The organism is Flammeovirga sp. AWQ4_249 (assembly GCF_056161045.1).
The window spans coordinates 1-53,063 of sequence record NZ_JBSWYJ010000036.1 but is presented as its reverse complement, the minus strand read 5'-3'; the positions used below and the strand labels follow the sequence as shown (position 1 = coordinate 53,063).

At 31.3% G+C, this 53,063-nt stretch carries 32 protein-coding genes and 1 other RNA gene; 8 read left to right on the top strand and 25 right to left on the bottom strand.

All coding sequences use genetic code 11. The features are described from left to right. Positions 1–1,503 precede the first annotated feature (1,503 nt). The 4 genes from ACXAHM_RS20295 to ACXAHM_RS20280 all read right to left on the bottom strand — a co-directional run bounded on the left by ACXAHM_RS20295 (position 1,504) and on the right by ACXAHM_RS20280 (position 7,079). Positions 1,504–2,157: a response regulator transcription factor gene (locus ACXAHM_RS20295; RefSeq protein WP_474963960.1), complete on the bottom strand. Its 654-nt coding sequence runs from the start codon at positions 2,155–2,157 to the stop codon at positions 1,504–1,506. Further along, the gene (locus ACXAHM_RS20290) at positions 2,144–4,288 is read right to left on the bottom strand and encodes a PAS domain-containing sensor histidine kinase (RefSeq protein ID WP_474963957.1); all 2,145 of its coding nucleotides are present in this window, start codon (positions 4,286–4,288) and stop codon (positions 2,144–2,146) included. The genes ACXAHM_RS20295 and ACXAHM_RS20290 overlap by 14 nt, the downstream gene beginning before the upstream one ends. Before the next feature lie 118 nt (positions 4,289–4,406). Beyond that, positions 4,407–5,510 carry an acyltransferase family protein gene (locus ACXAHM_RS20285; RefSeq protein WP_474963953.1) on the bottom strand — a complete coding sequence of 368 codons (1,104 nt, stop codon included), beginning with the start codon at positions 5,508–5,510 and terminating at the stop codon, positions 4,407–4,409. Positions 5,511–5,636: 126 nt separating this feature from the next. Beyond that, entirely contained in the window at positions 5,637–7,079 is a 1,443-nt protein-coding gene (locus ACXAHM_RS20280) for a sodium:solute symporter (RefSeq protein WP_474963949.1), read from the bottom strand. A 302-nt stretch (positions 7,080–7,381) separates the two neighbouring features. Here ACXAHM_RS20280 and ACXAHM_RS20275 point away from each other — a divergent pair, with 302 nt between their 5' ends. The 3 genes from ACXAHM_RS20275 (at position 7,382) to ACXAHM_RS20265 (ending at position 9,894) form a co-directional block, all read left to right on the top strand. Next, positions 7,382–8,053: a DUF2461 domain-containing protein gene (locus ACXAHM_RS20275; RefSeq protein WP_474963945.1), complete on the top strand. Its 672-nt coding sequence runs from the start codon at positions 7,382–7,384 to the stop codon at positions 8,051–8,053. A 176-nt stretch (positions 8,054–8,229) separates the two neighbouring features. Further along, the gene (locus ACXAHM_RS20270) at positions 8,230–8,940 is read left to right on the top strand and encodes a hypothetical protein (protein WP_474963941.1); all 711 of its coding nucleotides are present in this window, start codon (positions 8,230–8,232) and stop codon (positions 8,938–8,940) included. Between the two features lie 225 nt (positions 8,941–9,165). After that, positions 9,166–9,894, top strand: a complete 729-nt coding sequence (locus ACXAHM_RS20265) for a hypothetical protein (RefSeq protein ID WP_474963937.1) — start codon at positions 9,166–9,168, stop codon at positions 9,892–9,894. Between the two features lie 43 nt (positions 9,895–9,937). Here the strand turns inward: ACXAHM_RS20265 and ACXAHM_RS20260 are convergent, their stop codons facing one another. Continuing rightward, positions 9,938–10,873, bottom strand: a complete 936-nt coding sequence (locus ACXAHM_RS20260; RefSeq protein WP_474963932.1) for a helix-turn-helix domain-containing protein — start codon at positions 10,871–10,873, stop codon at positions 9,938–9,940. Positions 10,874–10,998: 125 nt separating this feature from the next. Beyond that, positions 10,999–11,292, bottom strand: a complete 294-nt coding sequence (locus ACXAHM_RS20255) for a hypothetical protein (RefSeq protein WP_474963928.1) — start codon at positions 11,290–11,292, stop codon at positions 10,999–11,001. 434 nt (positions 11,293–11,726) lie between these two features. Between ACXAHM_RS20255 and ACXAHM_RS20250 the strand changes: the two genes are divergently transcribed. Continuing rightward, positions 11,727–13,880 carry a prolyl oligopeptidase family serine peptidase gene (locus ACXAHM_RS20250; RefSeq protein WP_474963924.1) on the top strand — a complete coding sequence of 718 codons (2,154 nt, stop codon included), beginning with the start codon at positions 11,727–11,729 and terminating at the stop codon, positions 13,878–13,880. A gap of 73 nt (positions 13,881–13,953) precedes the next feature. On the opposite strand, the gene menD is transcribed toward ACXAHM_RS20250, so the two are convergent. Genes menD through rsmG form a run of 3 tightly spaced genes read right to left on the bottom strand, consistent with a single transcriptional unit; the run spans position 13,954 to position 17,289 of the window. Next, on the bottom strand, positions 13,954–15,663 hold the full coding sequence (gene menD, locus ACXAHM_RS20245) for a 2-succinyl-5-enolpyruvyl-6-hydroxy-3-cyclohexene-1-carboxylic-acid synthase (protein ID WP_474963921.1): 1,710 nt from the start codon (positions 15,661–15,663) through the stop codon (positions 13,954–13,956). Positions 15,664–15,668: 5 nt separating this feature from the next. Next, positions 15,669–16,643, bottom strand: coding sequence for a polyprenyl synthetase family protein (locus tag ACXAHM_RS20240; protein WP_474963916.1), 975 nt, complete (start codon positions 16,641–16,643; stop codon positions 15,669–15,671). Between the two features lie 4 nt (positions 16,644–16,647). Next, positions 16,648–17,289 carry a 16S rRNA (guanine(527)-N(7))-methyltransferase RsmG gene (rsmG, locus tag ACXAHM_RS20235; RefSeq protein ID WP_474963972.1) on the bottom strand — a complete coding sequence of 214 codons (642 nt, stop codon included), beginning with the start codon at positions 17,287–17,289 and terminating at the stop codon, positions 16,648–16,650. Positions 17,290–17,750: 461 nt separating this feature from the next. Between rsmG and ACXAHM_RS20230 the strand changes: the two genes are divergently transcribed. After that, positions 17,751–18,149: a hypothetical protein gene (locus tag ACXAHM_RS20230; protein ID WP_474963912.1), complete on the top strand. Its 399-nt coding sequence runs from the start codon at positions 17,751–17,753 to the stop codon at positions 18,147–18,149. Between the two features lie 141 nt (positions 18,150–18,290). On the opposite strand, the gene ACXAHM_RS20225 is transcribed toward ACXAHM_RS20230, so the two are convergent. Next, entirely contained in the window at positions 18,291–18,656 is a 366-nt protein-coding gene (locus ACXAHM_RS20225) for a hypothetical protein (RefSeq protein ID WP_474963907.1), read from the bottom strand. Positions 18,657–19,286: 630 nt separating this feature from the next. After that, positions 19,287–19,715 carry a hypothetical protein gene (locus tag ACXAHM_RS20220; RefSeq protein ID WP_474963903.1) on the bottom strand — a complete coding sequence of 143 codons (429 nt, stop codon included), beginning with the start codon at positions 19,713–19,715 and terminating at the stop codon, positions 19,287–19,289. A 221-nt stretch (positions 19,716–19,936) separates the two neighbouring features. Between ACXAHM_RS20220 and ruvC the strand changes: the two genes are divergently transcribed. Continuing rightward, positions 19,937–20,506 (top strand): crossover junction endodeoxyribonuclease RuvC, encoded by a 570-nt coding sequence (gene ruvC, locus ACXAHM_RS20215; RefSeq protein ID WP_474963968.1) that lies wholly within the window; start codon positions 19,937–19,939, stop codon positions 20,504–20,506. On the opposite strand, the gene ACXAHM_RS20210 is transcribed toward ruvC, so the two are convergent. Continuing rightward, positions 20,507–22,477 carry an ATP-binding protein gene (locus ACXAHM_RS20210; protein WP_474963899.1) on the bottom strand — a complete coding sequence of 657 codons (1,971 nt, stop codon included), beginning with the start codon at positions 22,475–22,477 and terminating at the stop codon, positions 20,507–20,509. A 276-nt stretch (positions 22,478–22,753) separates the two neighbouring features. Between ACXAHM_RS20210 and ACXAHM_RS20205 the strand changes: the two genes are divergently transcribed. After that, positions 22,754–24,277 carry a carboxypeptidase-like regulatory domain-containing protein gene (locus ACXAHM_RS20205; RefSeq protein ID WP_474963894.1) on the top strand — a complete coding sequence of 508 codons (1,524 nt, stop codon included), beginning with the start codon at positions 22,754–22,756 and terminating at the stop codon, positions 24,275–24,277. A 23-nt stretch (positions 24,278–24,300) separates the two neighbouring features. Here ACXAHM_RS20205 and ACXAHM_RS20200 read toward each other — a convergent pair whose 3' ends face one another. Beyond that, positions 24,301–24,792, bottom strand: coding sequence for a hypothetical protein (locus ACXAHM_RS20200; protein ID WP_474963890.1), 492 nt, complete (start codon positions 24,790–24,792; stop codon positions 24,301–24,303). Positions 24,793–24,831: 39 nt separating this feature from the next. After that, entirely contained in the window at positions 24,832–24,981 is a 150-nt protein-coding gene (locus tag ACXAHM_RS20195; RefSeq protein WP_474963887.1) for a hypothetical protein, read from the bottom strand. Between the two features lie 558 nt (positions 24,982–25,539). On the opposite strand from ACXAHM_RS20195, the gene ssrA reads away from it, so the two are divergent. Continuing rightward, positions 25,540–25,949, top strand: a transfer-messenger RNA (tmRNA) gene (ssrA, locus tag ACXAHM_RS20190). Between the two features lie 299 nt (positions 25,950–26,248). On the opposite strand, the gene ACXAHM_RS20185 is transcribed toward ssrA, so the two are convergent. The 11 genes from ACXAHM_RS20185 to ACXAHM_RS20135 all read right to left on the bottom strand — a co-directional run. Next, a complete protein-coding gene (locus ACXAHM_RS20185) occupies positions 26,249–28,048 on the bottom strand; it encodes a hypothetical protein (RefSeq protein ID WP_474963882.1) in 1,800 nt (599 codons plus the stop codon). Between the two features lie 464 nt (positions 28,049–28,512). Beyond that, on the bottom strand, positions 28,513–29,382 hold the full coding sequence (locus ACXAHM_RS20180) for a hypothetical protein (RefSeq protein WP_474963879.1): 870 nt from the start codon (positions 29,380–29,382) through the stop codon (positions 28,513–28,515). An 82-nt stretch (positions 29,383–29,464) separates the two neighbouring features. Continuing rightward, on the bottom strand, positions 29,465–29,881 hold the full coding sequence (locus ACXAHM_RS20175; RefSeq protein WP_474963876.1) for a hypothetical protein: 417 nt from the start codon (positions 29,879–29,881) through the stop codon (positions 29,465–29,467). After that, a complete protein-coding gene (locus ACXAHM_RS20170) occupies positions 29,871–37,898 on the bottom strand; it encodes a DUF6443 domain-containing protein (RefSeq protein ID WP_474963872.1) in 8,028 nt (2,675 codons plus the stop codon). Before ACXAHM_RS20170 ends, ACXAHM_RS20175 begins: the two co-directional genes overlap by 11 nt. A 24-nt stretch (positions 37,899–37,922) precedes the next feature. Next, on the bottom strand, positions 37,923–40,928 hold the full coding sequence (locus tag ACXAHM_RS20165; protein ID WP_474963867.1) for a hypothetical protein: 3,006 nt from the start codon (positions 40,926–40,928) through the stop codon (positions 37,923–37,925). 141 nt (positions 40,929–41,069) lie between these two features. After that, positions 41,070–42,632, bottom strand: a complete 1,563-nt coding sequence (locus tag ACXAHM_RS20160; protein WP_474963863.1) for a hypothetical protein — start codon at positions 42,630–42,632, stop codon at positions 41,070–41,072. A 428-nt stretch (positions 42,633–43,060) separates the two neighbouring features. Continuing rightward, positions 43,061–45,151, bottom strand: a complete 2,091-nt coding sequence (locus ACXAHM_RS20155) for a UvrD-helicase domain-containing protein (RefSeq protein ID WP_474963859.1) — start codon at positions 45,149–45,151, stop codon at positions 43,061–43,063. A 72-nt stretch (positions 45,152–45,223) separates the two neighbouring features. After that, on the bottom strand, positions 45,224–50,260 hold the full coding sequence (locus ACXAHM_RS20150; protein ID WP_474963855.1) for a DUF1998 domain-containing protein: 5,037 nt from the start codon (positions 50,258–50,260) through the stop codon (positions 45,224–45,226). Between the two features lie 212 nt (positions 50,261–50,472). After that, positions 50,473–51,255, bottom strand: coding sequence for a DEAD/DEAH box helicase (locus tag ACXAHM_RS20145; RefSeq protein WP_474963964.1), 783 nt, complete (start codon positions 51,253–51,255; stop codon positions 50,473–50,475). A 327-nt stretch (positions 51,256–51,582) separates the two neighbouring features. Then, on the bottom strand, positions 51,583–52,650 hold the full coding sequence (locus ACXAHM_RS20140; protein WP_474963852.1) for a Fic family protein: 1,068 nt from the start codon (positions 52,648–52,650) through the stop codon (positions 51,583–51,585). 152 nt (positions 52,651–52,802) lie between these two features. Beyond that, positions 52,803–53,063 (bottom strand): hypothetical protein (locus ACXAHM_RS20135; protein WP_474963849.1); only part of this gene is annotated, 261 nt, incomplete at its 5' end.

Genomic DNA, 53,063 nt, shown 5'->3' with positions numbered 1-53,063 from the left:
AAAAGGCTCTCAATGATTATTTACATTGAAGAGCCTTTGGAATAAGGTAATAAGTTTGAGTTCAACACATCTACAGTTTTGTGATAACAATATAACACTAAATAGTTTCTTTAAGTTGTATTCTATTCATCTACAAAATTTTCTTCATGTTTGCTTCGTTTGATGATACAAAGGTCTTTATTTTTTAGACTAATTATATATCAATTTCACCTATTATTGCTAATTATGTGATTCACTTAGATTGAAGAGTAAATAAAAAAGGCTCCCAATGTTTATTTACATTGAAGAGCCTCTGAAATAAGGTAATAAGTTTGAGTTCTACACATCTACAGTTTCGTGATAACAATATAACACTAAATAGTTACTTTAAATTTTAATCTATTCATCTACAAAATTTCCTTCATGTTTGCTTCGTTTGATGATACAAAGGTCTTTATTTTCTAGCCTAATTATATATCAATTTCACCTATTATTGCAAATTATGTGATTCACTTAGATTGAATAATTAATAAAAAAGGCTCCCAATGAGTATTTACATTGAAGAGCCTATGGAATAAGGTAATAAGTTTGAGGTCTACACATCTACATTTTCGTGATAACGATATAATACTAAATAGTTACTTTAAGTTGTATTCTATTCATCTACAAAATTCTAAGTATCAAGTTTACTACGTTTGATGATACAAAGGTCTTTATTTTTTTGCCTAATCATATATCAATTTCACCTATTATTGCTAATTATGTGATTCACTTAGATTGAAAGGTAAATAAAAAAGGCTCCCAATGAGTATTTACATTGAAGAGCCTCTGGAATAAGGTAATAAGTTTGAGTTCAATACATCTACATTTTCGTGATAACGATATAATACTAAATAGTTACTTTAAGTTGTATTCTATTCATCTACAAAATTTTCTTCATGTTTGCTTCGTTTGATGATACAAAGGTCTTTATTTTCTAGCCTAATTATATATCAATTTCACCTATTATTGCAAATTATGTGATTCACTTAGATTGAATAATTAATAAAAAAGGCTCCCAATGATTATTTACATTGAAGAGCCTATGGAATAAGGTAATAAGTTTGAGTTCTACACATCTACAGTTTTGTGATAACAATCTAACACTAAATAGTTCCTTTAAATTTTATTCTATTCATCTACAAAATTTTCTTCATTTTTGCTTCGTTTGATGATACAAAGGTCTTTATTTTTTTGCCTAATTATATATCAATTTCACCTATTATTGCAAATTATGTGATTCACTTAGATTGAATAATTAATAAAAAAATAAGGCTTCAAACAACAAATTGTCATTCAAAGCCTTTATAAGGATTTTAAGTTTTCTAAATTATAACACACAATACAGTAATAATTATTTGGGTCTGTGATAATTGAACATTTAACAACTTACTGTTTATGTCAACGATACAAAGGTCAATATTTATTGTATAAAAATGATATGACAAATTACTTAAATTAAAGAATTAAGGGTTTTACTTAGTATTATAAATCATCAAATAAATTCCTTTCTATCGCATACAAAACTAAACCTGCAACGTTCTTACACCCTGTTTTCTCTATTAGATTTCTCTTATGTGCTTCAACTGTTCTTGTAGATACAAATAATTTCTCCGCAATCTCTGGATTACTATGTTCCTTACAGATAAGATGTAAAACCTCTTTTTCCCGTTCTGTTAAATCTATTTCTTTAATCGTACGTTGTTTTTTGGTCGGTTTTGATGAAAGTCCTGCCATGATGCTTTGTGTAACAGATTGAGCATAATAATTTTCTCCTTCTGCTACACTCTTAATTGCTTGGATCAATTCTTTTTGTGAACAATCTTTCAAAATGTAACCAAGCACTCCTGCTGCTAACATCTTCTTAATGTTATGGTTTTCATTCATCATTGTCAAAGCTAGCACATTAATATTTGGATGTAGTTCTTTAATTTTTTGAGCCAATTGGATCCCATCCATTTTAGGCATCATTATATCAGTTACTACAACATCAACTTGTCCATTTTTCAGAATTTCCAAAGCTTCCTCTCCATTATTTGCTTCACTGACAACTTCTATATCTTCATCTTCAAAGAAAGACTTTATTCCTTTTCTGATCATCACATGATCATCTACTAACAATATCTTAATTTTTTCCATTTATATTTTCTAAAGGTAATTCCACCAAAATGTTAGTTCCTATTTCTAATTTACTATTTATTTCAAAGAATGCTCCTACAGATTCAGCTCTTGTTTTCATACTATTAATCCCAAAAGAGTCTTGTGTTTCCTTAAGATTAAAACCTACTCCGTTATCTTCTATTGTTAAGATTAAAACATCTGAATGCATAAGAAGTTGAATAGTACAATTCTGAGCATTAGAATATTTGAGAATATTATTGATAGCTTCTTGTATGATACGATATAATGTCACTTCATTGGAAAGTTTTAATCGGTGATCTCCCAAATTATGTTCAAAAATAAATTGGGTAGAAATAGATTCCTCAAAAGAAGAAATAAGTGCTTCTATAGCAACGACTAAACCATTATCATCTACAATTTTAGGCATTAGATTATGGGCAAGTGTTCTACTTTCTTCAATTGCCTTTTTTAAATATTGATAACCTAATTCATATCTTTCTACATTTTTTTTATTTTCAAAATGCAATACTGATTTAAGTTTTTCAAAGCTCAATAAAGAAGTAGACATCGTTTGTTGTAAACCATCATGGATTTCCATTGCAATGCGGCTCCTTTCTTTATCCTCTGTTTCTAAAACTGCATTAACGATTTTTTCCTCTTGTCGAATACGGTCTGTAATATCTGCTATTGTACCTACAATTCTAGATGGTTCATTATCTTTTGTAAACTCTACAGCCTTCCCTTTTGTATGCAACCATCTAAATTGACCATTTACGTCTTTCGCTCTAAAAATATGATCATGAATCCCTTCCCTAATTATTCTTGTTAGGTTATTTACAAAAGCTTTTTCACGATCCTCTTGAACAATAAAAGTATTCCATAAATCGATATGTTTATTATTTTCAGTCACAGGTTCATAACCTAAAAGGGTATAACATTTAGGACTTAAATTAATAAAATCATCCTCCTTGTATAATTCCCAAATCCCCTCATTGGAAACATCTAGTGCATATTGTAGTTGTTGTTCTTTCAATATTAGTTTGACTTGTGCTTTTTTCCTTTCAAAAAAACTACTTAAAAGAGAAGCAATAGTTTCTATTAATTCTTGCTCTTTGGGGCTAAAAGTATTTTCTGATGTTTTTATATTACCATTATAAAATACCTCAATAATTCCATTTGAATCTCCTTGTACATTAATTACAGCTTCTTGTTTTGTTTCTGAAACAGAAAAATTCACTGAAGTAAAAATAAACTCTTTATATTTTATTCTCACACTTGTTTGTTCTGCATTGCTCCACCCAAAAGGTATTATGAATACTGAAGACTCTAATATGTGTTCAATACTTTTCGTTGAATTATCGAGTAATTGGGATATTTTAAACAGGCAAGCCTGTTCTTTACTTATAATATTTAATTCATCAGCTAACTTTTCTTTTTGATTTAATCGATTAATTATTAATCTGTGAGTTAGAACGGATATCATTACAGCTATAAAAATGAGTACACTTGTTATTTTAATTAATAAATCACCCCGATCTTTCAATTCCAATGTTAAAAGTCTAGTTCTTGCTTCTATCAAGCCTTCAAATTTAATTAATGGCTCTTCTACTTCTTTTTCCAAAAAAGTATAATCTTGATCATTTAAAATAGTTAATGCCGTTCTTTTATTAGGCTCACCATGAATTGTATAATTATTATTATCATCTAAATACAACCCTTTTGAAGCATTAAAGGCTCTTGTTTCTTTTTCTACTAACTTATTAGAATTATCTAAAGCGATTTTTAAAAGGTCAAACTCTTCTTTTGTGAATCCCATTTGGTACATACTATCTAATATTGAGGTAGTCCATCCACTTCCTTCTGGTATTTCACCTGCTCTTAAAGCAACTAAATCCCAATATTTTTTTTCCCAAATTGGATCTTCTGTTATGATAAATTTTGTACAATATTCAGTTAATAGATCATCACTTTCACGTATTGCATTTCCCAAACGATAAGAATTGTATCTATTTATCTGACTACAGTGTAAATCTTGTTGATTTTTGTATAAAAGAACTAAAGTAATTAACACTCCCAAAATAAGAATAATACTAATAGAGAAAAGTATATAGAAAGATTTTTTTTTGGAGTTTCTAATTGTATTAAACATCTAAAACATTCTTTATCACAGAATTATCTATCCTAATAACTTACTAAATAAATCGTTGTGATAATAAAAAAGGTTAGTTCTTTTCAAAAAAAACTAACCTCAATGATGTAAAATATTCTTATACTTTTATTACTATCTTTTGCCTATATAAATAGAGAATTGGAAGACTAATCAATAAAGTATAATTTATTGCGAACAGAAGGCTACATGTTTCAAGTGATAAAGTACTTAATTGAAAAAACGCAAATACCTGACCTTTTACAGTTGTATCTCCCATAGGTAAAAAGCCAATTATACTTGCGATCATTTGAGCTAATACATAAGCAGCCATAGGATTCATTCCAAATGCTTTTGGAAGCAATACTTTATCTCTTCCTAGTTTTCTAACATCAAAAATATAGTAAGATAAACCTAAAGCTATTGCCGCTAAACCTCCAGTATACATCACATAAGAAGACGTCCATAAACTCTTATTTATCGGAAATAAGCTATCCCAACCTTGTCCAATGACAACTCCTACTACACCACTCAATAATAGTTTTTTCACCACCATTTCTTTACTATTATTTTTAACAACTTCACCTGCAAATAGACCTAAAATTGCGGTTCCAATGGCTGGTAACGTTGAAAATAATCCTTCAGGGTCCCATGTTTTTGTACCACTCCACATATGACCATTTAAAATCAAATTATCAATATAGGCGGATAGAACTCCATTTGGATTATTTAAATCAGGAGTTCCAAAACCTGGAATTGGAATTAATGTCATTGCAGCCCAATAACCCAATAATAAAACCATAAAAGTGGTCCATATTGTTTTTCTAGAAGTATAAAGAAATAAGCTTGTTGTAATCACAAACACTAACCCAATCCTTTGTAATACACCAGGAATACGCATTCCTTCAAAATCGAATAAAGGGAACAAGCCTAGAAAGAGACCTATACCAATAAGTTTTGCTCCCCTCCATATTGCTTTTCGCATCGCTTTAGTTCTATTCAAAGGGTCTTTTTTCACTTTTCCCATTGAAAAGCTAATGGAGACTCCTACTATAAATAAGAAAAAAGGAAAAACAAGGTCTGTGGGTGTACATCCATGCCATGAAGCATGTTTAAAAGGTGGATAGATAGATGACCATGTTCCAGGATTATTAACTAAGATCATTAATATTACTGTTAGTCCTCTAAAAATATCAAGCGATAGTATGCGTTCAGTTTTATTCATTTTATTTCATTTATCTACTACTAAAAGTACTTGAAAGCTTTTCATACACCAACATTTTTAGACCATTGACCTATTTTATCATATTAACAACTATTTTTTATTCATCAATGGATTTAAATGAGAACATTAAGATTTTCTTGAAATTAAAAATAGCCCCAAAATAGTAATGAATGCATTTACCAAAAGGATCTCAAAACCGAATTGGTAACCAAATAGAAGTTCTTTTGAGAAAGTGTTTATCACTATTGAAATAATTGGTGAGATGAGACAAACCACTATTGCCAATTGATCTATAATTACTCGATTGGTATAAATACCAAAAATAAAGAGTCCCAATAAAGGTCCATACGTATAACCTGCAAACTTAAATACTGATGAAACAACGGTATCGTCATTCAATATTTTAAAACCAACAATTACTAAAAATAGTAGAAAAGAGAAACCTAAATGCACTAATTTTCTTGTCTTATTTGTATTTCCTTTTTGTGTATCTAATTTTAAAAAGTCTACACAAAAAGCTGTTGTTAACGCAGTCAATGCTGAATCGGCACTTGAAAATGCAGCCGCTGTGATACCTAATAAAAAGACAATTGCGGTAAATAAACCAAAATGATTTAAAGCTAACATAGGATACAATTCATCCGACTTTTCAGGAAGATGAATGCCATTATACCCTACATATTCATACAATAATACTCCTAATGTTAAGAAGACAACTGTTGATAAAAAGAAAGCTATAGCAAACCATAATACATTCTTTTGAGCCTCTCCTACATTCTTACAGGTAAGATTTTTCTGCATGATATTTTGATCCAAACCATTCATAGAAATTGTGATGAAAATACCTGCTAAGAATTGTTTCCAGAAGAAATTACCAGCTTTCCAATCCCACACAAAAACATCAGACATCCTACTTTCTGCAACAGTAGAAACCATAGACCCAATAGTCATGTTTAAGGAAGAATATATGGTGTAAATGGTCCAAACTGCAGCTAATAATAAAAAGGTAGTTTGTAATGTATCTGTCCAAACTATTGTTTTAATACCACCTTTAAATGTATAAAGCCAGATCAATAGCAAAGTAACTAATACTGAAACCCAAAATGGAATATCAAAAGCATCAAAAAATGCGATTTGTAAAACCAAAGCGGCAAGATATAATCTAAATGATGCTCCAATTGTTTGAGAAACCATAAAGAAAAAAGAACCCGTTAAATAACTAGTCCCTCCAAACCTCGTCTTTAAATATTGATAAATTGAAATTAGCTTTTTACTATAAAATAAAGGAATGAGAATATAGGCAATCACCAGGTATCCAATCATGTTCCCCATCATAAATTGTAGATAGCTCCAACCCGACTTATCGACCATTCCGGGAACAGAAATAAAGGTAACACCCGATAATGTTGCCCCAACCATTCCATATGCTACCAGATACCATTTAGAACTTCTGTTGGCTGTAAAGAAAGCTGTAGATTCGTTTTCAGATTTGGAAGCTGTCAATTGAGAGACTAGCATTAGAAAACAGAAATATAAAAAAATTACAATAAATACAGTAGATGCTGACATTGCTTAAAAAATCATTTTAGTTTATAAAAATGAATATATATTTAATACCTATACTGAACAATATTTATCGAATAAAAATAATCATTTGAAAAAGATTTGCCTAAAAAGATGAGATTGAAGATCTAGATAAAGGAAAAGTTTTTGTGCCGCTTTCTAGCAACTCTAAAGAGTTCTTCTTAATTTTTGGTGATGAAAAAATGACAAAGCATAAATATGTTAAGTCATATAATTAAAAAATTACTAATAAGAAAGATCTAGTACAGATTTTTTCTCATTACAACTCCCTCTTTCATTAATAAAAGATGATAACAAAAGACCTCTTCAAATTCCTTAAAGATTTAAGTGAGAATAATAATAGAGAATGGTTCAACGAGCATAAACCTACTTATCAGGAACATAACGCTACTATAAAAGCTTTTTTCCAAGAAGTACAAGATGGATTGTCCAAAACAGATAAAATCGAAGGACATAAAGTGTATAGAATCTATAGAGATGTTCGTTTTTCTAAAGATAAAGCACCTTATAAAAAGCATTTTAGTGGTTATTTCTCTAGAGAAAAACCTTTACTTAGAGGTGGCTATTACCTACATATTGAACCTGGTGGAAAATCTATTGTTGGAGGAGGATTTTGGGGACCAAATTCTGATGATTTAAAAAGAATAAGAGAAGAATTATCTTATGATGCCAGTGAATTAAGAGACATTATTACAGCGCCAAAATTTATTGAAACTTTTGGTGAACTTCATGGAGATGAATTAAAATCTGCTCCGAGAGGGTTTGATAAAAATGATCCAGCTATAGACTTGATCCGTAAGAAGCAATTTATCGCTTTTAAAAGCTTTAAGGATAGTGAAGTAACAAAAGCGGACTTCATTGAAAAAGTACTTGAAGTATACACTGACATTAGACCATTCTTTGATTATATGAGTGCCGTTCTCACCACGAACTCAAATGGTGAACCACTCTATAAATAAGTAAAAAGCCTATTTTGATATTTTGAACACAGGCTTTTTATTTTAAGATTTCAAATGATTGATCAATGATTACTTTTTCAATAGATTATGTAATCATTTTATATTAAATCATTATATTGAACTATTGTAAACTATTGAATTACAATATTTTTATATTTAAACTATCTCCTAACACAATGAATAAGCTAATTCTACTAATAGGTACATTATTGCTATCCAATCTATTATACTCTCAACAAGTATTACCTACTGCAGATTATTATGACTTATATGATCTTGTAGACCCCAACAGACAAAACCTTAATTTAATTTTAGGGCAAAAGGAAAAAAAATATAAAGGAACACCTTTTCTTAATACAGAGTTTGATCTAGGTTATGTTGTGGATACCAAAGGAACTCGATTTACGAATAAATTCTTAAACTTTGACATTCACAAAAATGATTTATGGTATCAAACAGGTGAAGAAGTGATTATTATCGATAAAGATAATATCAAAAGCTTTGGATGGACTTACAATGATAAAACTGTAGTTTTTGAAAAATGTATTTTAAATGGTATACCTACATATATGGAATCTGTATATGCTGGAAATACTATTCAGGTTTATAAAAAACACAACAAAAAGTACATCAAAAGAGATAATGGTTCTCCTGTAAATGTGCATAATGAATTAGTTGATGAATATTTAGATGCAAAAGCAGATTATTATTATATGACTGATGACCGCTACTTACCAATGTCAATTAAATCAAAAGAGTTTTTTAAGGTTTTTGGTAAGAAAGAAGTTGAAATGCAGAAGTATGCAAAATCAAATAAATTGAAGTTGAAAAATCAAGCTCATATTCAGATAATTTTTGCTCACTATGAGAGTATTATGAATATCTAAAAACACTATTCTATTTACTTTGAAAAGGATATCTCATTTAGTGAGGTATCCTTTTTTTATGACAATTATAGAATAATCAAATATTAAATTTATATAAACAAAAACCTAAAATTATCATAATTAAAATATACGTTAGTATTTATTGAAATAATTTTCAATTTAATTTACTTACATTGAAAATTATTCAAAATAAATATACTTACCCACAATTTAAATACATTCATGATGAACAAATTTCTAATACTAATAATAGGCCTAATTTTAAGTTCTAACATTCAAGCTCAAAGTATATCGAATGCAAAACCATCTTACGGCACTACATCATTAACTAATTTATACGATCTAGTTGATCCACACCAACAAAATGTCAATATCTATTATGGTAAAAAGGACAGTCAGGTAAAAGGCACTCCATTCTTTAGTAAAGAGTGGCATAATGGTTATGTAGTATTGAATGATAGCTCAAAATTTACCAATCAAGAAATTAAATTTGATGTGATAAATGACGACCTATGGTTAAGAAAAGTAGACGAAAAAGTCATTATCGTCAATAAAAATGATGTCAGTTATTTTGGTTGGGAACAGGAAGGCAAACAGATAGTATTTCAAAAGTGTTTCCTAGATTTCAAAGCAAGATACCTTGAAGTAATCTATAAAGATGATCACTTTCAAGTATTTAAGAAGTATAATAAGAAATTTGTAGCTACAAATGCTTCCGCAAGTAATCCTTATAATTCAGATGCAAAAGATTCATTCAGCTGGGGAAAAGCTCGTTTATATTATATAAATGACAATCAATATGTTCCTCTATCGAGTAAATCAAAAGAGTTCTATAAAATCTTTGGTGCTCTTGATAAACCCATGTATAAATACGCAAAAGAGGAAAATTTAAAGAGAAAAGATAAAGAAGATTTAGAAAAGATCTTTACTCATTACAATGTAATCTCTAAATAAATAAAAGGCAGTCCTATTCATAAAAATAAGGCTGCCTTTACTATTAAGAGTATTTATAAATTTTACTTGGTGGCTCTCCATATTTCTCTTTAAACATTCTACCAAAATGGGTAACACTAATAAAGCCTAAACCATAGGTACAATCTGATACATTGTGAGTGCCCTCAGAAAGCCATTTATAAGCTAAATCAAGTTTATAATCATTGGCATATTTTAATATAGTCACGCCAAAAATTTCTTTAAAAAGCTTCCTTAATTTACTGTAGCCAAAACCTGTTACCTTTTCCATGTCATGAGGTTCACTTTTAGACTCATAATTCTGTTCAAGGTACTTTTGAACCCTAAATGTTTTATCTAAATCATTAGAAGAATAATACTGAGGAATACACTTACCCTCTATTCTAGCATAAAAAGATGACATTGCTTCATATACTAAATCATAGATTATTGATAAGTTTTTTATAGATTGAAAGGCACCAAATTGCTCTGTACAAGCATGTAATTTTTCTAATGTGGTCGATGTTAATGGATTAAATAGCATAAATCCTTTTTTCCCTATTTCAAACACTTCTCCTTTATCTCCTTGAGAAAAATGCTGAAGAAAATTATTTTTGGGTACTGTAAAAATAAAGAATTCGATCTCTTCTTCTTTATCAAATAAGAAGGTTTCCTCTTCTAATGAATTAGAAAAATAACTATAAGGAGTTACTTTTAAATTGAAACTTTCCACATCTTCATCAACTGGAATAAAACGAAAAGGGGAATTAAGGTATACGAATGCATACACCTCTTCCTTTGTTTTTGTTTTCGCTAACTTAAAATCTACTTTAAGCTTCCCTTTTACATGGATAAAGTGAAAGATATTTATCTTTTGGATGGATATTGTTGGAGTACCTTCAAATAAAGATTTATCAAAAGTAATCCCATTAAATCCATTGGGGTCAAGTAAGAATTCTGAGGATATTTCGAATATTCCCATAAATGTTTTCCGATAGTAAAAAAATCATCCTTAAAAATGAAGGGTAAATTACTACTCGATTTTTAATAACAAAAAAAAGTAGTACAGTTTTTTGCTGTACTACCCTAGATACTGCTTAGATACAATTAATATACCTCACCAGTTAATCTTGTTTCTTCAATTTCTATCATTGCACTTAATGCTTGAAGATTAGCATCATGAGATTCTTGTGTTTGATTGTTTTTAAAAGTATGCTGCATTTCTTTGACAGCGCGTTCCAGCTTTATAAGATTGTCTTGACGTTTTTTAATACGTTGACTCAACAATTCATAATATGCTTTTTTCATTTTCTCGGATTTAAAATGCCCATTTGAAGTTGTTTTCTGAACTGGTTGTTCTTCATTTAAAAAAATAGATTTTAATACTCTGATAATACTCATATTATTCCTGATGGTTAGTTATTTGATTAGTTCAAATACTTAAAAAGTAGGATTCTTTTATTGAATTAAGTTACTGCTTAATCATCACGATATTTATTTATGAAAACAAGACAATTAGAAGATAACATTGAGTAGACGTTATTTTTTTAACATTTCATGGTAATATTAGTTCATACATACTTAACATTAACATTCATTTAGATTCATATTACTCTGTATTTAAACTAACTAACTGACAAATAATTATTAGAATAGTACCATTTTAAAGAAAATAACAATGGAAAAATCAGAATTATTGTCATTCGAGATTTCTATTCATAGATGAATTAACAAAAATTTATCTATTTGTTAATATTTGTATATTAAACGAATTCATCAAAAATCTATATGTATTTTTAGAACATAAATTCAATCAATTGTTTAAAACTTCCAATATGAACAAATATCAAAAAATGAGCTTATGCGTCATTGGCGCAAGTGCTTTATTCTATTCATGTGAAAAAGAAGCAAAAATGACTTATCCAGACACAAAAAAAGAAATTGTCATTGATGAGTATTTTGGTAAAAAAGTAGAAGACCCTTATCGTTGGCTAGAAGATGATAAATCTGCTGCTACAGCGGAATGGGTAAAAGATGAAAATACAGTCACTCAAGACTATTTATCTAAAATTCCTTTTAAAAAAGGAATAGCGGAAAGATTAACAGAGTTATGGGACTATGAAAAAGTATCTGCACCAACAAAACATGGTGATTGGCTATATTTTTATAAAAATGATGGCTTACAAAATCAATATGTTCTTTACAGAAAACAAGAAGGAGAACAAATTGATGAAGTATTCTTAGATCCAAATAAATTTTCTGAAGATGGAACTACTTCTTTAGGTACTGTGAAATTTACAGAAGACTCTAAACTTGTAGCATACAGTACTTCTGAGGGTGGATCTGATTGGAGAACAATCCACATTATGGATGTTGATTCTAAAAAAGAAATTGAGGAACCTATCATTGATGCTAAGTTTTCTGGTATCGCTTGGAATGGAACAGAAGGTTTCTATTATAGTTCATACGACAAACCAAAAGAAGGATCTGCACTTTCTGGTATGACGCAACATCATAAATTGATGTACCATAAATTAGGAACAAAACAATCAGAAGATCAGTTGATTTTTGGTGGAGCAGAAACACCTAGAAGATATATCGGTGGATCTGTAACAAATGATCAAAAATATTTAGTAATTACTGCTGCTGAGGCAACTTCAGGTAATGAAATGTATATCCAAGACCTAACGAAAAAGAATGCTCCTATCGTCCCTGTAGTGAAAGGTTTTGACAACAATCATTATGTAGTTTTTGCAAAAGATGGTTACTTATACATTGATACAAACTTAGATGCTCCAAACAATCGTTTGGTAAAAGTGAAAGCTTCTGCTCCTACAACAGAAAATTGGGTGGACGTAATTCCTGAAACTGAAAATGTTCTTTCTGTAGCACCTGCTGGAGGAACTTTCTTCGCTAATTATATAATTGATGCTGTTTCAAAAGTATATCAATATGATTTAGAAGGAAAGCAAATCAGAGAAATTAAGTTACCTGGTTTTGGTTCAGCGAATGGATTCTACGCCAAAGAGGAAGATGAGAAGGTTTTCTATTCTTTCACTTCATATATCTATCCTTCTACTACATTTGAATTAGATATCAAATCAGGTACTTCAACTGAGTATTTAAAATCTAAAGTGAAGTTTGATCCATCTCAATTTGTTTCTGAGCAAGTATTCTATACTTCTAAAGATGGAACAAAAGTACCAATGATGATCACTTATAAAAAAGGTTTAAAGAAAAATGGAGCTAATCCTACAATTCTTTATGGTTACGGAGGATTCAATATCAGCCTTAAACCAAGTTTTAGTACTGCAAATATCGTTTGGTTAGAAAATGGTGGTATTTACGCAGTCGCTAACTTAAGAGGTGGTGGAGAATATGGTGAAAAATGGCATGTTGCTGGTACTAAAATGCAAAAGCAAAATGTTTTTGATGACTTTATTGCAGCAGCCGAATATTTAAAAGGAAATAAATATACTTCTACTGAAAAATTAGCTATCCGTGGTGGATCTAATGGTGGTTTATTAGTAGGTGCTGTGATGACTCAACGCCCTGACTTAATGAAAGTAGCATTCCCTGCTGTTGGTGTTTTAGATATGCTAAGATACAATAAGTTTACAGCAGGTGCAGGTTGGGCATTTGATTATGGTACTGCAGAGGACTCTGAAGAAATGTTTAACTATTTGAAAGGCTATTCTCCTTATCATAATGTAAAACAAGGTGTTAATTACCCTGCGACAATGATTACTACAGCTGATCATGATGATAGAGTTGTTCCTGCTCACTCATTTAAGTTTGCCGCAGAATTACAAGCAAAAGATGCTGGAGAAAATCCAATCCTTATTCGTATTGAAACCAACGCTGGTCATGGTGCTGGTAAACCTACAGATATGATTATTGATGGGTATGCTGACATGTTTGCCTTTGCATGGTACAATATGGGAGAAACTCCTGCTTTAGATCATAAAATTGATGAAAATAAATTATAGATTTTCATTCTGCAAATAATCAAAAAAGGCATTTCTTCAGATGAGGAAATGCCTTTTTAGTAGTTAAAGATTTTTATAAAGAAGAATATAAACCTTCTTTCTTAAATGCTTTAAATGTATTTTTACTTATTTCCTTTGTGCTCTTTACTTCAAAGATTGATACTCCTTCTTTTTGTAAAAATGCATCATAATTGAAATAAAATTCTTCTCTTGAATTGACTTCCCAATGATTTACTTTAAACTCTTCCGCTAAATATTTAGCAGATGTTTTTTGCTCTGTTTCAAAATATTCCCTTAATTCAGGTTGCCTAGCGGGACCATCAATCATTCTAAAAATTACCCCTCCATGATTATTCAAAAGCACTACTTTTAAATTTTGAGGTAAGTAATTATTCCAAAAAGCATTGCGGTCATAGAAAAACGCAAGATCACCTGTTAAAAGAAAATGCTCTTGATCTGGATTAGCAAAAGCATGTCCTATTGCAGTACTTGTACTTCCATCTATCCCACTTGTTCCTCTATTGGCAAATACTTGGACGTCACTTCTTTCTAAACCAATAAAATTAGCATAGCGTACAGACATACTATTAGCTAAATGTAAAGTTGAATTTTCAGGTAAATGATTTATCATATGATTCACCACTTCCAACTCTGAGAAAGATAATAATTCAAAGAAATCAGCTTTCTGTACCCTTACTTTATTGTTTGCTTCTTGCCAATTTTCCAAATATGAGATGTATTCAGAAGTATCAAATTCAATTGAGGCTAACTGATCAAAAAACAATTCCTCCGAAGAACGAATAATTTTAGTCAAAGACATAAATGGATCAGGAACTTCTCCTCCTTCTTGGATATGCCAATGTGCCACTGGTTTATTTTTTCGAAGATATAATTTTAAATTTTTTGAAATAACAGACATGCCAAAAGTAATCAACAAATCTGGTTTTAATACATCGATCTCTTTTGGAGTTAAAAACACGTCTTGGTGAACAATTGCATTCTCAAGACTACCATAATTGGATATTATATCAGAAATGACTGGAAATGGCAATTGATTCAAACAATCAGCGACCTCTTCCTTCGCCTGTCCTTGACCAGCAACAATAAGGATTTTCTTTGCATCTGAAATCGTAGGTAATAATTCCGTTTCCCAAATTTCTTCCTCTAAGTAAGGCTCAGATTGTAACTCTTTGACTATTTTAGGGGTTGTTATATCAAATGAAATCTCTTCCCCTTCTTCAGGATAAAAAGGTTCTCTCAGTGGCCAATTTAAATGTACAGGCCCTCGAGGAAATTGATGGGCAGTTAGTAATGCTTCATTGGTGATTCTTTCCTTATACCACTTCGCATCTTCATGTGATAAGTCAACTGGCATCTGGAAACTCTTTTTGATGTGGTTTCCAAAAATGTTTTGCTGACGTATAGTTTGTCCATCCCATTGATCGATCCATTCTGTTGGACGATCGGCAGTGATTACTACTAATGGGATTCTTTGATAATACGCTTCAGTAATTGCAGGGGTATAATTGAGAGCTGCTGTACCTGAAGTACAAGCTATCGCAACTGGTGCATTTGTTTGTTGAGCAATTCCCATGGCTACAAAAGCCGCAGAACGCTCATCACTCACTGTCAAGGCATTGATCTCAGAATGTCTTGAAAAAGCTAAAGCTAATGGAGCCACTCTTGAACCTGGTGATAAAACAACATTTTTCACACCATGAGCAACAAGTTGAGAGACAAACAACCCAACTTCGTTTAATAATTCTGATCTGTTATGCCCCATTCAACTTATTTCTTTCTTTCCACAACATAAGTAATTAACTCATGCATTGCTTGACGGTATTCAGAATCAGGAAGTTCATCTAAAATTGCTCTACCTTCAGCGATATACGCATGCATGGTTTTTTCAGCATATTCTAATCCTCCTGAATTTCTTACAAAATCAATAATTTCACGTACAACTTTTTGGTTGTTGTTTTGTGTTTTGATCTTAAAAATGATTTCTTTTCTTTTAATCCAGCTTGCATTGTTCAATGCATAGATTAATGGAAGAGTCATTTTTTTCTCTTTTATATCAATACCTAATGGTTTACCAATTTCATCAGTTCCGTAATCAAAAAGGTCATCTTTGATTTGGAAAGCGATACCGATTTTTTCACCCATTAGACGCATTCTTTCGACAATGTCTTTTGGAGCACCTGCAGAAGAGGCTCCAACAGCAGTACATGCGGCAATTAGGGTTGCTGTTTTTTGTCGTATAATTTCAAAATATACATCTTCAGTGATATCAAGTCGACGTGCTTTTTCAATTTGCATCAACTCTCCCTCACTCATTTCTCTTACAGCAGTGGATACATACTTTAAAAGTTCAAAATCTTCGTTTTCAACAGACAATAGTAAGCCTTTAGACAACAAATAATCTCCTACGAGTACAGCAGTTTTATTTTTCCATAATGCTTTGATAGAAAAAAATCCTCTTCTGTAATCTGCATCATCTACAACATCATCATGTACTAGAGTAGCAGTATGTAGTAATTCAATTAAAGCAGCACCTCTATATGTTTTATCGATAATCTCGCCCGTTGCTCCAGCAGTCAAAAACACCATGATTGGTCTCATCTGCTTTCCTTTACTCTTTACGATGTAGCTCATGATTCTATCAAGAAGTGCTACATCGCTTTTCATAAACTGGCGAAATTTCTTTTCAAACTCTTTCATTTGGTCCTGAACTGGACGCTGAAAATCCCCTAATACCTTCGGCATATTCTTATTTCTTCGTAACTGGAACGTAAGCTATTTTCTTTGTATCAAAGAATTCCTCTTCGTACAAATCTTTCATATCAAACAACTTGTACTTCTTTTTGTTTAGCTTAGAGAATTCCTCTGTAAGATCTCCTCCCTTTAAACAAATAATTCCATTGTTCATTTCGTGACCTTGTTGGAAAGCCACTTTAGAACGTACCCATCTTAGGAGCACATCTATCCTTGTTACTGCACGAGATACAACAAAGTCGTATTCACCATCCACTTTTTCAGCACGCATTTGTTCAGCTTTCACATTAGTCAAACCAATTGTTTTTGCAATTTCATTGACTACGTTAATCTTCTTCGCAATTGAATCCACTAAGTGAAATTTCACATCTGGGAACATAATTGCCAAAGGAATACCAGGAAATCCTCCACCCGTTCCAACATCTAAGATTTCAGTACCGGGTTTGAATTGGATTATTTTAGCGATGCTTAATGAATGAAGAACGTGACGTTCATATAAGTTATCAATATCTTTTCTTGAGATAACATTTACTTTTTCATTCCACTCAGCGTATAAATCTTTAAGTTGAGAGAATTGATGTTTTTGTACTGATGTTAAATCAGGAAAATATTTTTCGATAATATCTATTTGTGCCATAAATTTCTTTTTCACTTTTCTAAACCACCAAATTTAAGCATAATTAAAAGGTATCTTAAATTTATTGTTCGGTTTATCCCTAATATTTCTCAAAGCTACATTAATAATTGATGATCACATAGTAAAAATGACTCTCTTTGAATTAATTTTCCTTAATCGAATCTATAATTATACTTTTTTGATATTAAATGTAAAGGGATAGTGCAATATGTAAGGTTTATCACTTCAGTGCGACTTTTTTGATGACAACCTTTAGAAACTAACAACGAAATGAACTTTACCTTAGAATAATACAAACATAAAACTCGTGATCTGTTAATTTTTTAATTGATTTTCTTAAAAAAAAGTAGAAATACCACATCTATTCGTACATGAGAATTGAACAAAACAAAGATTATTAGTGTAGTAAGGGCAAATCATATGGAAAACTATCCCGTTAAATTTTTAAGCATATAATGAGTATGACCAACTTTACCACAGATCTAAATAGTAAGAAAAATACGCTTACAATAAGAATGAGAGGCTTTTTCCAGCCTGAGAAATTCATTGAGAGTATTGAAAGTACACTCAAAGATATTCAAGTAGCAAAACCGGAAATTATCTTATTAGATGCACGGTTTATTCAAAGTGGTTGGATGTCATCTAATCCTTGGTTGGTAAGTTGGTATTTACCAAAAATATTATTGTTAAAAGTAAAGCACTTTGGTGTCATCATCGAGGATGATTGTGACCCATTTACTCAATTCTCTATCATTAACCTTGAACATTTATTAGAGAATGAATCTAGTATCAAAATTAAATTATTTGAATCTCCAGAGGAAGCAGCTATTTGGAGCAGAGATAACTTAAAAGCAGCATAAAAGCATTTAAATTTTGGGTGGTTTATCACAGATTATTCTGTGTAGAGGGGTCTCTTTGGTCGGAGACTCCATTTTTTTTAACAGAAAAACCCTCATGGAAATTACTCCATAAGGGTTATTGCATTAATTCGCTCGGAAAAGTTATTTGTGAACTTCGTAATGGTTTTCCATTTTCAATGTTATACCATTCGAGTAATACACAATTGCATATTTTTTAGAACTTTTTCTGTAAACTTCTATTCTTTCAACTCTCTGATTTTCATGTGTTTTAAAAACTTGTTTTACATAGCCATCTTGTGTATTACAAGTGTCTATAAGTCTTAATTTATAAGTTTGTTGTGCGAATGCAAATACTTTATTAGTTGCAATCAATTGAATTTCTCCATTAATAACTTTTGGAGGTTTACCATCATGTCGATCAGTTGTTCTTCTTACTACACTGATGGTTTGGGCATTTATTGCAATGGCTGAGAATATAATTAATAAGGTCGTTAAGATTGTTTTCATAATAAAGAATTGATGCATATAAATTCTAGATATAAAAACTCCTTTTACGAAAAAAAGTATACGTTGATTATGAATTGTTTGATAAATAATCAGTGTATACTTCTTTATCTCAAGCAATTAACTCCTTAATTATTTCTTTATAGTTGACCTTAATTCCTTATTTACCACTATGATTAACCATGTAATAAAGAAAAAGATAAAACCATACATCAGAAGGTTTGTTTTGTCTGTATATTTTTGTGCTTGTGATTCATGCATAGCAATTTGAATAATTCTCAGATTGGCAATGGATAATCCAAATATCAACATAAACCTATATATTTTTTTCTTTGAGTTCATAGTAAAGGGCACGAAGGCAGTTAGGTTGAATAAATTTTCAATACGCAACCAAAGCATATTGAGAGTTAAGTAGTTACATTCAAGCTAACGATATACTATATAGGTTTGAGCGTAAATATTATTTAATCATAACAGAAAATGAATGGTTTCGGGATAAGATCATCAAGCTATGATGATCAAGGTCACTGAAATTATAGTGTAGTGACGATATTTATTTATTTCAAAAAGCTGAAGGAATAAAAAAACCGTAATAGATGACTATCACGGTTCTATATATCTTAATCGGATGGCTTAACGAAAAGCTTTATCAAAAAACTTATAATGCATACCGTCAGAGTATTCAAATTTGAAGAGTTTACATTTTGACTTTTCCCACCCGTAGTTTACAATTTGTTCAACAGGTTTATCAAACTTGTAAACGTTATCTTCCTCATCTTTATACCAATAATGGGTTGACGTTTGATCATACATTCTTAGTGATGAATTTACTTTTTCATCTCCTCCTATTTTTACTTGTATTTTAAAATGACCAACACTTATTTTCTCTAACATTAAGGTAGAAGTCACATTTTTCCTTTCCACTTTTTCGTCTCCATTTTCCTTTGCCTCTTTTCCTTTCATATTTTTTATTTCGACAGATTTAAAGTCATGAGTCATTGATTGACCTATTGCAAAGGATGAGAATAGTACAAATGAGAGAAATAGTATAATCTTTTTCATTGAATTCTAATTGGGTTAATTTATACACTAGAATTTACAACATTTTAAAGAAAAAAAGAAAGGTTTTATTTCCAAATAAATGAATGCAAGAGTCTGTTAATAAATAAAATACCCTTTTCTAATCAATTTTGAAATCACTTAAGTTGACATCCTATAACATTGTTAGGACTAGATAAAGAAAACAATTTGTATTTTTGCTTACGGAGAATAACATTCAAATGATGAATAAAGCAGTACAAGAAAAATTAGTATTAGGAATTGACCCTGGTACGCAGGTAATGGGGTATGGATTAATTTTAGCTAAAGGTCAAAAACTTACGCTAATACAATATGGCGTTATTCATCTCAAAAAATATGCTTCACATGCCTTAAAACTTCAGAAAATACATGAAAGAGTAACCTCCATTTTGGAAGAATATGCTCCTGATGAAGTGGCTTTGGAAGCTCCTTTTGTAGGACAAAATGTACAATCTGCGTTAAAATTGGGAAGGGCACAAGGTGTGGCGATGTCTGCCGCTTTGATGAGAGATATTCCCATTACAGAGTATGCTCCCAAGAAAGTAAAATCTGCAGTTACTGGAAATGGCAATGCTTCAAAAGAGCAAGTTTCTAATATGATAGAGAAGCTTTTGAAGTTCAAAATTGATGATGGAACAATGTTCGATGCTACCGATGCATTAGGCGTTGCAATTACTCATATCTTTCAAAATGGAGTCAATACTTCTAAAAAGAAATCATGGTCGAATTTTATTGCAGACAACCCCAATAGAGTATCAAAAATTAAAAAGTAATTAGTGTATCATACTTTTCTTTAGGTCTAAAGGGACATTAATGATAAACGAACTTCCTTTTCCCACTATACTTTGGCAAGTAATTTTACATTTCATCGCATCGATAAATTTCTTGGCAATACTTAATCCTAGACCGGTAGATGATTCTCCAGCAGTAGGTTTTGCCGAAAGACGTTGAAATTTACCAAACATTCTTTTTTGATCTGATTCAGAAATTCCTGGTCCATTATCTCTAATTTCCACTCTTGCTTCTGAATCATTATGCATTGAAACAATAACATTAATTTGTTCATTGTTAGGTGAAAATTTAATTGCATTACTCAGCAAGTTATCTAATACCTGCCTTACACCATTTGGATCAGCAAAAACAGCAATAGGTTTTAAATGTTGTATAATTTCAATACCTTTTCTTTTTGCTCGATGCTCACAATGTTCAACTACATTCTCTACAACCTCATCTAAATCAAAAGATTCAAATGTTAGGTTCATATGCCCTGCCTCAATTGCTTTTACATCTAGAATTCTAGTGATCATCTCATTCATTCTAAGTAATGCATTTTTTACTCCAGTAGCACATTCTTGATTATCACCATCTAGTTCACACTCTAAAATTTGAGATAATGAAAGTGCAGATGTTAATGGATTCCTCAAGTCATGGGCAACAACACCAATCAAATGATTTTTTTCTTCATTTAATTTATTCAACACTTCATTGTGTTCTTTCACTTCTTCATTTTTAAGTGCTAATTCTTTTTGTTGATGTTGCAATAGCTCATTGGCAGCCGTTAATCTCTTTGTTAATTCACGCTGTTTGAGACGTTCTTTAATAAAAATCATGATCACTCCTATCAACAAGAAAGAAATAATAAGAGAAGCTACAGTCAATACCAACTGCTTTTCCATTTTTGCTTCTTGTGCCTTTTTCTGTTCTATTAATAGGTTGTTTTGAGCTTCTTGTTGAGAGAATTTTACTTCATTTTCAAGCTGTGCTACTTCTCTCATTTTTTCTTGTGTGAAAACACTATCGTATAAATCGTGAGACTCTTTTTGATAACGGTAAGCTAATTTAAAATCACCTTTTCTTTCATAAATTTGAGACATCTGGAAAGCAGCCCCCATTAGTTCATGTTTTGCCTCTAAATCCAGTGCCATTTTATAACTTTTCATTGCATAATGTGTCGCAGAATCCAATCGATTTAACTCTAAATATAAACCGGCAATATTGGCTCCTACAGATGCAAGACCTCTCCTATCTTCATTTTTAGTCATTATACTATAGGCATCTTTATACGCTCTTAAACACTGCCCTATATCTCCTACTTCTCTAAAAACGATGGCAATATCATTATAAGAATAAGCCAATTCATTGGTTCTGTTTCCTTTTTTCCTAATCTCAATAGCCTTCTTATGATAAGAAAGTGATTTTGTATACATCTGCTTATAATACAACACGTTGGCTAGGTTGGAATAAACCAAAGCTCGCAAAGGTTCAGGTGAATTTGGTGTTAATAGTTTTAACCCTTTTTTATAATACTCATAAGCTTTATCATGTTCAGATTGCACTTCATAGGATTTTCCTAAATTCTGTAGGGATTGATTCCAAGCTGTTGAATCATTTAAACGCTCAGCAATACTTATCGATTCATAATAATCTTTCATGGCTTCACTATATTCCGCTTGGTAATAATGTGCCACTCCTTTTAGATGATGCGCTTTTTGTAAGCTTTTTTGTTTATCTAACTGAAGAGAAAACATGATTGCTTTATCTGCAAAATAGAGGGCAGAATCTTGATCCACTTGAATATAAAGTTGACTTAGGCGAAGAATATTTTTAATATAATCTTCATCCATTTCATGCATGGATAATTCATGTTTGAGACTATCTATTTTTACATTTCTAAGTTGTTGTAAAGATTGAGCAGATAGTTGCAAAGAGAGAACGAACGTAAATAATAGTATAAAGAGTTTCAAACCGTAGTAATATAATAGAGTAAGTAGATGTATAATCCAAGTTGGACTTCAATATATAAAGACAATGCTTATGGAGAAAGGTTGCGCTAAAAATAAATTAACTGTTTAATTTTTTTTATGTTAATTGTTAAAATACCCTTTCTGATATTTAGATAATATATAAAATTTAATTTACTTTCAGTAAATATTTATAAGAATAAACAAGTTCGCTCTTAACCATTTATGCCATAGTAGTGTCAAATTATAGAGCATAAATGTTTAAAAACTATAATCTATATGTCAACAAAAACTTTTATTACCTTATCCATTTTACTATTTATCTCCAATTACTCTTTTGGACAACAAATATTGTCCGGGTTAGTCATTGATGCGGATACCAAAGAACCTCTCCCTTTTACCAATATCTTATATCCTGTAGAAGGTGAAGGTACAGTATCCAATGCTGAAGGAACTTATATTATTAATTTATCAAACTTCGATCCTACAGATTCCATTTCATTTTCCTATGGTGGTTACACATCAGTAAGTTATTGTATTAAGGATATCAACAAACAAGAGACATTAAATATTAGTCTTGAACCGTTAATTATTAGCCTTGAAGAAGTAGTCATTACTGATAAAAATATAAAGGTCAAAGATATCATCAAGTTGGTAGAGGAAAATTATGAAAAAAATTATAAGAAAGATAGTGTCATGGAAGACATCTTTACACATTCTTTCTCTAAAACTAAAATGAATAAAGACAATCCTCTTACCGTAAAAAAGTCTAGTTTCGATGAGATAAGCCAAGTAAAAAACAAAGAAATATTAGACCGTTTACCGGATGAGTTCATCAATTACGTTGATGGTAGACATTCAATTTATACGTCAGATGGAAAAACAAAATTAAAGACACATAAAGCCATTTCATTAGAAGAAAGTTCTCTTGAAAAAATAAACGATGAGCTGGAAAGTACTTTTAAGTTTCTAGCTGAGGATATCGAAAGTACTTACAAAGAAAAAGATGTTTACTACAAAGTAAGAACAGGAATTATTGGAGGCAAATTGAATGATGATAGTGATGCAAAGGAAGATTCTGTTGAAATGGAACCTTCTAAAATGTTTGATTCTTTGAGTTATAACATTAAAACGATGTATGTAAAATCAAGTATCAATTCAATATTCGATAATGTTACAGACGTGGACAGTGATTATTTAGAATTTGTCTCAAAACCTGGGAAATATGACTATGAACTTGAAGGAGCAACAATGATAGATGAAGATGTTGCTTATAAAATATCATTTATCCCAAAAAACGGAGGTACATTTAAGGGAGTTATGTATGTCTCTTCTGAAACCTATGCAATTTTACAAATGAATGTAGAATACGCACCTGGAAAAAGAGGCAAACATATTCAATTATTAGGAATTGGCTATTCTGAAAATTATAAAAAAGCGAAGGTTATTTTTGAGAAATTTAAAAATTCGTACTACGTAAAATACATTTACCTACAAGAAGACATTTCATTTTCTGTTGAAAGAAATTTTGCCTTACTAAAAAAGAAAAAGCGTTTTATGTTCGATAAAACCTTAGAGGAGATCAAGATTAAAACAAACCTTCATATGACCTCATCCGACACGAAAGAATTACTCGTTTTACATAGAGAAGAGATCACTCCAAAACAGTTTGAAGATTTAAAAGAGCAAGATATTGTAAAAATCATGAAAGAAGTTACAAATTCAATTGCTTTATGGGACGGAGGTACTATGATTGCTCCTACTAAGGAAATGAAAGAATATCAGCGAAAAGAAGAATATTAAAGGAAAAGAAAACGCCCTATTGATTAGTTAATAAGGCGTTTTTTTATTTCGTATTCATACTTTCCATTATTGTTAAGATCAGTATAAATAATAGTATCTCCATTTTCACAAATGGATTCAACATATTCGTAAAATCCATCTTGATCTTTATCTTCATAGATCCCAGTATATCTATGTCCAAAATCATAACTATACACTATTTCATAAATTCCATTTTCATCTTTATCAATCATATCAGAAACAGGGCCTTTACCATTTGCATAGAGTAATCTTTTCTCATAATTATTATCAAAGTTTTCATCTGTGGCCTTTTCAAGAATATGAAAAGTATTTTTCTTTTTTATAGTATTTAAAGTGTAATCCCCATTCCATTCATAAAGGAAATTTTGATCCTCTTGATACCTTCCAAAATACATAAAATGTAAAACGATAAGTGTCATGATTAAGGCATAAACTCTTAGGCCCACTAAGCCATAGTTTGTTTTGTTTTGTTGTTTTTCTTCTGTGGTCTCCATCTTAAAAAATTTATATCTTAATCAAATATATGAAAACAATTATTCTTTTGTAAAAAAAGTACAATCAAGCTCTTCAAAAACACGATAATCCTTCTTCCACTCTTCCATTGGTTTTTGTTTGTTGATCTCTACCCTGCCTTTCCACCAATTGTTGTAAGATTCATAATATGGATTATTACATAATTTCAACGCTATTAATGCCTTTTCATGAGAATATTCTGAAGTAAAAATATCATGAAAATAAGATCTTCCTTCTTGATTTTCCTCTAAAGTTGGGAAAACCTTATCATTTACATCTTGAATACTTTGAAAGTTCTGTAAATAGTCAGCTATCTCTTATTCGATACTATGATAATACGCTTCAGGAGGTGTCTTTTTGGCAAAAAGGACTAAATGACTGAGAAATAAAAAAGAAAATAAGAGCGATAAACGTCTCATGATAGTTTGTATAGATTTAGTTTGCAATTCGTTAAGCATTCAGAAGTTTGTTGTACTCCTTCATTAGTTTTTGTCGATGCAATATACAATACAAATTTGATTGTCAGTAATTTAAACCAAAATAATCCTACAACTTTTTAATAATTACTTCTCCATATAGAAATTTCATAGCCTTCATTCCTACTACATACGTATCTTTATCCTCCTTTTCATTCAAGTAAACTCTTAAATAAGTACAAAAAAGTTTTGAAAATAAGTGGAATTCTCTACTTTTGTAGTCCGCTCATATGAGAGTGGCCAGTTAACATTGGGGTCGACTGGTTTTGACAGGTTGATATTTTGCAAGTATAAGCATGCAGGCTCATGGGATGAGAGCCTTGAAAGATAATTCCAAAATCTAGTTGGCAACAATTCGTTTGCTATGGCTGCCTAGTCTCCCTTAGGGTTGTAGACACATGGGCTTAAATGGTTGAACACGTATCGTGTTCCCGAGCTACATCGTCCTTTGCCTTGATCTTTGGGCGAAGAATCGGCGGTGCCGTAATCATTGATCTAGTCTGATTCCTGCTGTGGGATGAGGATGAAGCTTTAAGCAGATAAGGATATATTTTGGTTGTTTCCGGCGGGATATATTTCGAAAATTTAAGTGAAACTAAGCATGTAGAAGGCTTGACAGAGTACTTCTCTGGACGAGGGTTCGACTCCCTCCGACTCCACTAGAAACCCGCTTTACGTATACGTGAGGCGGGTTTTTCTGTTATTTGGGGTCAACTATGGTCATAACATAATTTTAATTTCAAACCTTCCCAATTCACACGAATTCCCTTTAATTTGAATTAAATAAGAAAGTTTTTATTCTCCTAATCTCTTTTCTAATGTGTTAAAATGAACAGAACAGTATTTTCCCGTTTTTTTCCCTCCAAAATTGAGTAATACTGTACAGAATTGTATTATCAAGAATTTCAACTTTGTATTCACTAAAACAAGCAAATTGTTAAAAGAGAGGATAAGAAATTTTCTATGATTCAATAGCAATAAATAATGGTTTCAATTTTTCTTTTAAATCGTATTTTGAAGGATCAAATTCTTTAAACACGACATCCTTCACTATTTCAGATCCTCCGATAAAAGGTAATTTTGTAACAGTTTTATGTTGCTTACCAAACATATGATACTTCTTTAGAATGGCTTGTTCTGCTAATGAAACATCTATCATTCTTCCTTCGAACTCATAGAGAGGTATAATTCTATATACACCATTATCTCTTTTACTCATAAACCTTTTCTTTGAGTTTTTCGAAGTTACTCCAACCTTCAATAATACCTCTCCTGTCAAGTAAGAGGTCACAATTACAAAATATAAAATTGCTTTTCGGTTGGGAGTCTTCTTGGCTTGAGAATGAAACCATCCTTGAAAAAGCCATTTCCCCTGCATGATATTTTCAGGAATGATAGTCACTTCACAATTCAATTCTTTAGAAAAGTATAATTGCTTTTTTGTCGCACCTTTCCATTTTTCTATTGGGGTTAATTCTCCTTTGCAAAAGTTGTCTACAAAGTATTTCTGTGGATCTACCAAACTGATAAAACTAATCCATCTATTGTTCATCACTTGAGAGGGCTTTACCCAAACTTCTGCATTCCATTCTTTGGAGAAATACCTTTGCTTTCTATCTACTCTCGTCCATGGATCAATGAGAGTTAAATCACCTCTTCCATAATTATCAATAAAATGTTGTTGAGGGTCAACTAAACTTGCATAGCTGATCCAACCACCTTGTATCATTTTATCTGGTGTAATAAATACTTCAGCCTTGTAGGAATTTGAAAAGTATTTTTGTCTTTTCATTGTTCCCTTCCATTTTTCAAGGGGAGTCAAATCGTTTCTTCCATAGTTATCCAAAAAGTACTGTTGCGGATCTACTAAACTGATAAAACTAATCCAGCTTCCATTGATAATCTTAGATGGAGTAACCCATACGGGAGCATTCCATTCCTTAGAAAAATATTTCTGTTTTGAAGTGGACTTTTTCCATGGATCTATTGGAGTCAGATCACCTCTACCATAGTTTTCCAAAAAGTACTGTTGGGGATTGACTAAACTGGTAAACGAGAGCCAATGTCCACAGGACATAATAGATGATGGGGTGATATAAACCTCTGTATTCCATTCTTTGGAGAAGTATATCTGTTTGTTATTGGTACCTTTCCATTTTTCTCTTGGAGATAAATCTCCTCTTCCATAATTTTTCAGGAAATACTCTTGGGGGTCTACTAGACTTTGGAATTTAATCCAATGTCCTCCTGACATTATGGAATCAGGTGTTATCCATACTTCAGCATTCCATTCTTTCGAAAAGTATTTTTGTTTTCTACTTACGCCTTGCCATGGATCTATTGGTGTTAAATCACTTTTACTAAAGTTATCTAAAAAATACTGTTGAGGATCTACTACATTTTTGATACTTAACCATCCTTCCTGAATTATACTATCAGGGGTAACCCATACTTCTGCATTGTACTTTTTAGAAAAATATTTCTGTCTCTTCATTGTACCTTTCCAATCATCTATTGGCATCAAATCACCCCTTCCGTACTTCTCTAGAAAGTACTTTTGAGGGTTTATCAGACTAATAAAGCTAACTGTATGTCCTTTGAGAAGAGAAGATGGTCTGGCGTAAACTTCAGCATTAAGTTTCTCTGAATAGGCCTTATGTTTATGCGATCTACCCTGATAAGGTTCCAATAAAAATAGCCTTAGTTTATTCACTGCTGATAATAGCTTTACATCTTTTATTGTATGATTAAAAGAGATCATAAAAGCATTTGATTAAAGGGTCAAACATTAATTTCAATGCCAAAATTGGGAGAAAGAAATCTGAATTAAATACACCTTTAACATATCAGCAAGTTGATTTAAGAGCTTTGTTTACTATTTAACTTTACTACCGAACCCTATCCATTCATTAATTTGGTTTGATGAAAATGGTTTATTCAAATTTTATAAAACTTCTCAAGATCAATCTCCTAAAATCATTTTTATAAATTGTCATTCTAATGGGTATATGAACCTACTATAAAAAACACCCCCACTCAATTATCAATGGGAAAGTACCCCCCTCTCCTTTATTTTAATACTATAAGTTAGACAGAGCATTCTTTAGGACTGTCATAAATTTTGTGGCAACTTTGCCACTATAAAAATGGCAAGATTTCTTTGGGTTTGTATACCTCTAAATGACCGGTTCTCCCGTTTGGAAAGTGAGCAGATGAGCTAAAGAATTAGTCGTAGAGCATAGAAATATTGGGACCAATGCCGACACTCCATGCTTCACTTAAGGGTAATTGTAGTGAAGGTGAATAGGTTACTTTTAAAGGGTCTTGCTGAGAGATCGTGACGGTATTCCCAATGTTTAAGGCTTTGGTTAACATTCCTATTCCTTCACCTAAAGACATATTTTGCATGTCTTTAAATTGCTCCAAGAGTTTTAAGTTGGGACTTTGGATTTCTTTTTGGGGATCAAAACCATTGGTATATTGCATGGCGACTTGATCTATTCCTTTTTTACCAAATCCTACTGTGACTCCTGCCACTATCCCCCAATCATTGTATTGGTAATGATAGTTGATATCAGTATGTAAAGTGATGATTTTGTCTTTCTTATTTTTCCATGCGTAACCTCCTCCCACACTGAAATAATTAGTATGAGCTTGCCATCCATGTCCTAAAGTCAACATTCCCTTTCTTTCTTCTCCCAATCTGTATTTTAGCTTGCTTTCTGCTAACCAACGCTCAGCGGTATCCAAATTCAATGAATCTGTATTGAAAGAGATATTTAACCCAAACAAGGCTTCTAATTCCCAACGTTTGTAACGGTAGCTTAGGCCTGTAGTTAGATATGGGGCAATACTCCAATTCTCGTTTAAGGCAATATCTCCTTCCTGCACTTTTGGATTAAAGGGCATTATTCCTAATCTACCACCCACAAAAGGAATCAATTGTGACACCTCTCCTATTTGAAACAAGCTGTCTTCCAATTGTTGTTGTTGGAGGGTAGCTTGATGCAGTTTTAGTTGGGAGAGTGAGGGGTAGGTTTGTGCCTGCAACACCTCTATTGAGAAAAATAATAGCAAGAAGAGAGTGTATCTCATTTTTTGATGTTTGCTTTTGATTATTGTGTTTATAAGTTTGGAAACTTATTCGATAGGTAAGTTGAAAGCTTTTAATCAAAAACTATCTTTCCTTTTCTACTTCTCCATACTTATTTAAGTGTTCTTCCTCATTTTTTAATTCATGTAAGTATGAATTTCTTGGATAATACCTAAGTTCCCTAATATATTTCTTATCACGAGAAATAACTGTCATCTTATTACTATTAGCATTCTTTATCAAACTATCTTTTGGACTAATTTTAACATAATCATTATCTTCTTGAAATAAAAAGTAAATACTATCCTTAGATGTTGTGATAACGTAATTAAAAGTTCTATTCTTAGAATATTCTTTAATTTCATATTTAAAAGCGCTGAAATAGTTAATTAAAAAATACTTCCTATCTTCATTTTTCACTTCATAATCACTATATATCTTCATAAGAAGAAATAATGGCAAACCAATAATAAACCAAAGAATTGCTATCTTATTTTTCATTTTTTATTAGATCATTGTAACCTTCAAAAACTTTTGTTGTATTCTTTTGAACCCCCAAATTATATCCAGGAGTTAGTCCTATACCATATGTATTATACTTGTCATCATTTAATGGAAGAGTTAATATTAAACTTGCCCTAATCCATGGGATTGGAAATGGAAATGTATATGAATATGATCCACCTCCATAATTGTTTTCTAAACTAAAATCTTTAGCATCACCTGTATATGTATATATATTTCCAAAAGGTGCTAGACCAAATATACTACCTTCACCTAAATTTACTCCTTCACTTGCTGTAAAAAATCTCTTTGAATCCCATTTATCTTTTCCTGTAAAAGCAAGGACATCTCCTGTCGAATAACCCTCCATTATTACAGGAGTAGCAAGACCACCATCAATAGCATTTGGAGTAAATACATTTCTATATTCATCTACAATTATATCTGTAATGATTTCACGATCGTTACCTGCACTTATAAATCCTTCTGCATTAAACACATCTATCGTTCCAGTATAATTACCTGTGAAAGTATATGGTTCTTCATAATATATTTCGCTAGTTTTAGATGGCTTTACATTATCTACATATGAACCCCATGATTCATTATATGCTGAACCTACAGGAACTTGCTTTCCATCCTTTATCCAATAAATTCTATCAAGCCCTGAATCTTTTACAATTGTAACATTCTTTGTCTTATAATCGATATAAATAAAATCATCCGGTTTTCTACCATCTGAATCAATAAACCTAATAGGATTATCAAAAGCATAATTATAAACTGAATGCCTTGTCATTTTTTCTGCTAAAGGATCCACTGCAAACCATCTTCCGGTTTTTACATCTAACATCCTAGCACCGTAATCATAAAACCCTATCTCCTCTTGTTTCTCCTTCCCATTGTATTGGAATTTATGATCAGGAGTACCTTTCTTCTCAATACCCGCCATATTCATACCAAATGGGTAGTAGTGGTTTTCTTGGACGATATAATTATCAAAAGTAATCGTTACATCATCGAAGTAAACATTTACATCAGGAGTTTCGTTTTCGAAAGAGATCTCAATGTATTCAACACCTTCAGGAACAACTAAATTATGTTCTATTAATTGCCATTGATTTGCTACGGTAATTTCTTTCTTGATGTCCTCTTCCTCACTGTCTACAAATTTCACCCTAAAGAAAGCTGTTGGCGTTGGGTCATCACCACTTGAGAATGTCATTAATGGAAGTGACATTTGCGTACCGTCACCATTAGTAGAAGTTCCTTCACCATCTATTTGAGTAGTAGAACCAGAGTTCATATCACTCATCTGAGATTGGGTTGCCGTTTGATCATCATCTTCAATGTAGTATCCATAAGCACCAATGTAAATCTTCTCACCCGCTTCTACCGGAATTGTTATCGAAGCTCCAACACTAGCTCCCTCTACTATATGTACCTTTCCTTGTCTACCTCCAACGGCAGCTACAATATCCTCTTCTGTAAGGTTAAATTGAGATTCAGTATCTTCAAAATCCTCTTCAATCACTTCATCTAATCTCACTGAAGCCCTTAAGTTACCTAAGTGGTCTTTGTAGTGGTATTCTTGGATTAAAGATTCAGAAGCAAAACGTGTTTTTACACCAGCATCAGCCGTAAGAATTCTACCTTCTGCTGTATGTAAGAATTGAAGCTTGTCTCCATCCCCTTTGTCTTCATAGACAAAACTACCAATATATTTGGTCACTGTTGTTTTGAATACCTCATCTTCACCTTTAATGTTAGCTGTTTTCTGTAACTTAATACCTGCAGCATCATATAAATACTCAACTGAGTTTCCGTTATCAAAAGTTATTAAGGTAGGCAAATTCAAGTGATTGTATTCAATACTTGTGATACCCTTATTTTCATCCTTTTCAAGATTACCATTTACATCATAGCTAAATGCTTGTCCTGTACCCGCATCAAAGAAACTATTGTCCTTTTTAAAATCAGCCGGTTTATAGTCCGATGCATCAGCAACATCTAGCAGTTGATTACTATTCGGAAGATAGCTATATGTTAGTTGATCAATTTGACCATATCCAGGAGTTTCTTGTTCCTTCCTAAAACCTTGTCGGAATAAACTTAAGATATTGCCGTTAGCGTCATACTCAATTCCCCCATCAATATCATTACCCGTTACATCATAATCCTCCGTACTATTATTACTATTATAATCTGCCTTCTTCAATCGATTTAGCATATCATAAGAATACTCATAGCTTCTATAGTTTGTAGGATCATTGAACGATTGCCATGATTGTTTAGCGATGTTACCATTAAACTGAGCATCAACGTTGAGTGCTTCAAGCTTATCCTCTGTGTAATATAAATTCTGAATAAATGGTTGTGACTTCGTAAGGTTTTGAGCATCAGCATTTACTCCCATTGACCATCCTCTGATATTGTAAGAATAGTTATGAAGAAGAGGTTGTTCTTTAGTACCTGCAGTCTTTTTAACTAACTCACCAAGTTCGTTGTATTCAAATCTTGTGGTATCAGAAACTACCGTATTCTCCCCACTTAGGTTTTCTCTTTCTGTTGTATTTGTTGTTTCTAATAATCTTCCTACATGATCATAAGTATTTTCATTAGCGACATAGATATGTTCAGTAGTAGTACTATGATCTAAATACGTTTTTACTACTTCACCTGAGAAATTGTATTGGTTGGTTACGATATCAATATCCTCAATTGACTCTGTTTGAGTCTGTGTCACTCGATATTTATGATCATAATAAGTCACAGTAGTTAGGAATTGATTAGTTCCTAGAACCCTTACTTTACTACCTGTAATTTGTCCTTTTATAGAAGGTAAGGCAGAAGGTTTTTCAATACCATATTCAAGATCTTCATCAAATTTATCATCATATTCAACAAATCCCATCGTACCATCTAACCAATCATAATCATTATAATAAGTGACTGAAAGAATATCATCTGCTGCAATAGATGGTAAAGAAACGTTCGTATAATCTTCTAAAATACCACCCCTAGATTCAAAACGATTTGTATAACTTTCAGCATCTGCAAGATCAACCTTCAAATCATTGATTTCTTGTTCTGTGAATACTTTAATACCAGAGATTACTGGACGGTTAAAAGCATCATACTTAGTGAAAATCCACTTATCTTCTTGAGCTAAATTAGCATCTTGTGTTAACACTAATCTATCCCAATGATCATAGACCATATATTCCCATCCTTTACCAGGAAGTTTTTTAGCTATCAAACGGTTCTGATCATCATATTGATATTGGTAACAAAGATTTTCGATAATTTCATTTGAAATCGTAGATGATTCACCAATACCTTCTACTGCTAATGGAGGAATAACTAATTCTAGATTACCATAAACATCATATGTATAATAAGTGTCGTTGTAAGTTACTAAACCAGTATTCTGATCAAGTCCATTTTGAACTCTTTTGAGAATGACTTGACCGTATTGATCTTTGACTTCAACCGTAAAATTACCATGTTCATCTGAAGATTCGGATATATTTAAAACTCCTTCTTCGTATAAACCAGAAACAGCTGTTCCATCAACGATTTTAATTTGATCATCAAAAGTATTTAACCTTGTATTAGCTTTAATACTATGTTCTAATTTTGATTGCCCTAAAAGACCAGTCCATTCATCTCCCTCTGCAGAACTTTTAACTACTCTGTTTAAAGGGGAACCATCAAACCTAGCCTCAGAGAATGGGTAACTAGACCTCTTAGAAACTTCAACAGTAGATTTATAATACGTTTGTAGTTCGGAAAGAGGACTTTCCTTTAACTCACCATTATTCTCATTTGACACGTAACTTAAATATTGTCTATTTTCTCTATCAAACTCATCATAGTTTTTAGGACTTACAATATCATAGCCATTTGTACTTCCTTTCTCTTGAACAGATTGGATTGGGCGTCCTAAATGGTCAAAATAATTTGTAGATTTTAAAGTACCAAAGTCATCTTGATAATTACCTGATAAAACACCTTCCTTATTTAACCCTGGTTTTCTAGCTACATAAGTAGATATATAATTGATATTTTCTTTATCAAGTTCTTGAGTAAAGCCTGTAGAATTAGAATTCACTTCATCCTCAATTATTATCCAAGAGATATTTTCTGACCACAAGCCAGTTTCCTTATTTTTAGCACGAATTCCATATAAACCAGGTGAAGGATTAGGGATCTCAATAGCCGAATTTGAATCATCAAAACCCCTTACATCAGATTGCCAATACAAATCATGTGTTTCAGACGTATTATTCATATAGATAGCATCTGCAATATTTGGATTGTAATATGGATTCCTCACCAATTTATTGTCGTATTGAATTTGAATAGGATTTCTTTCATCATCATTTATGGATACTTCATCATATTTTACAACACATTCATGATCATCATAAGTTATGGCACATTTAATATCAGTATAACTTGTTGATAATATTGGAATTTCTAATTGAGGTATTTCAGTTTCTTTCTTAAAAAGAAATCCATCCTCACGATAAGACCACTCAAAATGGACTGCATTATACTCCTCTTCGATCTCTAAATTAATGACTAAAATATCACTTAGATGATAAATGGTTTTATCAAATGAAGAAGATACAGTTGGGTAATGGGGTTCACTATCTACTAGTACAGTATTTGAAATTGATGATTCTCCACACTCCGAAGTAAATTCAACTGCATACTCTCCATATTTTTCAACTCCTTTAAACTCAAAACTTAAATCTTCATTTATTGTAATACTTGTTTGTGCAATGTATTTATCGTCTTCTTTTCTTAAAAGAGTAATAGTCCTACTCATTTCTAAATCTGGGTATCTTAATAATTGCCCCCAAATTCTTGCTGCTCCTGTGTTACAGTTATTTTCTACAAAAAGTAAATTAAGATTATTGAATGTATATGGTTTAATTTCTATTTCATGTTCTGATCTATAATTAATATCACATTCTTTATCTAGCTTTACATAATAATTACCAATAGGTAATCTTGAGAAAGTATATTCAACATCTGATACATCGACAACAGTATCATATACTTCATTATTTCTTATCAGTTGATAATCTTGACCTATAATTAAATTGGTAGCTGTAATTGATCCATTATTATTATTTAAACAAGAATTACGATTTGCAGAATAAATTGAAGGGTGTTTAAACTCTAATATTTCCCCAATTTCAAAAGTATTATGTTCACTATTATTACAAATATTATTTGATAGTTTATAACATTCTACCTTAACAGTTCCATATTCGTTAAATGAGTAACTTAAATCATTACCATTACCAAATCCTAGATTAATTCTATCTTGCCCTGTGATCAGTGTGTAATGAATATTTGGATCTGAATTATTAATTGTAAGAAGACCTTCATCTGAAGAACAATTGATTTGACTTACATTAGCTTCAATTGATTGTGGTTTTGATGGAGGAATGTCAATAATAATATCTGTAGATTGCTTAGTAACAATACGATATGTTGAATTAAAACTATCATAAATATAACCTTCAACTACAAATGATTTAATGTCGCTAAAATTGATTGAAAAATCTAAAACATTCCCCTCATTAATAATCTCAACTAATTCAATTCCATTATTGTAATACCATTTAAAATAATCAAAATCACCTCCAGTTACTGTTGCAGTTAAAGTACCCCCTGGACCAAATAAACAATAATTAGTCTCTAATGTCGAAAGAGTAATTGAAGGGACTGGCATTACATATTCTTCTACAGTTATCAGTGGACCTCTTACTAATCCACATTCAGGGGTAGAATATTGTAAATAGTAATTATCAGAAGTATTAATATTTGTAATATTATTAATATTAAAAGAACCATCTGCATTAGATCTAAAAGAATGAATTACTTCATCCGTATTTGCATTTTTTAAATAAATATCAACGCTTTTTGAAGTAGAACTACCAGGTAGAGATAGTACTGAGCCATGCAATACAAAATATCCTGAACTTTTCTGTATAAGATTACCACCAACACTTATATCACTCATTTTTTCAGATACAGTAAAAGAAGATGAGATCACGTCGGAACCGCATATAGTTTCCATAGCAACTTTATAAGTACCTGTAGTTAAATTTTCTATCTTAATATCATCGTTTGAGGTAGCTACAACGGTATTCAATAGCTCTGATCCTTTATAAACCTTATATGTTCTATCATTTATAACATTACTGATTGTTAAGCTAGTTGAACTCCCTTGGCACAATGAAGATGGAAACATCGAAATAATTGGAGATTGATATTCAATTATTTGACCAATATTAAATGTCTTAACAGGACTATTTGCACAAGAATTTGATGATTTTCTATAAACCTCAACTGATATATTTCCACTTCCATTTATATCGAAATTTAAAGTTGTACCATTACCCATTTTTGATAAAGATGCACCAGATGCTGCTTTAACAGTGTAATGTAAATTGCTTTCGGTATTTAGTATCGTGACTCTACCACCATCATTACCACAAGAAATTTGTTCTAAATTTGCATCAATTGATTGAGGAGTTTGTAAAGGGGAATCAACAATAAACAAAGTTGTGGAGCTTTCTATCTTCTCATATTTTGAACAATTTGAATTATAAATATATCCTTCAACTTTTATTGAATTAATATTAGTTGAATTAATTTTATAAGATAAATTACTACTACTTTCATTTGGAATTAAAGTAAATGAAGAACCATTATGATAATACCATTTGTAATATGATATTGTACCAGCACCAGATTTTGATACTGACAAACTTAAAGTATTACCTAAACAGTACCTTGAATTTATATTATTAATACTAATACTAGGTAATGATATAAAATCACTTGAGGCTTGAAAAACTTCCGATTTATACTTTTTACTACAAGAAAGTAGTTCATACTCTATATAATAAGAGTCATTCGCATCTAAATCACCACCAAGATTTTCAGCCTGAAAATATCCATTATTATCTAATGTAAAAGATGTCTGAAATTGATCTGAATCATTATATAATTTTATGTTCTGTTTGACATTTCCAATCACGGATCCATTAACTTCAAATATATCATTACATACTTCTGAAACATTGAGAGAAACAATTGGTTGATCGAAAACTTTAATACTTTTTATTGGTGTTGTATATGTATTTCCACAAGGTGTTGTTAAAATTATTTTATAATCACCAGTAAGGTAAGATCCAAAACTAATATTATTAGAAGAGGTAGCTGTGATTGTCTTTACTAAAGATGTACCTTTATACAGTCTATAAATACCTCCCTTAGAAATATTTGAACCTGTAATACTAGTTACAGCACCATCACAAATAGTAGAAGTTGCAATATTTAAAGATGGCATTTGAAAAGATATTAAGTCTCCTAAAGTCTTTTCAAAATTTGGAGCTGGAGTACAAAGAAGTGATGGAGTTTTAGAGGCTACTAATTTATATGTACCTGTACCACTAAAGTTTAATGTTAAGTTTCCTCCATTTCCATAACTAGATGTTTTCAAAGTACTTCCAACATAAATTTTGTAATTTATATTATTTAATGAATTTGGAATTACAACTTTTCCACTTGGGGAACTATTACAAGATATTTGTGAGAAATTTGTAGTTATTGATGGGATCGGATCATCTTCAGTTTGAATAACAACATTTGTATATCCAGTTGTCAAAATTGTAGAATAATCATCACCTATAGCAAAATAATTACCTGATTCAGTAACATTAATTACATTACTTTCTCCATTATTACAGAAAAACCTATGATTTCCCGGTTGGATATAACCACTAAATGAACAACTTGATGATGCCGTAACTTTTAAACCTACAACACCACAATCGCTACTTACAATTGTCAAAGGGTTTATGTTCTTAGCACAGAATGGTACAAATCCACCACCTTCACCACCTCCTCCAATAGTTTGTTGTGCATTTACTATATTTAAGGAGAAGAAAAGAAAACTTGTTAGAAGAATATATATATTTTTCATCATAAATGATGTTAGTTTGCTTAATTAGTTTACGTAATGATAAATAGAGAGCTGAAGAAGCTCAAAGTTTGCATCTTCTTTTAAGGATTTAGAAGATTTAGAAGTAAGACGATCCATATCATCATATTCAAATAACTGCTCCATACCATTCGGGTCTATAATTGTTTCTATAAGACCTCTATTGTTATACTTATAAGTAGAAACAAGACCTAAACCGGAATTATCCATTATTGAATTAATGATTTCTTCACTTGGAGACTTATCAATATTTTCGATATCAACACTATTAATAATATGTTCATAATTACAATTATCTATGATAAAAACAACATATTTTGATGTCTTATCCCATAAAATAGTTTTTGATATTCCTTCTTTATTAGTTATCTGAACTAGTTTATTGTTATTGTCATAAACGGTTTGATAAACCTTTTTAAACTCACTATTTAAGGAAGATCTGCTTTCAACCTTTTCTAGATAAGGATATTTAAGTTCAGAATTTTCTAAAGTATTTAGTTTATAGGAGAACTTTTGGTTAGAAATTACCTTTCCAGATTTTATTTGCTTTGTTTCTGATGGTAATGAAGTTAAATTTCTTTTCAATAAGTTCATTTTCAAACTATTATCTCCTGTATTAATAGCGTAACTAATATCTTCTTTTAGGATCTCTATAGAACCTCTTGTTGTAGTTTTACTAACTACATTATAATATTCATCATATATATAATTTACAATAATTTCATTTGAGCCATTATTATGAATCCCATACTTTTTACTTTTGGTTTGCTTTAATATATTTTTATATAAGGTTTGTTTATATAAATTAATGGAGTATAATTCATGAGGGCTCCTATCTGAAAACCATGCTGAATTATAGTGATGAGAATCAATGCTACCGTCATTTGACGCGTGACGTCCATCCATATTAAAATATATAGATTTTATTTGGTCACCTAGCTTAGATTCATAAGTATAACTAAATTCTGATACTTTAATTGAATTATTATTATAGACAGATTCTTTGATTAATCGATTGTTATAAAATGTATCTCCCTTGATGAATGCAAATGGAAATGTCAAAGGTATTGTTCCAGAAATTGAGTCTCCTTCAGCTTTTGATGATTCAAGGTAGGTCCTTACCAAAAAATCAGAAATTTTGAAGCCATTATTACTCTCTTGACCTGATACTGATTCAATTACCCTTTTATAATTAACAACTTCTCCACTATTAGAATTGATAAGATTATTACTTATCATTTCATAATAAGGAATTTCATGATTTCTAAATAGAAAACCAGGTTCTCCTGATTCTGTTAATGTATATTCTTCATAATGTAATTTCTTTTTTATTATAGGTATAAAAGGTTTGTTAAAAATACCATCTTCATATTTATATGATATAGTTTTTAATAAATTCTCCTCAGAATCATAAAATGCAATATTTTTAACTCTACTTCCTCCTACTTCGATAAAATCACTATTTATTATTAAATCTGTAGACTTAATTACATCTTCTTTGTTTCGAATTAAAGAAAGAAAATTAGAGAATTCTTTATTTGAAACAATATTAGACTCATAATTAAATCGCACCTTACCTCCCGTAGGCAAAATAACTTGTTTTAATATTCCCAACTGATTTCCATCTTTATTAGATAGTTTGTTAGTTTCTATATTAGCAGGTAAAGGTCCCGGAAGTAGAAATTGATTTTCTGATTTATTATAATATCCCCAATAATCTATACTCTTTGAAGAGTATGGAGGGAATTTATCCATTCCAATAAAATAATCCAAATGATAGGAATTTGCTAAAGTAGAGTCACTACCATGATTAATAATTACTTTCTTTAGAATTAATCTATTTTCATCTGATAGTTCAATATCATTATGAGTATCAGATAAGATGTCATCTTTAGCATCATAATTATACTTCAACTGTATGTTCTTCTTAATTGTGCTACCATTTTTAAAAACAACTTGATCCAAATAATATTCTTCACCATGTAATAATACATCGTTATAGAAAACAATATCTCTTCTATCTTGTATTGCATTAAATTCTAAAGTATCATCATCAGAAATAATTTTTGTTAATCTAGTCTTCCCAAATGTACTTGAGTAGCTAGTATTATTTTTAAAACCACCATTTAACAAGACATTCAAATTATCCTGAGCAAGAACATTTTGTGAAAAGTTACCAAGAGAGTTATAGCTATAAATATAACTTTCTGAGTAATTTGTTCTCTTAACTTCTTTGTCACCATAAATAAAATTAATTTCATTAATTCCATCACTTGAAATCATTTTTGTAAGCATCCATGTTGACATATATATCTGATCACCAATATAATCAGCAATTCCATTTCTACCTTCATCATTAGAACCAAAGAAATATTGGTTACCATTATTATCTATTACTTTGAAGATATTTCTGTCGTACGAAATATTTATATTTTGATCAGATTCAACTAAAACTTCACCTTTGTGATTAATAAAAAATTTTGCATTTATACCATTCACATTAAGAGTGTATAAATCAGGTGCCAAATCATATTTTAGATACCCTAATTTTCTATTAAACTCTTTTTGTCTTGTTATTGGAGTTGAATTATCATAAGGAATAGTTTCTCCCAATAATTTAAAATTATATAAATCATTATAAATGGAATCAATATTTGAATTTCTATATCCATATCTCCCCAAATCTTCACTTGTGTTGACAGATTTTGTTATCACTCCAATACCAGATAATGACCAACCTAATCCTACCCAACTTGGTATATTATTCACTTGATTCTGATTTCCTATATAATTTAACCCAACAGATACTGAAATAGAACCATTAGTAATTTGAGCTAATGGAATAGAATAACTTGAAGCACCTGTATTTCCATTAAGTACATGATTATTAAAACTCATCATAGCAGCAACTTCAGGAGATTGCTGTGTAAGATCATCCAAGGGGTTTACTATCTCTTGACCAAACAAAAAGTATGGCAAAAGTATTAGTAGTAACGGTAGTTTACTTTTCATTAATATTAGTAGTTATTAGTTTATCTGTAATAGTTTATTAAAGCACTTAAATTTAATTAACAATAACAAATAAAAATAAACATTTCATATGTTAATATTTGCTAATTATGAAATACAAAAATAAATGTTAAAAATATTCATTTAAACACCTCCAATCCCACTAAATCCAATCCTAAATACCCATGGATCATTTTGAATAGGGTTATTCTCTTCTTCATAGATAAAGGAGTACATCAATTGAAAACTAATGCCGAAAAAGTCTCCAAATTGGAAAGTATAGCCTGTTCCAGCTCTAAAAGAAGGATACCAATGACGTTGATATTCAGGTTGAAAAGGATCAGAAGCATTCATTCCTTCTATTTCAGAATCAAGATGTGGGAATCCTTTCCAGGGTGTATACTGACTATAAATTCTTCCTCCATACACCCAAAGATCTTTATCTTCAACTTTTGAATATCGAACTAAAGGAGAAACACCTACATTCAATTTCTTTTTAGCTCCTAACTGTTTATATATCTGAGGAGCAAGTTCAATTCCCGGGTTTTCTCCTAATGTCATATTCATCCCTCCTCCGAGTTTCAAGAATTTTCCAAGATCTATCTGTGCTTCGGGCATTTCTAAGTTATTTAGGTCTCCAGCAAAAGGTAAATCTGTTTTGGTTGATAATTGAAACTGCCAAGGTTCATCAGTTACAGCATCTACCCACCCCATTCTTCGCATAGCAGAGCCTTCAATCGTTAACCTTTTTCCTATTTTCAGAGAATATCCAGCCCCAATTAATACATCACTTTTCCAACTTGATTGAGCACTTTTTTCTACACCTTCTGAAGAAAAAGCAACAGAATCAGCTTCATAAAGACCTGAATACTCCATTTGAAGATATGGTAACCACTTTTTAGGTTGGATTTTCATAAAAATTCTACCACCAAAAGACCAATCAGTATGCAAGGAATCATATGTCATAGCTATATTAGGTCCCAGACCAAAGGTAAAAGATTCCGAAACAGGTAATTGAATCGAAGGGCTATACATCACCTTCAAAGGATTTTGTTGAGCAATTGATACTGTATTACCTATATTAAGTGCTTTTGTTAGCATACCGATAGCCTCTCCCACACTTAGGTTTTGCATCGATTTTAAATCATCCAAGATTTTTAATGATGGATTTGAAAATTCTTGAGAAGGATTCATGCTATTCCCAGATTGAAAACCTTTTGCAATTGCTCCTAACCCTTTTCCACCAAACCCATACGATAGACCTGCTCCTACTCCCCATTCATTCCTATCATAATGATAGTTGATATCAGAGTAAAGTGTAAATATTTTATCTTTTTCAGTTCTCCATGTATAACCGCCTCCAAGTGTCACAAAATTATCATCATTTTGCCAAGAATGCCCTGTAGTGATAATTCCTCCTTTTTGTGGCCCAACATGATATTTTATTTTTGTATCCACTAGCCATCGTTCAGAAAAATCTAAAGTTAGAGAATCTGTATTAATTGATGCATTGATACCAAATTGAGATTCCAAGCTCCAATTCTTATATCTAAAGCTCAATCCAGATGTAATGAAGGGATCAATCTTTTTCGAATATGTATATTGACCTTTTAAACCAATCAATGGTACTAACTGTGGCAATTCACCAATATTCAGTAAGCTATCCTGCTCCAGTTCCTTAAGTACTTCTTGATGTTGTTGTTTCAAAGTATTTATCGATGGAAATATTTGCGCTTTTATCTTCCAGCTAATAGAAATTAAAATAAATAAAAAAAAGTATCTCAAGATTGTAGAGTTTAATACAGATTGAACTGTACATAGTTTTGCTTGTTGCTTTTGTAAATATGGTTGAAAAAAACAGCTTTGGCAAATAATTAAACTTTTACTAACCCTGTTATTCTTTTTTTGTCAATGCATAATGTTATTTAGTTTAATAAAATATTTATGCTAATTTTTAAATCTTAGATTCTATAAAATGTTGCAATCAATTTTAGGTAATAGAAAAAGGTAAGACTATCATTAAAGTCTCACCTAAATTGTTCAAAAACAAAATTGCAATTGTTATTAAAATTCAAGAGCTCAATATCGATAAAAGCGATACTTTTCATATTAAACTGAGTCTAAAAAACTTATTATTAAAACTCATCAACCCCTTCTCCAACACCACTAATATTCAAGTATGCAATTGCTCTTGTCATAGCTACATAGAGTAAAGATTTTTGATTTGCGATCATTTTCTTTTGCTTAGAAATGTCCCAATCATTGAATCTACAAGGCTTATAAGGATAAGTTTCTTTTGAAATTTTAGTAATAAAAACTGCTTTAAACTCTAATCCTTTCATGTTATGGAAGGTAGAAATATTGACACCTTCTTTATCTCCGGTATTATTACCAAGCTCAAAATAAGGAATACTTTCTTTATGAAGAGCTTTTCTTAAATCCTTTAGATCGTCATTTTTGTATGCAGAAATACAAATTTCTTTATAATCTAATTCCCCATTTTTTATACTCTCAATAATTTGTGAAGTAATCTCTTTATGTTCTTCTTCTGGAGTTTTAAATACTTTATAAGTTGGTCGAGTTCCTTTAATTAAAGAAACGTAGCCGTTCTTCTTTTCTTCTTCGCCTTCAAAATTATCAAAAGTAACTCCCTTAATACAGCTCACAGCCATTCTTCGAATCTCTTCAGTTGTTCTATAATTTACCTTTAACCTTTTCGATCTATTACCTCGAATATTTATTCCGCATTTAGAGAAATTTAGTTCTTTTCCATATATATTTTGAAGAGGGTCACCTACTAAGAATAAATCATTACTCTCCTCCTTCACAATACTTCTTAGGAAGCGAAGTTCTGCATTTGAAAAATCTTGTATTTCATCAGCTAATACATGATCAAATGGTTTTATGCCATTTGAATCATAATGATTGGCTAACTTATTCATTACTTCTTCTTTTAAGAAGTAACCTTCCTTAGTGGAATATTGTTGATAGGCTGCAATGACTTCCCATACATCTTTTCTCTCCTTTCTATTTAAGCGATTTTGTCGTCCTGTCCTGGGTGTTCTATAATAGGTTTTATCGTCCTGTACATTATTCCATAATACCACATCTAAATACTCTGAAGCAAGAAAATCAGCATCATATTTTGATAAATTTTGTTCCAATACTTCCTCCCACAATTTTTTATAATCATCACTATTATTATAAATGATTTTTGCATCTGATGGTATAATTCCTTCACCTTTTGCTATATCAGAAGCAACACTATCAATATTTTCAATTCTAAGTTGAGAAGGTTGTATCCCTAATGTCTTAATATCTTTCTTTAAGTTTGCTGTTAAGCTTCTTGTGTAGGTTGTAAATAGAATTCTTGACTGAGAAGACTTATTCAATAAATACTTTGCTCTATGCATAGCAGCTACCGTTTTACCTGTTCCTGCTCCTCCTGTTACTTTAATTGGACCTTTATAATCAGAAGTTACTAACTTACGTTGGGATGGGTGTAAAAACACTTTCCATTTCTTAAAATCATCAGACAGAATTTCATCTAAATTATCTTCCGCTGTGATTTGCATAAAGAAACGTTGGTTATTTGCAGAGTGATCATCTTCACCAACATCTACAGTTTGCATTCCTTCTTGCACTTGCTCAATTAGCAATTCAATATCTCCTCCATCAAATAATGTAAAGATATTTTCAAATACATCTTCAGGAAGGTGAGACTGCATTTTCTCCAAATCATCAAGGTCATTAATTTGATGAACACTTGGAATCAATATTTCTGGTACTCCTATTTTCAATAACTGTTCTTGTGAATAAGATTCCATAAAATTAGAAGTATCTTCCACTTTGGGAGTACTATCATTCGTATTCTTAGGTAAAGATTCACTAATCTCATTCGTTTCATATACTTGATAAGCATTAGTGTGCTCATTCCACTGAAACATCTTATTTGCAGCCCAACGATATGCTTTATCATGATGATCTACCCATAGCAAATGAAAGATATCACCTCTATCGGGCTGATGTACAATAGCTCGATAAGTTTGATCAACTCTAACAGATCTTAGATTTTTGTCTTTTAAATTTTTAATATGTTCAAAATGAAGAGACTCTCCTTTTGGGTTGGTTCTAAATTTTTCAATAAATGTCTTCGTTGCTTTCTGAACTTGTTTTGGTAACTCTATAAATGAATCCCAAAATTTATCGTATAAAAATAATTTCATGTTCTTCTTATATTTTCCATGATTACATTCATGGATGCATTATTTCCCACGATTGAAATCGTGGGCTTTTGATTATATTTTCTTTAGAATTTCTATTGTTTCTTCTACTGTTTCAGTAACTATATATCCTAACTCCTTCATTTTGTTTTCATCTCCTTCAAAAGGTAATAAAGCCACTTTTTTAGGTGATGTAATTACTATTTCAGCACCACATAAAACAGCTCCATTATCATCTTCAAACTCATACCCTTCTTCCATTACTGTTATGTTATTACTAAGACAAAACTTAATAAGTTTATGATACTCTTCTGAGTAATCTTCAATAATTGACTCATCCAAGATATCTTCTTTAACCGTTTCGATTCGTTCAATTAAACAATCATACATTGGCTGGAATGTATTGTAATATTGCCAAAACAGCTCCCAGTTTTCTTTACCTATATTAATTACCTTATCATCAACTATATCAACATAAGATTTTGTATTCTTCTTAGGTAAACCTATTGACAACCTTAATTCAACATCATCAATACCTGTATCTATATTTGTAATTAGAAAAGGTTGACTAGTAGATTCTGACTTTAATTCATTCCTATCTTTTCCTAAAAGGTATTCAGTTACTTCAGCTTCAGTAAAAATCTGATTTTGGACAAACGGGGTAAATCCCATAAATACATTGGTAACTTCTTTTTTAATAAATTCTCTTTCTGGATTCGAAAGATGAAATAAGAATCGTTCAATTGAATTCTTTTTGGTGACTAGCCCATTGGGTGAAGTAAATTGGTCCTTTACTTTTTTAGATAGCTTATTTAATGAAGAAAGATGCTCATTGAAAAAAGCATCTGTAAGACTATCTTTAAACAAGTCAAGGTCTTTCCAAGTAAAAGAGTATACTTGAAAATAATTAGAAGTTGATCTTAAAATTGCATCTCTTTTCTGGATATCCTTATGAAAAATATTATTAGAATCTGATGCATGATATTGATAGCCATCAGTGAAAATATTGATCTTAGGAAAGTTGATTAATTCCTCTTGTTTGTTGACTCCATCTTCAAGGTATTGAATACATCTAAATTGGAAGTCAGGCTTACTTGATACTTTAACTCCATCAGTATGACTCAGACTAACTTGTGGATCAATTGCCCAAGTAAATTCTTTATTATTGTCCTTAACAGTTAACTCATATCTAAAGCCACTATCTCTTTTTGTATGAAAGTCCCACCCTTCTTTTTTCTTCTCATCAGATAAAGCAAATTCTTTCAATAATGAAATAAAACGCTTTTCCATTTCAGATTCTTCAATTTGACCTGAATCTTGAATTTTGGATAAGCCATCCTTCAATTGATCCCAGTCATTAATAGATGACATTAATCGGCCAAATAAAGTCTCTGCATTTTTTCTGCTAAGCTGATCTTGCTCATATTGATTACTATAGGTATAAACGCAATGGTAGCAACCATCTTTTCCATTATTCTGGCAATTACATCTTTTAATTGCCTTATAAGCTTCTCTTAAAACTTCAGAGAATACTTTTGTTTGGAAAAGTTTTCCTAAATAGCCTGTTCCTCCGGGAATGGTATCAAATAGAACTAAAAACTGTCCCATCCTTCCAACTTTCTGATCATATTCCTGATAATCTTGTAAGAATAAATGGGAAGGATTTCCTCCATAATAGTTTTGAATACCTCTCAATAATCCCGATTTAAAAAGTGCTATTTGTTCAAGGGTCTCAAAATCTTGTACTGGAAGCATTATTTTTATTGCTTCTGTATTCATTCTTCTGTACAAAAATACCTCTTCAAATAACTCATCTACCTCTCCTTTATAAGGCTTCTTTTTCTCAGAACACCAACCATAATGATAATCAATCGCTTCTTTATTGCCAGGTTTAGAATCATGCTTCGTTGTAGGTGTTGATTTCCCACACTTTTTACATGTTATGAAGCCGCAAGTTGGAATTTCTTTTTCATTTATTTTTACAGATCTACCTTTATCGTTTAGATTCATAGGTAAACCCGAATTAACTGTTGTAATCTCTACATCTTCAAATAGCTCTATACCAAAAGGAATTTTCTTTAATGCAAAAGCTCCTCTCGAACTATCTTCTTTAAATTTAAAATGGGTTGTTAATGCAAATAATGCATTACTTCTATCATCTGAAGAATCATCTAGTCGAGTATCTTTTTCCCAATTTATAGACCTTGAACGTTCTAATCTTAGGAATTTATGAGTATTTGTTACGGATGCAAAAGATTCATCTCCACACTTAGGACAAGCCTCATTTTTTGCATTATATGTTTCTTCTATATGGTCACACTTCGAGCAGAAACGCATATCTACAGCCTCTTCTTTCCAACTTAAAACATTCAGTCCAGTGATTTTTAATTTATGACCTTGAGTATAGAATACATTACCTGGAGCAAGTTCTTTTATGGCACTGCTAGCAGGCCTTACCAACTCAATATTTTCAGGAGGTAAAGGTTTTACCTCATTACTTTTTTGTTTAAATGTAATATTGGCATTAAGATTCACACCCGTTTCTGGGAATGCGTAATTGGGAAGTAAACCTACATTGGTCATGTATTCGATGACAGACCTTTCATTAATTTCCTTTATAGTCCTTCTGATATTAGAAATCTCCCTTGAAAGTTCTTCATATTCGGAATCTGTTTTGGCTAACTTTCTACTCTTAATATCGTCTATTATATCATCTTTCTTTTTGTTAAGTTGATTAATCTCCTCTCTAACATTATTAAAATGTAATTCAATTTGCTTAGAGAGGTAGCTACTATCACCACCAATAACATGTTTTTCAAGAGAATTAAATGCTGAAATGATTTCTTCGCCACTTACGTTACTTTGGTAAGTACTTCTAAAATTATTTATCAAGTCATTTTCATTTTCCGCAATAAAATTAATTAGTTTTCTGCCGAAGAAGATCGAACTCTTTACATCAAGAGTATAGAGTTTTAAAACTCTCATCTTGCTAGGAATTCTTGCTTCTTCTCCCTTTTTATTAACCCATGTATCAATACAGTAGGCAAGAAAATGTCGTTTTAATATATCTTTTGCTTCAAGATAACAACCCGGTGTTCCTACTTCTCCTGCCATCATACTCATAGGCTCTTCATAATAATATTTATCATGAGCTTTTCTTCCTGCAAAATTTAAAATCAATGCACTACCCGTCTTTCTTCCAGCACGACCAACTCTTTGTAAGAAATTGGCAGGAAGAGGCGGAACGGAACTGTTCATCGTTACGTTCAGATCTCCAATATCAATACCCATTTCTAAGGTTGAAGTAGCAAATAGCGTATTAATTGAATTAAAGAAAGGGCGGTTTTTAAATGAGTATTCTACTTGTTCTCTTTTCTTTCTCTGTAATAGTCCTGTGTGTTCAGCCGAATAAATTCTAGGTGAACGCTTTCTATTGTACACTTTCTGATAATACCCTTCTTGTACATCTTCTTGTGCTTGATAATGCCCTGTACATCTATATCTTAAACAAGAAGCATCTTCAAATACTTCTTCCTCTTCTTCTCCTAACTTTATTTCATGTCCACATTTATCACATTCATAATTCTGGACATTATTAGTGACTTTAATTTCAGATGGATGAATCGCATAATTAGTAATTGCTCCATCTGCTTCTTTTTCATCTAAAATTTCTATTTCTGTTAATAACTTGAAGTATACTAAGTAAAAGTCATTAATAGCATCTACATTGTCTGTAAATACTCCATATCTTGAAGAAATACTTTTCCTAAAATGCTTATGAAACCAATTTGCTGTACTCCCTTTTGTAATTGGACTATCATAAACATCAAATTTCTTTGAAGGACTAATTAGTTTTGGAATCCGACTACTTGAACCGAAATTTTTATTCATAAAATGTCGATCATCTCTTGCCCAATTTAAGTTAAATGTATCGCTCTTTGTTGTTCTAAACTTTTGTAAGAAGGGGTGGTCAACTGCACCTTTTTGACGCATTCTATGTAAAATACCTAACGTAAATAGCACAAAGTGTTGTTCTTCCAACAATTCCATTTGATTATCTTTTAACCAAGGAGTCATTGTTGTGTAAGCTGATTTGATTTTAGTTAAATCAAAATATGTACCTGAAGATTGCGTTTTCTCTAAAGTCCTACCAATGGTAGCACTATAACCAAACTCACTACAAATTTCCCAATCTACTCTTAAATCAAATTCCTTAATGAAGGATTCAAAAAAATCTTCTTCATTCCTTTTATAATCACGAATGGCAATATCGCCGATCTTATCAGAAGGGAAAAACTTATAGAGATAAGCTTCTAATGGTGTTTTTTCATCTGCATTAGCTTTCCAATAATCTTTAAAAGCAGAAGATAAAGAAGTGATATTTATATCTTGCCCTAGTTCTTCTAAATCATTAATCACTTTCTGCAATGCTGATCTGAAAGTAAAACGAAAGTTTCTTGCCTCTACAAAACCAGCCAAATGAGCTGCATCTTGTACTCCATTGGCAAATGAAAGCATCTTACGATCTCTTTCTTTATTTTTATCTAAATCTGATGATAAAATTTGTGCTGTTGAAATAGATGATAAAGTACTTACACGAGTACCAATAGTTGCAATTGTATCTTTAGCATTACAACAAGGACACCTATTTTCAAATTTCTCTTGGTTATTCAACTTTTGATAAGCATAAATATCTATATTATCATCTGCTTTTTTTCTTTCCTGACGTAAGGTGTGTTTATTTAAAAAATAGCCAATAGCTTGTGTAGGATTATATTCTTCTGTACATGGCTCAGTACTCACCAACCAAACTTCTTTATCTTTTCTAAAGAACTTGTTATGTACAACAGAAGGACTTGCATTAAACGTATCTTTAGTATCAGGTTTAGTCATTAGCCAACCAGAATGTCCACAATCTCTACAAAAATAAGATACCGATGGATGGATTTTTTTTCCTTCTTGATCTTCCTCTTGAAAATTCTCTCTCCAAATAAATTTCTCTTCGTTATCAATTACTCTTCCTATACCTGACAATTCTCTAATCCATAATTGTCCTTGAATGGCTAAAAGTGGAAATCTAAAATCTACATCTTCTTTTGCTTCAGCTATCAAAGCTAAAATAGAAAGTATAACACCTTTTTTGGGTGAAAACTGCTCTATGTTATCATACTCCTGAAGTGTAGAAAAAAGAAAGTTTCTACGATCTAGTTCTGTTACTAATCCATCTAAAGTTCTAATACCCTGATTACAAATCGCAGCTATATCTTTAACGATCTGAAACTTTTTTAGAGCAATACCTAATTTATAAGGATTAAACTTTCCTTTTAATCCCCATATTTTTTTTGTCTCAAAATATAAGAACCATAAGTTTCATCTGAAACTAACTGCGTTTCTTTAGCACTTGATGTAGGTATATCTTGCGTTAATTCTTTATCTCCAAAAAAATCATCTTCACTGTCTCTATCTTCCCCTACAATACAATCTTCTGAAAAAGTTTCACCAAAGATTTTGGTAGCATATTCTGCCAAGAACTGCTTTGAATTTTCACCAGAACCAATTGTTGCTGATGTGCCAACAGGACATAATTGCCCCTGAGGTAAATTCAACTTTAACTTTAATCTTCTGATTAAGTTAGCTACATCTGACCCTTGTGCTCCATCATAAGTATGTAATTCATCTAAAGCTATGAATCTAAGTAAGTCTGGTGTTTCAAAATTAGGTTTCCAAATGGAAGCAAAATCTTCACGCATCAAAGCAAAGTCCAACATTTTAAAGTTGGTCAGTAATATATCTGGAGGACTCGTTAAAATTGTCTTACGATCCTCTATTACTTTTACATTACTCATTTCCTTTGGAAGATTATCTTTCTTCCCTCCAGTACCAATAAATAAACCTACGCGTATCTTACCCACTGTTAAAGGGTTCTTGTATATCTCCTCTGCAAAACGTTGTGCCTGATCTGTCGCCAATGCATTCATAGGATACATGACAATCGCTTTTATGCCAAAAGTATCTCTTCTCTTATAACAGTAATCTAATAAAGGAAATAAGAAGGACTCTGTCTTACCAGAACCTGTACCCGTAGTTAAAACAGTGGGTTTCGGAATATTATCCTCCTCTGTTGTTAATCGACAAAAAGATTCATATTGATGTTTAAAAGGAGGAAAACTAGGCTTAATATCTAAAGGTATTTCTGCATCAAACTCTTTCCTGTAGGGTAAACGTAAAGAAATATAAAGTCCTTTTATCAGACCTTCTTCTTTATCTTCTATTCATTTTAAAAAAGCCTCCCTCAATTTTCTATCAGAAAAATTAAAAGTGGCTTTTAGGTATTCTATAATGGAGGTTTTAACTTCTTCGGCCTGGTGAAAGACAAGCATGGCAGTAGATTATATTGTATGTATTTTTAGTGTTACGAATATAAGAAAAAGTTTTTAGGTTTTTAATAACTCGAAAAGTCTTCTATTAATATATAGATTTGTTTTACCCACTTTCTGTACCTCTAAAATGTTGATCTTCACTAATTCATTAAGATATTTTGCTGCAGTTCTTCTATCCACATTTAAATTTTCTGTTACATTTTCAATCTTTGAATAAGGTTGATTAAATAATGTTTCTATCAATTCTTTGCTATAAATTTTAGGAGCTTGTTCTTTTGTAAGAATAATCACTTCATCTAATAAGTTCCTTACTTGATGTACGATGTTAATGGTTTTTTTTGCCGTCTCGCTTACTCCTTTTAATATATAAATAACCCATTCTTCCCATTCATTTTCTTTATTCACCAAGTTGAGAAGTCTATAATATTCTTCTTTTGTATGAATAATATAAGAACTCAGGTATAAAATAGGTACATCTATTAATCTATTAAGCATAAGATACAGTATATTTAGAATTCTACCCGTTCTGCCATTTCCATCATAAAAAGGGTGAATACTTTCGAATTGGTGGTGTAAAAGAGCCATAGAAATTAAACTAGGTATTTCTTCATTTTTAAGATTATATTCTTCGATAAAATGAGCTAGTAATAGTTCAATTTCAGATTTAGTCTGTGGAGGAGTATAAACAATCTCACCTGTTCGATCATTTTTTAATACTGTTCCAGGCGTACTTCGAATTCCAGCATTATTATTCACTAGTGATTGCTGTATTCTTAATATATCATTAGTTCTTATAAATCCTTGTGTTCTAACTAATTCATACCCCATCAAGATTGCTTTTCGATAGTTTACTACTTCTTTAGTTTGATGAGATACTTTACTATCTGAACTTGCAATTGCTCTATACAGCTCATCTTGTGTTGTAATAATATTCTCAACTTCTGAACTATCCTTAGCTTCTTGTAAAGTAATTGCATTAATTAGCATTGTCTGATTTGGAATAGTCTGTGCGATACCCTTCAGTTCGGCTAAAGCTACTCCTGCTTTATGTAACTCCTCATAAACTTTTATGGTGAGATATTTCTCAGATGATGGAGGAAATGTATTAATATTGTAACTCATAATACACAAAAAAAGCATTTTAAAGTACACATAAAATATTTTATGTACAAAAAAACATAAATTACGTACATAATCAATTTCTCATGTACATAATGTGTACACACTAATTACTATATGTACAAAATATTGAAAAATATGTACATAAGATAAATTTATGAATACACTACCATCTTCCTTTCCTCTCTATCTCCCATAGCTATATCTTTCCACAAAAATGCATTACCTACCCGATCATAACCCACTCTTTTAAAATCAAAATTTAAGTTGGCTCTCTTATTTACTAAATGATAGAAACCAATTGAAGACGAAAATATGATATCTGTATAGTTACCCCAGTAGTTCGGACTGTCTAAGCGGAAAAGATAATTATCTTTTTTTGAGAGATTCAGCTTCAAACCTTTTTTAAAACCCAT

Coding starts and splice junctions, on each gene's coding strand:
- ACXAHM_RS20295 (WP_474963960.1), bottom strand. CDS start 2,157: ATGGAAAAAATTAAGATATTGTTAGTAGATGATCATGTGATGATCAGA.
- ACXAHM_RS20290 (WP_474963957.1), bottom strand. CDS start 4,288: ATGTTTAATACAATTAGAAACTCCAAAAAAAAATCTTTCTATATACTT.
- ACXAHM_RS20285 (WP_474963953.1), bottom strand. CDS start 5,510: ATGAATAAAACTGAACGCATACTATCGCTTGATATTTTTAGAGGACTA.
- ACXAHM_RS20280 (WP_474963949.1), bottom strand. CDS start 7,079: ATGTCAGCATCTACTGTATTTATTGTAATTTTTTTATATTTCTGTTTT.
- ACXAHM_RS20275 (WP_474963945.1), top strand. CDS start 7,382: ATGATAACAAAAGACCTCTTCAAATTCCTTAAAGATTTAAGTGAGAAT.
- ACXAHM_RS20270 (WP_474963941.1), top strand. CDS start 8,230: ATGAATAAGCTAATTCTACTAATAGGTACATTATTGCTATCCAATCTA.
- ACXAHM_RS20265 (WP_474963937.1), top strand. CDS start 9,166: ATGAACAAATTTCTAATACTAATAATAGGCCTAATTTTAAGTTCTAAC.
- ACXAHM_RS20260 (WP_474963932.1), bottom strand. CDS start 10,873: ATGGGAATATTCGAAATATCCTCAGAATTCTTACTTGACCCCAATGGA.
- ACXAHM_RS20255 (WP_474963928.1), bottom strand. CDS start 11,292: ATGAGTATTATCAGAGTATTAAAATCTATTTTTTTAAATGAAGAACAA.
- ACXAHM_RS20250 (WP_474963924.1), top strand. CDS start 11,727: ATGAACAAATATCAAAAAATGAGCTTATGCGTCATTGGCGCAAGTGCT.
- menD (WP_474963921.1), bottom strand. CDS start 15,663: ATGGGGCATAACAGATCAGAATTATTAAACGAAGTTGGGTTGTTTGTC.
- ACXAHM_RS20240 (WP_474963916.1), bottom strand. CDS start 16,643: ATGCCGAAGGTATTAGGGGATTTTCAGCGTCCAGTTCAGGACCAAATG.
- rsmG (WP_474963972.1), bottom strand. CDS start 17,289: ATGGCACAAATAGATATTATCGAAAAATATTTTCCTGATTTAACATCA.
- ACXAHM_RS20230 (WP_474963912.1), top strand. CDS start 17,751: ATGACCAACTTTACCACAGATCTAAATAGTAAGAAAAATACGCTTACA.
- ACXAHM_RS20225 (WP_474963907.1), bottom strand. CDS start 18,656: ATGAAAACAATCTTAACGACCTTATTAATTATATTCTCAGCCATTGCA.
- ACXAHM_RS20220 (WP_474963903.1), bottom strand. CDS start 19,715: ATGAAAAAGATTATACTATTTCTCTCATTTGTACTATTCTCATCCTTT.
- ruvC (WP_474963968.1), top strand. CDS start 19,937: ATGAATAAAGCAGTACAAGAAAAATTAGTATTAGGAATTGACCCTGGT.
- ACXAHM_RS20205 (WP_474963894.1), top strand. CDS start 22,754: ATGTCAACAAAAACTTTTATTACCTTATCCATTTTACTATTTATCTCC.
- ACXAHM_RS20200 (WP_474963890.1), bottom strand. CDS start 24,792: ATGGAGACCACAGAAGAAAAACAACAAAACAAAACAAACTATGGCTTA.
- ACXAHM_RS20185 (WP_474963882.1), bottom strand. CDS start 28,048: ATGATCTCTTTTAATCATACAATAAAAGATGTAAAGCTATTATCAGCA.
- ACXAHM_RS20180 (WP_474963879.1), bottom strand. CDS start 29,382: ATGAGATACACTCTCTTCTTGCTATTATTTTTCTCAATAGAGGTGTTG.
- ACXAHM_RS20175 (WP_474963876.1), bottom strand. CDS start 29,881: ATGAAAAATAAGATAGCAATTCTTTGGTTTATTATTGGTTTGCCATTA.
- ACXAHM_RS20170 (WP_474963872.1), bottom strand. CDS start 37,898: ATGAAAAATATATATATTCTTCTAACAAGTTTTCTTTTCTTCTCCTTA.
- ACXAHM_RS20165 (WP_474963867.1), bottom strand. CDS start 40,928: ATGAAAAGTAAACTACCGTTACTACTAATACTTTTGCCATACTTTTTG.
- ACXAHM_RS20155 (WP_474963859.1), bottom strand. CDS start 45,151: ATGAAATTATTTTTATACGATAAATTTTGGGATTCATTTATAGAGTTA.
- ACXAHM_RS20140 (WP_474963852.1), bottom strand. CDS start 52,650: ATGAGTTACAATATTAATACATTTCCTCCATCATCTGAGAAATATCTC.